This is a genomic window from Pseudomonas sp. NFACC14 (assembly GCF_900106885.1).
Lineage (GTDB): Bacteria > Pseudomonadota > Gammaproteobacteria > Pseudomonadales > Pseudomonadaceae > Aquipseudomonas > Aquipseudomonas fluorescens_AA.
Genome location: NZ_FNOA01000037.1, coordinates 1 through 41,881, shown reverse-complemented (window position 1 = coordinate 41,881; position 41,881 = coordinate 1). Strand labels below are relative to the sequence as shown.

The window sequence follows — 41,881 nt, the reverse complement described above, 5'->3', positions numbered from 1 at the left end:
TGCTCGCGATAGCGGAATGTCAGGCGACATTGATGTTGAATGGGCTGGCCTCATCGCGAGCGAGCTCGCTCCCACAGTAGATTGGCGGTGTGTTGTAGATTGAAGGCAACAGGCAACGACCTAAGCCACAGTGATTCTCGAGGCGGGGAGGCGTAGGCCTCCCCGCATCGTTTTTGGAAAGCACATGAATATTCTGATCGTTGGGCCCAGTTGGGTCGGTGACATGGTAATGGCGCAGACACTGTTCCAGTGTCTGAAGCAGCGTCATCCGCAGTGCGAAATCGATGTCCTGGCCCCCGAGTGGAGCCGGCCGATCCTGGAACGCATGCCCGAAGTGCGCAAGGCCTTGAGCTTCCCGCTCGGCCACGGCGTGCTGGAGCTGGCGACCCGTCGACGCATCGGCAAATCCCTGGCCGGTCAGTACGACCAGGCGATCCTGTTGCCCAATTCATTGAAATCGGCGTTGGTGCCGTTCTTCGCCGGTATTGCCAAGCGCACCGGTTGGCGTGGCGAGTTTCGCTACGGCCTGCTCAACGACGTGCGCGCCTTGGATAAAGACCGTTACCCGCTGATGATCGAACGTTTCATGGCCCTGGCCTATGCGCCGGGGGCCGAGTTGCCCAAGCCGTATCCGCGGCCGAGCCTGCGGATCGACCCGGTGACCCGCGATGCGGCGCTGGCCAAGTTCGGCCTGAGCCTGGACCGTCCGGTGCTGGCCCTGTGTCCAGGGGCCGAGTTCGGCGAATCCAAACGCTGGCCGGCGGAACATTACGCCCAGGTGGCCGAGGCGAAGATTCGCGAAGGCTGGCAAGTCTGGCTGTTCGGCTCGAAAAAAGATCACCCGGTGGGCGAGGACATCCGCTCGCGGTTGATCCCGGGCCTTCGGGAAGAGTCGGTGAACCTCAGTGGCGACACGTCCCTGGCCGAGGCCATCGACCTGCTGTCCTGCGCCGATTCGGTGGTGTCCAACGATTCGGGCCTGATGCACGTGGCCGCAGCCCTTAACCGTCCCTTGGTGGCGGTCTACGGTTCCACCTCGCCAGGCTTCACGCCGCCGCTGGCCGACCAGGTCGAAGTCGTGCGCCTGGGCATCGAATGCAGCCCGTGCTTCGACCGCACCTGCCGTTTCGGCCATTACAATTGCCTGCGCCAGCTCATGCCGCCGTCGGTGAACGAGGCCCTGGAGCGTTTGCAGGGCACACCCGTGGAGGTTCGGTAACTTGCGGGTATTGCTGATCAAGACCTCTTCGCTGGGGGATGTGGTCCACACCCTGCCGGCGCTGACCGATGCGGCTCGGGCGATTCCGGGCATCAAGTTCGATTGGGTGGTGGAAGAAGGCTTCGCCGAAATCCCCACCTGGCACCCGGCCGTGGGCAAGGTCATCCCGGTGGCGATCCGGCGCTGGCGCAAGAACCTCTGGCAAACCATCAAGAGCGGCGAATGGCGACGTTTCAAGCAGAGCGTGCGCGCCGAAAAATATGACTTGGTGATCGACGCCCAGGGCCTGTTGAAAAGCGCCTGGCTGACCCGTTACGTCAAGGCACCAGTAGCCGGTCTGGATAAGCATTCGGCGCGTGAACCCCTGGCGGCGCGCTTTTATTCCCGGCGCCTGGCGGTTGCCCGTGGTCAGCATGCGGTCGAGCGCGTGCGCCAGCTGTTCGCCGTGGCGCTGGGGTATGACTTGCCGCAGACGCTGGGTAACTACGGCCTCGATGTCGACCGGCTGGTGGAGTTGCCACGTCCCTATCCCTACGTGGTGTTCCTGCACGGCACCACCTGGGAGTCCAAGCATTGGCCCGAACTTTACTGGCGCCAGCTCACTGAGCGCATGGGGCAGTTCGGCGTGGTCGTCAAGCTGCCGTGGGGCAACCCAGCCGAAAAGGCCCGGGCCGAGCGCATCGCCAGCGGGCTGCGCAACGCCTTGGTCCTGCCGAAGTTGAACCTCGGCGGCATGGGCAAGGTACTTGCCGGCGCCCAGGCCTGCGTGGCCGTGGACACCGGCCTCGGGCACCTGGCCGCGGCCCTGGACGTGCCGACCATTTCGCTGCTCGGCCCGACCAATCCGGTGCTGACCGGTGCCTATGGCAAGGGCCAGATTCACCTCGCCAGTGATTTCCCTTGCGCGCCGTGCATGCAGAAACACTGCACTTACCCGCCGACCGCCGAAGATGCCCGGCGGTTTGACCTGAAACGCGAGCAGCCCCTGTGCTTCACGCGTCTGAACCCCGAGCGTGTTGCCAGCCACCTGAGCACGTTATTGGCTGAGGAGCCGCGCTGATGCAATTGGCTTTTGTCCTTTACAAGTACTTCCCCTTCGGTGGCCTGCAGCGTGACTTCATGCGCATCGCCCTGGAATGCCAGCGACGCGGTCACCAGATCCGTGTCTACACGCTGATTTGGGAAGGTGACGTGCCGCCCGGCTTCGAGGTGCTGGTGGCGCCGGTCAAGGCGCTGTTCAATCATCGCCGCAACGAGAAACTCAGTGCGTGGATGGAGGCCGACCTGGCCAGGCGCCCGGTGGACCGTCTGATCGGCTTCAACAAAATGCCCGGCCTGGACGTGTACTACGCCGCCGACGGCTGCTTCGAAGACAAGGCGCAGAACCTGCGCAACTCGCTGTACCGGCGCTGGGGCCGCTACCGACATTTCGCCGAGTACGAGCGGGCCGTGTTCGCCAAGGATGCAAAAACCGACGTACTGATGATTTCCGAGGTCCAGCAGCCGCTGTTCATCAAGCACTACGGCACACCGCTGGAACGCTTTCACCTGCTGCCACCGGGCATCGCCCAGGACCGGCGGCGGCCCGCCGATGCCGATGAGATCCGCGCCGCGTTCCGGGCCGAATTCGAGCTGGCCGATGACGACCTGCTGCTGGTGCAGATTGGCTCCGGGTTCAAGACCAAGGGCGTGGATCGCAGCCTCAAGGCCCTGGCCGCGTTGCCAGCCGAGCTGCGAAAACGCACCCGGCTATTTGTAATTGGCCAGGACGACCCCAAGGTATTCCAACTGCAGAGCGCCGCGCTGGGGCTGGGCGACAACGTGCGGTTCCTCAAGGGCCGCAGCGACATCCCGCGTTTCCTGCTGGGCGCCGATCTGTTGATCCATCCGGCGTACAACGAGAACACCGGCACCGTACTGCTCGAAGCACTGGTGGCCGGGTTGCCAGTACTGGTCAGCGCGGTGTGTGGGTACGCCCATTACATCGCCGAGGCCGACAGTGGCCTGGTGCTGGATGAGCCGTTCGAACAAGCCCAGCTCAACGAATACCTGGGCCGCATGTTGAACGATGCCGAAGCCCGGGCGGCCTGGAGCCGCAACGGTCTGGCCTTCGCCGAGACGGCCGACCTCTACAGCATGCCGCAGCACGCGGCCGATGTGATATTGGCGGAGCACGCACAATGAAGTTGATGCTGGCCGAACCGTTCAAGAGCCTTTGGGCCGGGCGCGATGCGTTCACCGAAGTCGAAGCGCTCAAGGGCGAGGTCTATCGTGAACTGGAAGCCCGGCGCACCTTGCGCACGGAGGTGGACGGTCGCGGCTTTTTCGTGAAGATCCACCGTGGCATCGGTTGGGGCGAGATCTTCAAGAACCTGTTCACCGCCAAGCTGCCGGTACTCGGGGCAGGGCAGGAATGGAAGGCTATCCAGCGTTTGCAGGAAGCCGGCGTGCCGACCATGACCGCTGTCGCCTACGGCGAGAAGGGCAGCAACCCGGCGGACCAGCACTCGTTCATCATCACCGAAGAGCTGGCGCCGACCGTCAGCCTCGAAGATTTCAGCATCGACTGGGTCAAGCGGCCGCCGCAACCGACGCTCAAGCGTGCGCTGATCGCCGAAGTGGCGCGCATGACCGGCATGATGCACCGCGCCGGCGTCAACCATCGTGACTGCTACATCTGCCATTTTCTGCTGCACACCGACAAGCCGGTGACCCCTGGGGATTTCAAACTCTCGGTGATCGACCTGCACCGCGCCCAGACCCGTCCCGCCATCACCACTCGCTGGCGCAACAAGGACCTGGCGGCGCTGTATTTCTCGGCGCTGGACATCGGCCTGACCCGCCGCGACAAGCTGCGTTTTCTCAAGGGCTATTTCCAGCAGCCGCTGCGGCGGATCCTCGCCGAAGAGGCGTCGTTGCTGGCCTGGCTCGAAGGCAAGGCCAACAAGCTGTATGCCCGCAAGCAGCGGTACGGGGACGCGCTCTGATGTCGGGTTGGAATCTGGAACCGGAATACGTCGAGCTGGCGAAGGATTTTGGCAGCCTTGAAGCGGTGTTCGCGTTGCAAGGGGAGCGTTTGACCCGAGACCCGTTGTCGGAGGTGATCCGGGTGCAGCGCAACGGCGTGAACTATTACGTCAAGCGCTACGTCGGTGCCGGCAAAGGTTTGCGACGCTATCTGGGCAAGCCACGGGTCAAGTCCGAATGGCAGAACCTCAAGCGCTTCGCCAAATGGGGTATTCCCACCGCCGAAGTCGTGGGCTGGGGCTTGGAGCGAAACGGTGCGACCTATGCCCGTGGCGCGCTGATCACCCGTGAACTGCCCCGCACCGAAGACCTCTCGGCGCTCGCCGAGCGTCACGATTCGCGGCTGGCGGACCGTGCCTGGGTCGATCATGTCAGTCGGCAACTGGCCGGCTATACGCGGACCATGCACGACCACCGCTTCACCCATAACGATCTGAAGTGGCGCAACCTGCTGATCGATGATCACTCGCGGCTGTTCCTGATCGACTGCCCGAACGGGGATTTCTGGCGTGGTTTCTGGCTCAAGTACCGCATCACCAAGGATTTGGCATGCCTGGATAAAGTGGCCAAATACCATTTGTCGGCCACGCAGCGCCTGCGTTTTTACCTGCAATACCGCCAGCGCGACCGGCTCGATGCGTGCGACAAGAAACGCATCCGTCACGTGGTGAGATTTTTCGAGGGGCGTGAATGACTGACTTTCTGGCCGCTGAAGACCGAGCGTTGCTGCAACGCCATGGCCTGGACAGCTTCGAGGCCTTGTGGGCGCGGCAACTGGATGCGGTGGACGAACCCAACACCTCGGGCGACGGCTGGAGCAGCGTGTTCCGGCTGGACCTGGACGGGCAGGGTTATTACCTCAAGCGCCAAAGCAATTACCTGACCCGGACCTGGTCCCACCCTTTTGGCGAGCCGAGTTTTTCCCGGGAATTTCGCAACATCAGCCGTTATCGGCAGCTGGGGATTCCGGCCCTGCAAGCGGTGTTCTATGGCCAGCGCAAGGTGGAGGGCGAGGTGCGGGCGATCCTGCTGACCCGAGCCCTGGATGGCTGGGACGACCTGGACTCGCTGTTGCAACGCTGGCCGAGCCTGACGGCGACGCAGCGCACCACCGTCCTCGACGCCTGCGGGCAGTTGGCGCGGCGCCTGCATGGCATGCATCAGGTGCACGGTTGCTTCTATCCCAAACACATCTTCCTGCAAGCCACCGCCGACGGTTATCAAGCGCAATTGATCGACCTGGAAAAGACTCGGCCGCTGCTGTTTGGTCGGCGTGATCGGGTCAAGGACCTGGAGCCGTTGTTGCGGCGCGCGTCCATCTGGAGTGAGGCCGATGTACGCCAGCTGTTGTCTGTCTACCTGGCCCAACCGCTCGACGCCGGGCTGGTCGACAGCTGGATGGAGCGCCTGAGCGCCCGGCGCAGCCACAAGGGAGCCCGTTGATGCATTTGTCCGAATTGAAGAATGCCGGCCGCAGCCCCAGCCTGCCATTGAGCCTGGAACTGGCTGACGCCGCCGGCCCGGCGCAATTGCAGCTGCTTTCGCTGTTGCGGGTGTTGCCGGGGCAGCGCTATGTCGGGGCGGGCATCTGGCGTGGTCGGCCGGTGCTGGCCAAATTGTTGGTGGGCAATAAAGCCGCCCGGCACTTCCAACGGGAACTGCAAGGCGTGCGCTTGCTGGCGGAACAGGGGCTGACGACGCCGCTGTTGCTCGCCGATGGCTTGAACGAGGCTGAAGGCGGCTGGTTGTTGTTCGAATTGCTCGAAGGCGCCGAGAGCCTGGGGGATGCCTGGCAACGGGTCGAACACTTGCCCTTGCTGGCCGACGAACAGACGGCGGTGCTGGCCGAAGCCCTGGGCGCCATTGCGCAACTGCACGGCAAAGGCCTGTGGCAGGAAGACCTGCACCTGGACAATCTGCTGCGCTACGACGGCAAGCTCTACTTGATCGACGGTGCCGGCATCCGCGCCGAAACCCCGGGGCAACCGTTGTCGCGGCAGAAAGTCCTGGAAAACCTGGGGGTGTTTTTCGCCCAGCTTCCCAAGGCCCTCCAGCCGTTCAATGAAGAGCTGTTGGTGTATTACCTGTTGGGCAACGCCGAACACGCGCTGCCCATGGAAGCGCTGCAAAAACAGATCGACAAGGTGCAGGCCTGGCGCCTGAAGGATTTTCTCGAAAAAGTCGGGCGCGAGTGCAGCCTGTTCAGCGTACAGCGCGGGGCGTTCGGTTTGCGGGCGATCCGTCGGGATGAAGAAGCGGCCATGACGCCGGTGCTGGAGCAGGCCGATGCGCTGCTCGACCAGGGGCATCTGTACAAGACCGGCGGCGCGGCCAGCGTCGGCAAAGTCGAGGCGAACGGTCGCACCTTGGTGATCAAGCGCTACAACATCAAGAACTTCGCCCACTGGCTCAAGCGCTTCTGGCGCCCGAGCCGGGCCTGGTATTCGTGGCGCGAAGGCCATCGCCTGGCCTTCCTCGGCATTGCCACGCCCAAGCCACTGGCCTTGCTGGAAAAGCGTTTCCTGTGGCTGCGCCGTGGCGCCTACCTGGTCACCGAGCACTTGTCGGGGCCGGACATCATCGAGCGCTTCGGCCCTTACGTGCAGAGCGGTGAAGCCCCCGAAGCCGAGTTGCTGGCGCTGGATCGCTTGTTCGCCGACCTGATCCGCGAGCGCATCAGCCATGGCGACTTCAAGGGCCACAACCTGTTCTGGCAGCATGACCGCTGGGCGCTGATCGACCTCGACTCGATGTGCCAGCACCGCACCCAGGCCAGCTTCGCCACGGCCTACGCCCGGGATCGCGCGCGGTTCATGCGTAATTGGCCTGAGGACAGTGCGCTGTATCGGGTGATTGACCAGCGGTTGCCCAAAACAGTCGATAGCGCCTCGTAGAGTCCTGTGGCGAGGGAGCAAGCTCCCTCGCCACAGGGACGGTGCTCTGCCTTCCCAATTAACACCGGACAGCGACCCGCCACTCACTGCTAGAGGCTTAAGATCGCTTTTAAGCTATAATCCCGCCCTTTAGCTGCCTCGCACCCCTGGCGCGCGGCACATCCATTTTCGCGGCGCTTGTCGCCCGTATGCAGATATAAGAGGCTAGACCCTGTGGCATTGACGATTCTTGGCCTGTCCGGCGCCCTTAGCCATGATCCTTCCGCAGCGCTGTACATAGACGGCAAGCTGATCGCGGCGGCCGAGGAAGAGCGCTTCGTACGCGATAAACATGCAAAGAACCGCATGCCCTACGAGTCGGCGAAGTTCTGCCTTGAACAAGCCGGCATCAAGCCTTCCGACGTCGATGTCGTGGCGATTCCGTTCGCCCCGATCAGTCTGTTCGGCGAGGCGCGCTGGCACTACGCCAAGCGTTACTGGTACGCCCCGGACCGGGCCCTCGACGCGATCCTGATGGGCAACCGTCGCTACAAGCGCTATCGCCGCAAGATCGTCTGGTGCCTGGAGCAACTGGGCTTCGATCCGAAGAAAATCAAGATCGAGCCGGTCGAGCACCACCTGGCCCACGCCTCCAGCGCCTACCACTGCTCGGGCTTCCAGGAAAAAACCGCGATCCTGGGCATCGACGGCAAGGGCGAGTACGCGACGACCTTCTTCGGCTACGGCGAAAACGGCAAGATCCACAAGATCAAGGAATTCTTCGACCCGGACTCCCTGGGCGGCCTGTACGGCGCGATCACCGAGTTCCTCGGTTTTGAAATGCTCGACGGCGAATTCAAGGTCATGGGCATGGCGCCCTACGGCGATGCCACCAAGTACGATTTCTCCCGCCTGGCCTCGTTCGAAAACGGCGAGCTGGTGATCAATACCGACTACGCCAACGTGATCGGCCTGCGCCGCTATAAAGAGAAGGGCAAGGGCTTCTACTTCTCGCCGAAGCTGATCGAGTGGCTCGGCCCGAAGCGCGAAGGCGACATCGCCGACGAGCCGTACATCCACTACGCGGCGAGCATGCAGGCGCTGTTCGAGAAGCTCGCGCTGCAAATGATCGACCACTACCTGGGCGACGTGCTCAAGGAAACCGGCAAGCTGGCCTTCGCCGGCGGCTGTGCGCTGAACGTCAAGCTGAACCAGAAGATCATCGCCCGTGACGACGTCAAGGAGCTGTTCGTGCAACCGGCTTCCGGTGACGCCGGTACGGCGGTGGGTGCGGCGGCGTATGTGTCCCACGCCCGTGGCGTGCCGGTGGAGAAGATGGAACACGTCTACCTCGGCCCGGCCTACAGCAACGAAGACGTGATCGCCGCATGCGCCCGTCATCCGAGCAAGCCTGCCTGGCGCAAGATCGACAACACCCCCGAGCGCATCGCCAGGATCATGGTCGACGGCAACCCGGTGGCCTGGTTCCAGGGCCGCATGGAGTTTGGCCCGCGTGCCTTGGGCGGCCGCTCGATCATCGGATGCCCAAGCGCCAGCGGCGTGGCCGATCGGATCAACGAACAGATCAAGTTCCGCGAGCGCTGGAGGCCTTTCTGCCCGTCGATGCTCGACACCGTTGCGCCGCAGATGATCAAGGTCGATCACCCGGCACCGTTCATGACCTTCACCTTCGAAGTCGCCGAAGAATGGAAAACCCGCGTGCCGGAAGTCGTCCATGAAGACGGCACCTCCCGGGCCCAGGTGCTCAAGCGCGAATACAACCCGCGCTACTACGACATGATGAAGGCCCTGGAAGTGCTGACCGGCAACGGCGTGTCGCTGAACACCTCGCTCAACCGTCGTGGCGAACCGATGATCTGCTCGCCGACCGATGCGCTGAACATGTTCTTCGGTTCCGACCTGCAGTACCTGATCATGGAAGACATCCTGGTGGTCAAAGACGGCGTGGACGCTTATGACACGCTCGGCTGAGCGACAGGTGCTGCAGTTCTGCCACGGTTATGACGGGCCGTTCCTGGACTGCGCCCGTCAGTACGCCAGCTTGTTCGCGGGCACTGGCTATCGCGTGACCACGGTGTTCCTCACTGGGGCGGCCGATGCCGAAGTCGCTGCCGCCTGTGCCTCGGACGAAGTGCTGTTCATGGAATACAGCTCCAGTGCCATTCGTGGCCTGAAGCTGGGCGCCATCGGCGATCTGCGCAAGATCGCCGCCTCGCGCAATTTCAGTTTCTGCATTGCCCATCGCTTCAAGCCGATCTACATCGCCCTGTTGGGTACTCGCTTGCCGGTGATTGGCGTGCACCATGCCTTCGGGGACTACCAGCGGCGCACTCGCCGGTTGTTCGCCCACGTTTACCGCAAGCGCCTGAGCCTGCTCGGGGTCTCCGATGCGGTGCGTGACGACATGCGCCGTTGCCTGCCGAAATGGCCGGCTGCCCGGATCCAGACCCTCTACAACCGCATCGACCTTGATGCCGCCCAGGCCGGCTTGGTCTCCCGGGAGGAGGCGCGGCATACGCTGGGGTTGGATACGGACACCTGGATTGTCGGCAATGTCGGCCGCCTACACCCGGACAAGGACCAGGCCACATTGCTGCGCGGCTTTGCCGCGGCGCTGGGGCATCTGCCGGTCAACAGCCAGTTGGCCATTCTCGGCAAGGGCCGCCTGGAGCAGGACCTCAAGGCGCTGGCCCGAGAGCTGGGCATTGCCGATCGTGTGCTGTTCCTCGGCCAAGTGCCTGAGGCGCGCCGTTATTTCCGTGCTTTTGATGTGTTCGCCCTGAGCTCCGACCATGAACCGTTCGGCATGGTGCTGCTCGAAGCCATGGCCGCCGGGGTACCGTTGCTGGCTACGGCCTGTGGTGGTGCCAAGGAAGTGGTCGAAGGCGTTGGCATCCTGTTTCCGCTGGGCGACGCCGAGCACATGGCCCAGGGGCTGCAACACCTGGCGGCCATGGACGATCTGCAGCGTCGCCAATGCGCCGAGCTGATGCTCGATCGCTTGCGCGAACGTTTTTCGGATCGCGCCGTACGCGAGGCATTCTGGCGTTTGCCCCAAGTCACCGAACTGGCGCCGAGGGCCTGATGTTCAACCGATTCCAAGGCTGGCGCGAGCGTGGCTGGACCGCCGTCGATGCGTCGATTTATGCCCAGGCCTGGCAGCGTTTCGGCGGCAGCGTGGCCACTCATCCCCTGGTGGTCGAGCGCCTGGCGGCCCTGGCCGGAATTCCCGTGCGTTACCTGGCGTTCGAGCAGGACGGTGAGCTCAAGGCGGCCATACCGACCTGGGGCCGCGACCTGGCGCTGTCCAAGGACGTGCTCAAGCGCAGCGGCAAGAAGGGCTTGTTCGACCTGGGCAATGCCGAGCTGATCCTGCCGGCGGCGCCCGATGCGCAAGCGCCGTTGCGTCATCGTGGACGTTACCTGTCGGCCCTCAACGAGGGGCGCTTCAGCGGTTTGAAGTTGCAGCAGGAACAACTGGCCATGGCCCGCACGCCGGAAGAGCTGTCCAAGAAGTTTCGCTACAACCAGCGCCGTGAACTGCGTTTGCTGGAAGAGGCGGGCGGCGTGGTGCGGCCGGTCGACGAGTTTTCCAGCGCCGAGCTGGCTTCGATCTACTGCGACCTGTTCCTGCGTCGCTGGGGCTTTGCGGCCACCGGTGCCGAACGCATGGGCGAGGTGATCGAGCTGTTGCGCGAATGGCTGATCGGCTCGGTGATCTTTCTCAACGATGCGCCGATTGCGATCCAGCTGGTGTATCGCGTCGAAGCGCCCGAGTGGATCAGCGTCGAGTACATCAACGGTGGTGTCGACCCGCAGACCCGCGAATTCAGCCCTGGCAGCGTGTTGAGCTTCCTCAATACCCAAAGCGCCTGGGAACACGCCCGTGCCGCCGGCAAGCCGCTGCGTTTTTCGTTCGGCCGGGCGGACCGGGAATACAAGGACCGTTGGTGCAACCCCGTGCCGGTGTTTACCGTATGAACCCACCCATGAGTCGCAAGCAACAGTTACTCCGGCGCCACCGTCGCAACAAGCGCGTAGGGTTGTTGCTTGCCCTGGTGGTGTTGGTGTCGCTGGGTGTCGGGGTGGCCTGGTGGCTGCCCCTGGTAGTGGCGGTGCTGGGCTGGATCGCCCACGAGGCGTGGTTCGCCGATCACCTGTTCTATTCGCCCCGGGACGATTACCAATACAGCTTCCCGCCGTTCACCCAGCAACCCAAGGTGCATTTGAATGCCGGGCGGCTTCGGTTGGACGAAGGCGTGATTCTGGATGATGGCGCGACGCTGATCCTCGCACTGCGGATCAAGAGCACCTGGCTGGGACGTTTCATCGACCCGCTCGTCGAGTTGTCGGGGGGGGAAAGGGACCTGCAAACCTTCGAGCGCGGGGTCAATGGCCTGCGCTATCTCAACCTCAGCGAGCAGGGCCCGGCGTTGTCCCGGGGCGAGCTGCGCCTGCGCGGGCGTCATTGCCGTTTGCTGGGCGAGCCGACGCTGTGGTCCTTCACGGCGCCACCAGTGCAGCATCAGCGGGTGATGGTCATCGCGCCCCATGCCGATGACGCGGAGCTGGCTGCCTACGGTTTGTACAGCCAGGCTGACGAGGCCTGGATCGTGACGCTGACAGCGGGTGAAATCGAAGCCGGGCATTATCGGAAGATGGGCCTGGACAGCGTCGAAGCCGCGCGACTCAAGGGCCGTTTGCGAGCCTGGGACAGCATTGCCGTACCCCGCTGGGCCGGCGTGCCTGAAGCGCACTGCGTGCAGTTGGGTTATTTCTGCCTGCAACTGGCGGCCATGCAAGCCGCGCCGAGCCAGCCCCAGGGTTCTCGCGAGGCGGGTCTGAGCGATACCCGGCTGTTCCGCCAGTTGAACCCGTTCGCCCTGCCCGGCGATGACGACGGTGCGCCCACCTGGAACAACCTGCTGGCAGACCTGCGCGTGCTGCTGCTCAAGGCGCGTCCCGAAGTCATTGTATTGCCACACCCGACCCTTGATCCGCACCCCGATCATCTCTGCGCCCATCATGCCGTCCTGCAAGCCCTCGAAGGCCTGGAGTGGCAACCGACCACGCTGTTGGGCTATGCCAATCACCTGCACGACAATGACCGCTGGCCCATGGGTGATGCGGGTGCGGGCATTGCGTTGCCGCCGTATTTCGACCCGGCCCGGCCGATGCATCCCGTCAGCCTGCCGCTGGCGTTGTCCGGCCAGCGCGACAAGGCCATGGCGTTGGGCATGATGCATGACCTGCAACCGCGCGCGCCGTTCAAGCGTCGTTTGCGCCGTGGCATCCAGCGTCTGCTGGCGGGGCGCACGGGCTCGGCCAATGGCGAGAACGAATTTTTTCGCAAGGCTGTGCGTCGCCATGAACTGTTCTGGCGGCTGTAGAGGCCCAAGGCGGGGCGTCTTTGCGCTACGGCGCAAACCGGCCTCCGGTTATTTATCAAGTCGTTCGGTGCCGCAAGGAAAACGATGAAAGTTCTGTTTCTGGTGCAGAAAGAACAGCGGGCCATCCTGGACCGGCTCTACGAAGGCGTGGCCGCTCATTGCGAGTGCGACCTGCGCTGGCTCGACAGCAAGGAACAACGCAACCTGCGGGGGTATTTCCGCCGCCATGTGGACGTATCGCGTTATGACCGGATCATATTTTTCCTGCGTTTCAAGCAGGAAATTCGTCAGGCCGGCTTCATCCGCACGATCCCGAACCTGGTGATCCTCGAGCACGATGCCTATCAGAATTACATTCCGTGCAAATACACCGGAAAATTCAGTGCGCACTACCGTCGCATGCCGTGGGTGCGGGTGATCAGTTCCGGCTTCGTGGTGACCGAACGTCTGCGCGGCGAAGGTTTCGATGCGGTATTCGTGCCCAAGGGCTACGATCAGTCGTTATTGCAGGATCAGGGGCGTGAACGGGATATCGAGTTGGCCTTCGTCGGCAGCACCAACAGTGTGGCCTATAGTGGTCGCAAGGCGCTGCTGGATGAGCTGGGCCGGGTTGAGCCACTGGTCGTGACCCGGACGAAGTCCGGCGAAGAATATTGCGAGACCCTCAACCGTATCCGCTTTTTCGTCAGTGCCGACGTGGGCATGGGCGAGTTCATGATCAAGAATTTCGAAGCCATGGCCTGCGGCTGTGTGCTGCTGGCGTTCGACCAGGGCATCGACGAAGCGCGGGCCTTGGGGTTGCAGGACATGCATAACGTGGTGTTGTACCGTGACATCCCGCAACTCCAGGAAAAGCTTTCCCGGCTGCGCGCCGACCCCGAGCTGGCGCGCAATGTAGCGCACAACGGCCAGAAGCTGGCGCTGGAACAGTTCAGCTTTGCACGCATCGGGCAGAAAATCGTTGAAGCGTTGGAGCCACCGTTGCGGCCTCGTGCCCCGTTGAGTCTGCTGGAGACATTGCGCCTGAAGCTGGGCGTTTGATACGAACCGTTGAGCCATCCGGTGTTCAGATGGCGTTTGACTAAATGGTATTTCAGTGCAGTTTTCCGACGATAGTGACATTACCCTGGTGGTAACCAGTTGCGGCCGGCTCGATCTGCTCAAGCGGACCCTGGAGAGTTTCGACCGCTTCAATACCGCGCCCATTCGTGAAGTCTTCATTACCGAAGATGCCGGCGACGAAGGCGTGCATGGCGTGGTTCCCGCGCATTGGAAAGACCGCACCACGGTCTTCGTCAATCGGCCGAAGCTTGGGCAGTTGGCCTCGATCGACCTGGCGTACGGGCAGGTGAAGACGACTTACATTTTCCATTGCGAGGATGACTGGGAGTTCTATCGCCCGGCCTTCGTGGAAGATTCGCGCACGATCCTGGAGCAGCGGCCCGGGATCCTCCAGGTATGGCTGCGCAACTATGTCTATGACTTGTGCGTACACAGCCCCTATATCCGCCTGGGCGAACGGGAAGTCATCGGTGGAGTGCCGTGTTATCCGTTGATTTCAGATAAACCCGAATGGCAAAGCTTTTCTCTCAACCCGGGCCTGCGACGGCTGAAGGAGTACCGGCTTTGCGCCCCCTTTGCCGGTTTCGGCGGCGAAAAGGCCCTGTCCCTTCGCTATGCACAGCTGAACTTGACGGCGGTCACCCTGGAAGGGGATGCTGTTTTGCACACCGGATTCGGGGTTCATGTGGAAGTGCCCGTGGAGCGTCAACGCAAGGCACGCCGCAGACGCCGCGAGCAAATCAAGTTGTCCCTGGTTCTCTTGCTCGGAGTCTGCATTGGCTGGCTTATCAACTACTGAACGCCGCGAAGCATGAGTCCCGGTCCGCGATAAAAGGTTTGCTGCTCGATGAGCATTATCAATGTCATGTGGGCGGGCGGTGCACCGTTCGCTTCGGTACACAAGGTTCATAATCAGATTCTCTCGCGGATGGAACCAGCGATGCCTGTCAAGACATGGCTCTTGCAGGGCTCGGCGGCTGCCTGCCAGGTTGATGTGGGGACGGCACTCGAGTGGAATATGACCTCGGCCCGCCTCAAGGGCCGGCACATCTGGCGCCTGCTCAAACCACTGATGCACAGCCGTTTCCGCCAGGCGTTGCTCGACAGCCAGGCCCGCGTGGTGTTGCTCGATGGCGTCGGCGTAGCCCGCACTTTGCTGCCGGTGCTCAAGCATTTGCCGCAGATTCGTGTGGTGGTGGTTTTTCATGGTGCGACACGAATCAATCCGGCCGGCCGAAAGTTGCTGCGTGGGTTCCCGGCTTCGCGCCTGGCCCTGGCGGCGGTTTCCGAAACCCTGGCGATATCGCTGCGCGACGAGTTGGGTATCCAGGTCATTGCCCTGCGTAGTGCGTTCGATCCGGCGGCATTCCAGGCGGACCTTCTCCCCCGCGAAGATGCACGTGACCGGCTGGGCTTGCCGCGCTCAGGCGTGCGGGTATTTGGAGCGGTGGGGCGGCTGGTGGATAAAAAGGGCTTCGCCAGTCTGCTGGAGGCGTTTGGCCGGGCTGCGGCGGACCATCCCGACTGGCGCCTGGTGATTGTCGGTGAGGGCCCCATGCGTGAGGCGCTGCAGGCGCGGATCGAGCAGCCGGACCTGCTCGGCAAGGTCTTGCTGACCGGGCATCAGGAGGAGGCAGCAAGACTCTACAGGGCGTTTGACTGGGTGCTGATCCCATCCAGGGACGAGGGCCTCGGGTTGATTCTTCAAGAGGCGGTGCTGGCTGGCATCCCGGTGCTGGTGAGTGATATTGCGGTCTTTCGCGAGCAGTTGGGCGACACCGGCTGGTACGCGCCGGTAAATGACGACGGAGGCTGGAGCGAGGCGATCCTGCGGGCCGCCGAGGCGCCGGCCGAGGCCGTCGCGTTGGCCCAATACCGGGCACTGGCACCAGACGAGGCCTGGCTGAGTTTCAGCCAGGCCGCCCGGCAGTTGATTTCAGACCATCAGTAAGGCGTTTTCCAATGCCTGCATCGGAAAGCTCCCGTTCAGGTTCTCCCGGGCAATATAACGAGCGAAATGTTGCAGGTTGCGACGTGCCAGGTAGCGCGGCAGTGGCGAGCGCAGGAAGCGCATATCGGCCACATCGATCAGTCCCAGTGTGTTTTCGGGCGTGACGACGATGTTGCCCAGGTGCAGCGAGCGAAAATAAATACCCCTGGCATGCAGGCTGCGGATCAGTTCGACCAGCGCCGGAAGGGTCTGCTGCCAGCTGAAATTTTCCTGATTCGATAATTGACGCAGGGTTTTACCGGGAAGCGGTCGATACAGTACGGCGGTCATGCCGGGTTTTTGCAATTTGTAGAAGGCCAGCACCTGGAGAGTCGGTACGCCGAGTTTCTGCAAGCGGGCCGCATTATCGATGAATCGCGTTGAATAAGGCCTTAGCAGGGCCGAAGAAAAAAGCCGCTTGCGGCGAAACAGCTTGAGGATATTCCCATCCTGCAGCAGATAGACTTTTGGGCCGTAGCTGTCGGCCTCCAGAATGCTGGCGCCTTCAATCAATTGATTCAAAGCGGCTTGGGGAAGCCGTGAGGATTGCATCGTAGGGAAACCTTGTTGAAAGAACCGGTGCCGTGGCGGGCCATGATGCCCAAAAGTTTTTGTTTTCACCATGCCGGCTTGGCTGGTAGACCGTTTAGGAGCGTTAGATGCAGGCAACACGTTGGGCACAGGGCTGGATGGCCTTTGGCTTATTATGGTTTTTGCTGGCGATAGCCCTGGCACCGACCAACAAGATTTATCAACAGGGGTTGGTTGCATTCGCCTGGCTGCCGGCAATCGTCTTCGCCTGGCCGGCCCGTCATCGGCTGGCAGAGTTATGGCGTGCCCAGCGCGTGATCTACACGGCGTTGCTGGCGCTGATGGGCTGGGCGCTGATCACGCTGTTCTGGACCGAAGCGGCGGAGCCGGCCCGCGAGGCCAAGCGACTGCTGTACATCCTGGTGTTCCTGATGTTTTTCCCGGTTTTCGCCGACGGCCAGCCCGAACGGGTGATTCGCATCATGCAATGGGGGGGGCTCGGGCTGGCACTGACGGCGCTGATGGCTATCGTCCGTTTCTACGGCATGGCAAACAACCCGTGGAATGCGCGCCTGGAAGGGTTGGGGGAGTTGTCCCATCCGATCCTCGGCGGCTACGTGATCGGCCTGGCGGCGATCTGGATGTTGCATTGGGTACCGCGTCACCGCGGCCTGCAAGTGCTTTGGGTGCTGGCCCTGGCGCTGTTGGGGAGCTTCGTGGTGGCGAGCCAGAGCCGTGGTGCGGCGCTGGCCTTGCTGCTCAGCGTACTGGCCATGCCGATCTACTGCCGGGACCAGCGGGCCCGCGTGATTGCCGCCACGGCGCTGGTGCTGGCGATGCTGACCTTCTGGCTGCTCGAGCCGTTGGTCATGGCGCGCGGTGCTTCCTATCGGCCCGAGATTTTCATGTCGAGCCTGCACATGATTGCCGAGCGCCCATGGGGGGGGCTTGGCGTGGCGGCTGACTATCGGGTTGTCAGCCACGGTCTCACGTTCGATCACGCCCACAACCTGTTCAGCCATGTCGCCATTCAACTCGGGCTGCCGGGCCTGCTGCTGTGGTGCATTGTCTGGTTCGCCGTGCTGCGCGAAGCCTGGCGGGCCCGGGAAAGCCTGCTGGGCCGGGGCGTGCTCGGCATGTGGGTGTTTTCGTTCCTGGCGATGCAATTCGATGCCGCGAGCCTGACCGGAACCCCCCGTGCCGAATGGTTCATTACCTGGCTACCGATTGGCCTGGCCAGCGTTTTGACCTGGGCGCAGGCCAATGTCGGTGGCTGTGATAAAATTCCGCGTTCTTCCTAACCAGTGAGCCCGACGATGAGTGACGCACCGCCCAAAGCGGAACAGGATTCCAGCCTGAAGATCTATTTTCGGTTGTTGGGATACGTCAAACCCTACGCGGGCATTTTTCTGCTGAGCATCCTGGGTTTCGTGATATTTGCTTCGACCCAGCCCATGCTGGCCGGGATTCTCAAATATTTCGTCGACGGCTTGAGCAACCCCGATGCGGTGCTCTTTCCCAGCGTGCCGTACCTCCAGGACTTGAAACTGCTGATGGCGGTGCCGCTGCTGATCATTCTGATCGCTGCCTGGCAGGGCCTGGGGTCGTTCCTGGGCAACTATTACCTGGCCAGGGTTTCCCTGGGACTGGTGCATGACCTGCGGGTCGAGCTGTTCAAGAAGTTGCTGGTGTTGCCCAATCGCTACTTCGACACCCACAACTCCGGCCACCTGATCTCCCGAATCACCTTCAACGTGACCATGGTCACCGGTGCGGCTACCGATGCCATCAAGGTGGTGATCCGTGAAGGTCTCACCGTGGTGTTCCTCTTCGCCTACCTGGTGTGGATGAACTGGAAGCTGACCCTGGTGATGTTGGCGATCCTGCCGCTGATCGCGGTCATGGTCAGCAGTACCAGCAAGAAATTCCGCAAGCAGAGCAAAAAGATCCAGGTGGCCATGGGCGATGTGACTCACGTTGCCTCCGAGACCATCCAGGGCTACCGCGTGGTGCGCAGCTTCGGCGGCGAGGCCTATGAAGAGCAGCGCTTTACCAACGCCAGCCAGGGCAACACCGACAAGCAATTGCGCATGACGCGTACCGGTGCGGTCTATACGCCGATGCTGCAACTGGTGATCTACACCGCCATGGCGGCCTTGATGTTCCTGGTGCTGTTCCTGCGCGGTGACGCGACGGCCGGTGACCTGGTGGCCTACATCACGGCTGCCGGCCTGCTGCCCAAGCCGATTCGCCAACTCTCGGAAGTCAGCTCCACCATCCAGAAAGGCGTGGCCGGTGCCGAGAGCATCTTCGAGCAACTGGATGTCGAGCCGGAGGTCGACGGGGGGACGGTCGAGCAGGAACGGGTCAGCGGTCGTCTCGATGTGCGCAACCTGAGTTTCACCTACCCCGGCGCTGAGCGCGAAGTGCTCAAGGACATCAGCTTCACCGCGGCACCCGGGCAGATGATTGCGCTGGTGGGTCGTTCGGGCAGCGGCAAGTCGACCCTGGCGAGCCTCATCCCGCGCTTCTATCACCATGAGGTCGGCCAGATCCTGCTCGATGACGTGGAAATCGAAGACTACCGCCTGCGTAACCTGCGTCGTCATGTCGCCCAGGTGACCCAGCATGTCACCCTGTTCAACGACACGGTGGCCAACAATATCGCCTACGGCGACCTGGCCGGTGCGCCACGGGCCGACATTGAAAAGGCGGCCCGGGATGCCTATGCGATGGACTTCATCGAGCAGTTGCCCCATGGCCTGGACACCGAGGTGGGCGAAAACGGCGTGCTGTTGTCCGGCGGCCAACGCCAGCGCCTGGCCATTGCCAGGGCATTGTTGAAGAACGCGCCGCTGCTGATCCTCGACGAGGCCACCTCGGCGTTGGATACCGAGTCGGAGCGGCATATCCAGGCCGCGCTGGACCAAGTCATGAAAGGCCGTACGACCCTGGTCATCGCCCACCGTCTGTCGACCATCGAAAAGGCCGACCTGATCCTGGTGATGGACCAGGGGCGGATCGTCGAACGAGGGACCCATGGCGAGCTCTTGGCGCAGAACGGCTACTACGCGCGTCTTCATGCCATGGGGCTGGACGCTCCCGCCCAGAATATCGCCTGAGTTCGGACCCCAGGCAGCGAGCCGGCCGGTTTCTCTCGGCCGGCTTCGCCTCACGGGTCCGGTGTTGGACACACACGTTGCATGCATCTCAGAACCCATGTGGGAGCGAGCTTGCTCGCGATAGTGGTGTGTCCGGGCCGCAGTACGCCGCCGTTTTCAAATTTGCCTTTGTTCGCGATCCGCTGGAGCGTGCGTATTCAGCCTATGCTTTCCTGCGGGGCAATACGTTGGGCGTGCGCGACCAGGCGGCGCGGAAAATGGTGGGCCAATACCGCGACTTCGATGATTTCGTCGCGCGATGGCTGCACCCGGAGAACATCACCCGGCAATTGCATTTCGCTGCCCAGACGGATTTCCTTATCGATTCCTTCGGCCACCTGGCGATGGACTTCATCGGTTGCCAGGCATACCTGGACCGGGGCGCGAGGTTACCCCATGTAAACCACAGCTGGCAGCGTGCCACGGTGCCGGTCGGGGACATTTGCTCAGTGCGGACTCGTCGACTGGTGCGGCGGGTATACCAACGTGACTACGAGATGCTTGGTTATGAATGAAACGTCGAACGTATCGATGCAGCCGGCGCGGATCAGTCCTTATGCACTGGCGCTCACGCCGGCGGACCGGGCGGCCATCAAGGCCCAGCGACCGCGCTGCATCTGGCTGACGGGACTGTCGGGGGCGGGCAAGTCGACCCTGGCCAATGCCTTGGAAGTGCAGCTCAACCGGCAGGGCTTGCACACCTCCCTGCTCGATGGCGACAACCTGCGCCAGGGGTTGTGCCGGGGCCTGGGCATGGATGCCGAGTCCCGCCAGGAAAATATTCGCCGCATTGCCGAGGTCGCGCGCCTGATGGTCGACGCCGGCCTGATCGTCATCGTGGCGGCCATCTCCCCGTTTCGGGCTGACCGGGAAGCTGCCAGGCAGTTGTTTTCCGAGGGCACCTTCGTCGAGGTTTATGTGAGTACACCCTTTGACGTCTGCGCCCGGCGTGACCCCAAGGGGTTATACCGCGAGGCCCGCGCCGGGCGGATCAAGAACTTCACCGGGCTCGACAGCCCCTACGAGGCACCCCTTGCGCCAGACTGCGCGATCGATACCAGCGAGGTGGAGCTGGACCAGGCCTGTGCGCGACTGGCGGCGTTGCTGCAAAACTGACGGAACGAACGTCCTGGCTTCGCGTTGCAGCCATGGACTAGCCTTCGCCAACCCTGTGCTAATATCGCGGCCCTGTTCATTTTGTATGTGGGATGCTCCATGAAGTTGTCCATGCCGCGATTCGATCAAGCCCCTGTATTGGTGGTCGGCGATGTCATGCTCGACCGCTACTGGCATGGCGGTACCTCACGGATTTCCCCTGAGGCGCCGGTACCGGTGGTCAAGGTCGAGCACATCGAGGATCGCCCGGGCGGTGCCGCCAACGTTGCCTTGAACATCGCTGCCCTCGGCGCACCGGCCTCCCTGGTGGGCGTGACCGGCGACGACGAGGCCGCCGACAGCCTGACCAACAGCCTCAAGGGCGCAGGCGTACGTGCGATATTCCAGCGCGTTGCGCACCAGCCGACCATCGTCAAGCTGCGGGTCATGAGTCGCCACCAGCAACTGCTGCGCATCGATTTCGAAGAACCTTTCGCCACCGACCCCCTGGCCCTCGGTGCCGAGGTCGACAACTTGCTCGAAGGCGTCAAGGTCCTGGTATTGTCGGACTACGGCAAAGGCGCGTTGAAGAATCACCAGGCGCTGATCCAGGCCGCCCGTGCCCGTGGCATTCCGGTCCTGGCCGATCCCAAGGGCAAGGATTTTTCCATCTATCGTGGCGCCAGCCTGATCACGCCGAACCTCAGCGAATTCGAAACCATCGTCGGCGGTTGCGTCGATGAGCACGAATTGGTGAGCAAAGGCGCGCAACTGATGCAAGACCTCGACCTCGGCGCCTTGCTGGTGACCCGTGGCGAGCACGGCATGACCTTGCTGCGCCCCGGTCACCCCGCGTTGCACCTGCCGGCCCGTGCCCGTGAAGTGTTCGATGTGACGGGTGCTGGCGACACGGTGATTTCCACTCTGGCCGCCGCGATCGCTGCCGGCGAGGAACTGCCCCACGCGGTCGCCCTGGCTAACCTGGCGGCGGGCATTGTCGTCGGCAAGCTCGGCACGGCAGCCATCAGCGCCCCCGAGCTGCGCCGCGCCATCCAGCGCGAAGAAGGCTCCGAGCGGGGCGTGCTGGGCCTGGAGCAACTGCTGCTGGCCGTTGACGACGCCCGTGCCCACAACGAAAGCATCGTCTTCACCAACGGTTGCTTCGACATCCTGCACGCTGGCCATGTGACCTACCTCGAGCAGGCCAGGGCCCAGGGGGATCGCCTGATCGTCGCGGTCAATGACGATGCCTCCGTGAGCCGTCTCAAAGGGCCGGGGCGTCCGATCAACAGCGTCGACCGGCGCATGGCGGTCCTGGCCGGCCTGGGCGCGGTGGACTGGGTGATCAGCTTCAGCGAGGGCACGCCGGAAAACCTGCTGCGCCAGGTCAAGCCGGATGTGTTGGTCAAGGGCGGTGACTACGGGATCGACCAAGTCGTCGGCGCCGACATCGTCTCGGCCTACGGCGGTACCGTGAAGGTATTGGGGCTGGTGGAAAACAGCTCGACGACGGCGATCGTGGAGAAGATCCGCAACAACTGATGTGTCAGGCAAAGCGCAGCACCTGTGGGAGCGAGCTTGCTCGCGATAGCGGTATATCAGCCTAATCGAGGCTGAACGATCCAACGCAATCGCGAGCGAGCTCGCTTCCACAGGGCCCATTGTCCAGCCAGGAAGTGGGCATCAGGCCTAACGAGCCACCTTGCGCGGCACGATCTTCTTGAGCAACTGCCGGGCCTTGCCCTTGAGCCGGGTCAGGCCCGACTCCTTGCCCGGTGGCGTCAGCCCTTGCTGGCGCAGCCAGTCCTTCCAGCGAATCCGCTCGTCACGCACCAGCCAGCCGTCCTGCCGGGCGAAACTTTCCGCCAGGTATAGCCCCCGGGTGCTGGCCGGGTACAGCTGATCCTTTTTCAAGGTGTACAGCTCGGGCAAGGGTTGCCCATCCTGCAGCGGCATCAGGTACAGGTCCGGTCGCTTGCGGTCCAGGCGTGCCACCAACTGGTCGCCTTCCAGGCGCTCATCGACGTGAAACAGGCTCAGGGACTTGGCTTCCTTGGGCACGTCCAGGCGCAAGTCATAGATCAATTGCAGCGATGCCGTCGGCAGATGCACGTAGGCCCGTGGCCGTTCGATCAGTTGCAGGTTGGCGCTGCGCACCGGGCGGGCCGAGCCCGACAGGGGCGTCAGGCGAAACGGCAAGGCCTCGCGGTAGTGTAAGGCCGTGGCATAGGGGGCTGGCAGCCAGGTGTCGTTGAAGCGCCCGCCCAGCCAGCCTTCAGGGGTTTCCAGCAGGCATTCTTCGGCGATCTCGCTGATGGCGGTGAGCAGCGGCAGGTTCAGTTCGTGGGCCGGGACGTAGCCGGAAATCAGCTTGAGCACCACGTCGCCACGATCCTGCCGGCGCTGGCGCACCAGCACCCAATAGTCGCGGTTCTGCCAATGCAGGGTCAGGCGCACCGAGACGCCCAGGTTCGCCAGCTCCAGGGAAAAACGCTCGGCATCGGCCACTGCGACAGGGCGGCGGCGCTGCAAGGTCTGGGCAAAATTCAGCGGCATCCCGACACTCTGGTAAGTCAGGCCTTCGGGGGTCGCTTCGACGAACAGGGGCAGGGTCTTGAAGTTGCTGGGGTTCTTTCTGATGAGCGTACGCGGCATGTCGGCTCCTTCCTTCAGGCCGCGTAGGGCGGCGTCAGCGTTTACGCAGAACCGTGGCTACGGTCGCGACGTTATGGGCGAGGTGCAGCGGATTGATGGTGCCGACAATAGCACTGGCGACTCCAGGATGCTCAAACAACAGTTCGAAACTGGCACGAACCGGGTCTACCCCGGGGCTCAGGCAGGCGTGGCCGCTGGCCAGGGCCTTTTTCACCAGGATCGCTTTGCCGTGCTCGTTGGCGTAGTCAATGACCGCCTTTTCGTTTCGTTCGTTCAGATTGTAGGTGACCATGGCGCAATCGCCTTGCTCCAAGGCCTTCAAGCCGCCCTCGACGGTCTTGCCGGAAAAGCCGAAGCCACCGATCTTGCCTTCGCGCTTGAGCGCCGCCAGGGTCGGGTAGACCTCGCTGTCGTTGAGGATCGCCAGGTCGTTGCCGTCGGAATGCACCAGGACCAGGTCGATGTAGTCGGTTTCCAGGCGCTTGAGGCTGCGTTCCACCGAGAGTCGGGTATGGGCGGCACTGAAGTCGTGGCGTGACTGGCCGTCACTGAATTCTTCGCCGACCTTGCTGACAATCACCCAGTCGTGACGTTGGCCGCGCAGCAGCGGGCCGAGGCGTTCTTCGCTACGACCATAGGCCGGCGCAGTGTCGATCAGGTTGATACCCAGGTCGCGCGCGAGCTTGAGCAACATGCGCGCTTCGTCGTCATCGGGGATCTGAAAGCCGTTGGGGTATTTGACGCCCTGGTCGCGGCCCAGCTTGACGGTGCCCAGGCCCAAGGGGGAAACCCGCGGGCCGTCATGGCCCAGAGGGCGATAGAGGTCATGCAGGGTCGCCTGGCTCATGGCAGCAGTTGCTCCCAGGCAGGCACGCCCATGGGTGGCTTCGGCAGGTCCGGCAGCGGAGCCGGGTGACTGGGCTGGATGCCATCGCGTTGCAGCGCGTTGACCACCCGATCGGCGAAGTCCGGGGCCAGGGCCAGTTTGGTCGGCCAGCCCACCAACAGGCGATCCTGCTCGGCGAGGAAGGCGTTGTCCGGGCGGGTCAGGCCCGACTGCAACGGTTCGGCGCGGTCAACGCGCAACGTGGCCCATTGCGCGGTGCTGAGGTCGATCCACGGCAGCAATTGGCCCAGTTCTTTCTGCGCGACGGCGATCTGCTCGGCGGGCTCGCGGGCGATGGCATCGCCTTCGGCAAGGTCGCCCCCCAGGTACCAGACCCATTGGCCATTGGCGGCCGGGTGGGTGGTCACGGTGACGCGTGGCTTCGGCCCGCCGCCCAGGCAATGGGCGTACAGCGGCTTGAGGCCCGGCCCCTTGGCCAGGACCATGTGCAACGGCCGGGTCTGCATGGCCGGTTTGTCCAGGCCCAGGGCCTTGAGCAGGTCAGCGGTGCCCGCGCCCGCGCTGAGGACAATGCGCTGGGCCCGAATCTCACGGTCGTCGACTTTCAGCCCGACCCATTCACCCGCTTCGCGCAGTGGCTCGATGTACTGCCCGGCCAGCAGGCTGTCGCCGGCCAGTTCCGCCAGGCGCTCGATCAGGCTGGGAACATCCACCACCAGCTCGGCCAGGCGATAGACCTTGCCCTTGAAGCGCTTGTCTTGCAGGGCCGGCGGCAATTGGTCGCCCTTGACCTGGTCGACCCGTCCGCGCACGGCCTTGCTGGCAAAGAAACTGGTGAGGTTGCCGGCCAGGGTGCCGGGGGACCAGAGGTAATGGGCATCGGACAGCATGCGCACGCCGGACAGGTCCAGTTCACCGTCACCCTTCAGGGCCTCGCGCCAGCGGCGCGGCATGTCGGCGATGGCTTCCGAGGCCCCGGTCAGGGCGCCATGCAAGGCATACTTGGCGCCGCCATGGATGATGCCCTGGGATTTGACACTCTGCCCGCCACCGAGGCTGGCGCTTTCCACCAGCACGGTTGAAAACCCCAGGCGGCGCAAACGCGCGTTCAGCCAGAGGCCGGCGACTCCGGCGCCGACAATCAGGATGTCGGTGGAAATAACGGATGGCATGCAGCGACCTCAGTGTTCAAGACGAGGGCGCAGTATACAGACTCGATGGGGATGGGATTTTGTTGGTGATCAATCGCGATGGCGATAAACCTGTGGCGAGGGAGCTTGCTCCCGCTTGGGTGCGAAGCGCCCACCAGAATTGGGACCGCTGCGCGGTCCAGCGGGAGCAAGCTCCCTCGCCACAAAGTATTCCGGTTTAATGACCGGTGTGTTTTCAGTGCCCGGCGGTCTTGGAGAACAGCTGGATCACCACCACCCCCAACACAATCAGCGCCATCCCCAGCATCGCTGGCACGTCCAGTTTCTGCCCGTAGATGAACAACGCCGCCACGCTGACCATGACGATCCCCAGCCCGGCCCAGACCGCATAGGCCACGCCCACCGGTACGGTGCGCACCACCAGCGTCAGCATCCAGAACGCAGTGCCGTAGCCGACGATGACTAGCAGCAAGGGCAGGGGTGTGCTAAGGCCTTTGATCGCTTTCATCGAAACAGTGGCGATCACTTCGGCGCAGATGGCGATGGCCAGGTAGTAGTAGGCGTTCATGGGCAGTTCCTCTTTGACGGTTGCGTCTTTCGATGGGGTCATTCTAGAGATCGCCCAAATGCGGTAAAGTCATTACCTATCTGTATTGGAGATAGGTTGAGCCATGAACGTACAGTGGAACCTGGAGCAATTGCGGCTGTTTGTCGGCGTCGCCGAGAAACGTTCGTTTTCCGCCGTGGCCCGGGACCAGCGCAAGGCGCAATCGGCTATCAGCAGTGCGATCGCCATGCTGGAAGACGACTTAGGGGTGAGCCTGTTCGAGCGTAGCAGCGGCCGCCAGCCCAGGCTCACCGACGCGGGTGAAGCCCTGCTCGAAGAAGCCAGGGAAGTGCTGCGCCAGTGCGAGCGCCTCAACGGTCGGGCCCAGGCCTTGATGCGCGGGCAGGAAGCGTCGCTGCGCCTGGCCCAGGATGAAGCCATGCCCTATCAACCGGTCATCGACAGTCTGGCGGCCCTGGCCGAGCAATTTCCCACCCTCGAAGTGCAACTGGCCAGCGCCGCCCAGGGCGACGTGGCGCGCAAACTGGTGGAGCGGCGCGCCGACCTCGGCTTGCTGTTCTATCACGACCAGATCCCTGAGGCGCTGGAGCGCCGGGTACTGGGCAGCGTCGAAATGGTCACGGTGTGCCGCCGGGGACATCCCCTGGCGAACCATGCTTATGTGACCTGCCGGGAAATGGCCCGGCACCGCCAGTTGTTGATGGCGACCCAGTCCAGCGTCTATCCCGGCAGCGAGCAGGCCAGCCCGCAGGTCTGGCGGGCCGACAGTTTCTATGTGTTGGCCGAATGGCTGAGGAGTGGCCTGGGCTGGGCCTGGCTGCCGCGGCATGTGGTGCAATACCCGGCGTACCTGGGTGACATGGTCGAACTCAGCAGCGAATGGACTCCGCCAGCCCTGGTGGTGGAACTGGTCTGGCGCCGCGACGAACCCCTGGGGCCGGCGGCCCGTTGGCTGGCGGAACGTTTTGCCGTGCAGTTGCAGGCGATTGGCTGAAAAACCGATAAACTCCGCCGCCATGAACAGAACTCTCTATAGCGCGTTGTTTTATCTGGGGCTGCCACTGGTAGCGATTCGGCTGTGGTTGCGGGCCCGCAAGGCGCCAGCGTATGCCCGGCGCATCGGCGAGCGGTTCTCCTGGGGGCTGCCGACCCTGGTGCCGGGGGGAATCTGGGTCCATTCGGTGTCGGTGGGCGAGAGCATTGCCGCCGCGCCGATGATCCGCGCCTTGCTGCAACGTTATCCACAGTTGCCCATCACCGTCACCTGCATGACGCCCACCGGGTCGGAACGGATCCAGGCGATGTTCGCCAACGAGCCGCGCATCCAGCACTGTTACCTGCCTTACGACTTGCCCTGTGCCGCCAAGCGCTTTCTCGACCGGGTTCGCCCGGTCCTGGCGGTGATCATGGAAACCGAGCTGTGGCCCAATCACATTCACCAATGCGCCAGGCGCGGCATTCCGGTGGCCCTGGCCAACGCGCGGTTGTCGGAGCGCTCGGCCCGGGGTTATGCACGCTTTCCCAAGCTCACCCGGCCCATGCTCGCCGAGATGAGCCTGTTCGCCGTACAGACCGAAGCCGAAGCCGAGCGTTTTCGCCAGTTGGGCGCCCGGGCGGCAACCGTCGAGGTCACCGGCTCCATCAAGTTCGACCTGACCATCGACCCGCAACTGCTCGAAGACGCCAGCGCCTTGCGCCGCCAGTGGCAAGCCACGGAGCGCCCGGTCTGGATCGCCGCCAGTACCCATGAAGGCGAGGACGAAGTGGTGCTGGCCGCCCACTGTCGGTTGCTCGATAGCTATCCCGATGCGTTGCTGATCCTGGTGCCGCGTCATCCCGAGCGTTTCGACGCCGTGCACCAGTTGTGCGAAAGCCAAGGCTTCGCCACGGTCCGGCGCTCCAGTGCACAACCGGTCACTGCCCAGACGTCAGTGTTGCTGGGCGACACCATGGGCGAACTGCTGTTTCTCTACGCGTTGGCCGACAGTGCGTTCGTCGGTGGCAGCCTGGTGCCCAACGGCGGGCACAACTTGCTGGAGCCGGCGGCGTTGCAGAAGCCGGTGCTCAGTGGACCGCACCTGTTCAACTTCCTTGAAATCGCCGCGCAACTGCGCGCTGCCGGGGCGCTGGCGGAAGTGGACGATGCCCAAAGCCTGGCCCTGGCGATCCAGCGCCTGTTCGAACTGCCTCGAGATGCCCAGCGCATGGCCGAGGCGGGGCTTGCGGTGATGCGCCGCAATCAGGGCGCGTTGCAGCGGTTGCTGGAGGGGCTGGAAACAATACTGGAGAAAATACGATCTTGACCTTTTCCTCCGACTTACCAATGCTAGCCATCCCACTGGGCTGACCGGACTTTTCACTATGCGTTTCCAAAGAGAAAAATGGGGGGCTGGATTCGTCGACGCGCTTAGACGTGTGGAAAGCCTCGAAATTGTAATTTCCTTTGTAGGTTATAGAAAAACATAAATGAAAAGTCCGAAGCGCGCTTTGATTCGGTGGGCTGGAAGCAAGAAAAAATTGATTCCAATTCTCAAAAAAAGCGTTCCGTTAAATTTTGATAGATATATTGAGCCGTTTTGTGGCTCTGTCAGTCTTTTTTTAGAGCTGCCACCTTCTAAAGCGATACTTTCAGATATAAATGAAGAGCTAATCAATTTTTATAATGTGGTAAAGAGAAGTCCTTCTTATCTGTCGACTGAGGTGGGGAAGTTGGAGTCGACAAAAGAGGCTTATTATAATATTCGAAGTATGGATCCGAGCGGCCTCTCTCGAAAGCAAAGAGCTGTTCGTTTTTTTTATCTCAATCGTCACTGTTTTAATGGTGTGTATAGAACTAACAAGGCTGGACAGTTTAATGTGCCGTATGGCTCAAAACTAAGCAGTATTCCTTCATTGGATGAAGTTATGGAGTTTAGTAGGTTTGTTAGGGGGGCAAAGTTTGAAAGTAGTGACTTCGAACGTATAATAAATAAAGCGGAATATAATGATTTTATTTATCTTGATCCTCCATACGCAGGGAGAAGTGTAAAGGATCGAGGGGAGTATGGGCAGGTTAAGTTTGCGGAAGTGGATATACAACGATTGCATGCCGCCTTGGTTACTGCCTCAGAAAGGGGGGCAAAAATTCTTTTGTCGTATGCAGATATTCCTGTGATTCGAGAGGTGTTCTCCTCTTGGAAGATTGAGACTATATCCGTAGGACGAAGTGTGTCAGGGTTTTCAAAGGGACGAGTCAAGGTTAATGAGGTTCTAATAAAGAATTTCGAAAATGGAAAATAAAAAATTAAGAGTTGCCGTTATTACAGATCTTCATTATGTTAAAGAAGGGTTGGCTTCCCCTACTCCAGAGGTATGCGCAAGCGGTAATAAAGTAGATCCAATGGAAAGGCTGCATGCCTTTTTAAAAAGTAATGAATTTAATGATGTTGACCTTGTTTTATGTCCGGGTGATATAACTACGAGGGCGTGTATCGATAGTTTTTCATCTGGCTGGAGTAAACTTAATGAACTTGCTCAAGCGCTGAATGCAAAACATTTAGTTGCTTCTACCGGTAATCATGAAATAATATCCCGTTCTGCGGATATTAACAAAACTCCTGGAAATGTGGAGTTGCATGTTGATCCTCAAGAACACCTATTATGTACTAAGAATTATCCTGCGGTATTTGCACATTCTCATCAGCGATGGGTTTACTGGGGGAGAGGTTATGAGACGCTTGTTGGCGATAATTGGATTGTTCTGATTATAAATTCATGTCATTTTCACACCACTCAGCTAGCGAACGAATTTGAAAGAGGGCGTGTAGGCCAGTCTGCTCTAGAGGAAATGAAGTCCAGTCTTGGCAATATTGCCATGAACAAAGTTTTTCGATTTGTACTCATTCATCATCCTCCAAATAATCACGAAGAGCCAGGTGTTGAGCTTGGAAGGGAGCCAATGTTTAATGGCATAGACTTTCTTCGTGTATTAGAAGATACGGGGCTTGACTGGCTTGTTATTCATGGACATAAGCATTTTCAGCGCCTTATTAGGGTTGGTGATTCTGATCGATCTCCTATGATTTTTGGAGCGGGAAGCTTTGGTGCCGGCCTGAAAGGGACTGTTGCTGCTAAGACAAAAAATCAATTTTATATTGTGGACTTTGATGTCAGCAAAGATGCTGTAGGGGATGAGCGCTTAAAAGCTAGTTTTAATTCTTTTTATTGGGATTTAACTGAGTGGAAGCCTGTAGTTAACGAGACGCAAGGGTTGCCAAATTTTTGTGGTTTCGACTTGAGTAAGAAGCTAGATGTTCCGCAATTGGCTGTGCTGGTTAGGGACACTATACCAAAGGATGCACCATGGTGCACTTGGTTAGAGTTGAAACAGCAGATTGATGCATTAAATTATCTGACGCCTGGGGATATAAAGTCTTTAAAAATTGCTTTGGGGAAACTTAAAGTTAAAGGACTGACGGAGCTTCAACATTGGTTTCCTGAGCAGCTATCATTATGAGAAATGATCAAGTTATCACGTTTAATGAAACGTTCAATGCACGGCATCTAACAGCCGCTCAGGTGGCTGAGGTATTTATTCCGCCTCCGCAGTTCGATCAATTGTTGGATAATAGCCACTGCTTGCTTGTTGGTGCGAGAGGTAGCGGTAAAACGACACTTCTAAAAATGCTGCAAGTGCAGGCCTTAAAGAAATGGAAAGAGTTAAATGGCTCTGATCACAGAACTGTAGATTTTATAGGGATTTTTGTGCCCGCAGATATACGTTGGGCAAAACAACTAGCAAGTAAGTTGGACGGAATCGACTCTCGTTCTGAACGGTCTATGCTGTGCGAAGCTGCGTTCACAGGATCTGTATGTATTTCATTTCTTGATACGTTAGAGCAGGCTATCGCGTTGGGAGAAATAAGGTCTAAAAATTTAGATGGGAACACAATCTCTAGGAGAACAGAGGCTGAATTAGTAAAGGCTCTTGCAAAAATTTGGGGTGTAGCAGTCGAAATTCCTTCCTTTCGAGCCTTAAAGCACGAGCTACGGTCCTGCCAAACGTTACTTCCTCGAATTGCTATAAATTTAAGAGGGGCGCATTCGCTGGATGCGCTTATTTTTGAGAACAGGTTTCTTGGGGTTAGCTGGTTGGATGCGCTTGGTAATGCAGTCGAAACAGTTAACGATATATTTGCTTGCTCGTCCCAAAAGTGGGCTCTATTAGTCGATGAGTTAGAGATAATTCCTGAAGAGTTATTGCACTTGATTACTGCTCCGCTTCGATCAACTTTCGGTAGCTTATTATTTAAATATTCGATTAGCCCGACGGGAACGAAGACAGAGCTACTTTCAAAGCTAGAGGCCTCAGATCCAACTCCGGGTAATGATTTTAAAGTAATTAGGCTTTGGCATACCGACAGGGAGCAAATAAGAGTTTTTTCTAATAAGCTTCTCAAAGCCTCTCTGGTTTCTAGAAGGTTGGTTGATTCAACTCAATCTATCGAAGATGCATTGGAGTGGTCGAAGAGTGCTGAGGATGACGCGGCGGAGGGGAAGTTATCGCTAGATCAGAAGCGGCAGCAGTTTTCTGAATTGAGCAAGAAGGACTCTTCCTTTAAAGAGTTTCTAGAGAAAAAAGGCATTGCAATATCAAGGTTGTCAACCTCGGACGATGCTGAGAATGGTCCGCTTGTTAGGAAAATTTCTCCTCTAGTTTATTTTCGTAATCACGTTCTAAAAAGTTGGACGAGCAAAGGTGTTATTCGTAGGTCTAAAATTTCGAAGCAACCATATTACGGTTTTCCAAATTTATTGGATCTTACTGAAGGGAACCCTAGATGGATATTGAATTTAGCGGATACATTGGCTGCTGAGGTTAAGAATAAGGCTTCGAACATTAGACAGCCTGGAGTGCAGAATGCTGCAATTGAGTCATTTGCGAAGCGATTCATGTCTATGCTCAAGGTCTATCCTGTCGGTTCCGCTGCTTCGAAAAATGTAACTATTTTTAATTTTATTGAGGATTTAGCAACACATCTAAATAATAAAATTTATGAGAGTGCATTCACGGCGGACCCGTCGCTTTCATTTGTCGTTGATAAAGAAGCTGCGGCGGAATATGGGGAGCTGATTGAAACCTGTATTCATCTCGGTGCGCTGGTGATTATTGACCCGTCTTCGTCGGACGACTCTAGTTTGCTGTTGGGAGGGAGGGCACTTCATGATAGAAAGGTGCGAATATGTTACAGGTTGGCACCTTTATTCTTCCTGCCGCTGCGTGCAAATAAGCAAGTTAGGCTCAGTTCGGCATTGAAGGCGGGTATTCATGGCCAAGCACCGTTAAAGAAAGAAGTTAAGCCTGTTCAATTTAAACCCCAGCTGCCGAAAACTAATATTTTCGAACAGATTGATCTCTTTTGAGGTGCTGATGAATCTTATATCATTGGTTAATTGGGAGCCGCATGATCATCAGCATGTGGAGTATGATGTTTTTGTAACTGCTTTTACTGGTGAGGCGCGGTCGTACTATTTTGCTAGGCAGTTTGAGGGAGTATGTCATAAAAAGCTTGTTATCAGTTCGCCAGATTTTGTCGAAGATAAGGATGAATTTTCATGCGAGGATTATGTATTTATAGCGCCTGAAGAGCTTGGGGGATATCTAAGTGGTATTCCTGTTGTGGAGGGTGAAAAGGTTAATATCCTTTTTGATATTTCTTGTATGGCAAGGCATGTCATGGCTGAATCACTTGCTATATTGTTTTCTTCATTTTCGGATTGCGAGGTGGTGCTTAGAGTAAACTATACAATAGCGCACTATTCATTGCCGCCTACTGATATAAATGCAAACGAAAGCATTGAGGCTGTGCATAGTTATTTTTCGGGCTGGTCATATGCCGACTCTAAACCTACGAGTCTTATTTTAGGACTTGGTTATGAGCCTTTTAAAGCTGAGGGTGCCTCCGAGTTTTTTGAACCTTATGATCAATGGGTATTTGTGCCGGAATCTCCAGTTTTAGAGTACCTGCCTATGGTGAAAAAAAATAATGAGGAGTTACTTTCTCGATCGGATGCGGAAAGTAAAACGATCTATTACAAGGTTAACGATCCTGAAATGACTTTTGGGCAGTTGGAGCAAGTTGTTAGTTTGCTGGCTGAATCAACTAATCCGGTGCTAATGCCATTTGGACCCAAAATACTATTTTTCTTGTGTTTGGTTCAGAGCCGTTGTCACTCTGAAGTCGGAGTTTGGTGTGTCACTGGAAGTCACCCAGAAGATATTGGCTCCAGCGTGGCTTCGGATTATTCATGTGGTCTTGAATGCAGTTTTGTTTTCTAAAAATGACGTAATATTTTTTGTAATCGATAGATCTGTTTTGAGAAAATTTAAGGCAGCCATAGACTAGTGATCTATCTCCTTGGTGCTTTTTCTATAGGCATCCCAACCATTCACCTTAGCGCAGATAGCTGGGGCCAGCGCTGCTTGTTTCAGGCGCTAACTCTAGGCAGGAAAAGAAAAGGGAGATTGCCGGAAATGACAAGCTCCTTGCTAAAAAGGCGTATTCACTGCGCCGGCCGCGAGCGCAACTGCTGCGCCGCTGCCTGGGCCAGGTCCGGCGGCAGGAAGTCGCGGTCGGGATTGTAGTCGGGCTTGAGGTAGCGCGACAGGTCCTGCAGGTCTGCCGGGCTCAACGTCCCGGCGGCTTGCTTCAGACGCAGGTTGTCGAGGATGTAGTCGTAGCGGGCGTTGTTGTAGTTGCGCACCGAGGTGTACAGCTGGCGCTGGGCATCGAGCACGTCGACGATGTTGCGGGTGCCCACCTGGTAGCCGATTTCCGTGGCTTCCACCGCGCTCTGGTTGGAGATGATCGACTGGCGCCGGGCCTGGACCTGCTCCACGTCCGTGTTGATTGCACGGTGCAGGTTACGGGTGTTTTCCACCACCTGCCGACGCAGGCCTTCGCGCTGCTGTTCGGTCTGGGTGAGCTGCGAGTAGGACTCGCGCACTTGGGAACTGGTCAGGCCGCCACTGTAGATCGGGATACTCAATTGCAAACCGATGGTGCGTTGCTCGGCATCACCGCCATAGCGCTGTCCGGTAGGGCTCGGGTTGGTGAAGCCGAGGCCGTCGTTGTCGCCTTTCTTGTACTGGGCGATCGCATCGAGGGTCGGCGCATGACCGGCCTTGCGTTGGCGCAGGGTGTCTTCGGCGGCATCAACGGCGTAGTTGCTGGCCAGCAGGTTGAGGTTCTGCTTGGCCGCCGTGTCGACCCAGGCCTTGGCATCGTTCGGTACCGGCGGCAGGATCGGCAGCGTGTGGACGATGCCCTGGAGCGAGTTGTACTGGCGATTGGTCAAGGTGATCAGTGCTTCGAACGCATCCTCGACCTGGCGCTGGGCGAGGATCCGGTTGGCCCGCGCCGTATCGTAGCTGGCCTGGGATTGCAGCACGTCGGTCTTGTCCGACAGGCCCACGTCGAAGCGCTCGTTGGACTGGTCGAGCTGGCGCTTGAACGCCGCTTCCTCAGCCTTGGTCGAGGCCAGGTTGTCCTGGCTGCGCAGCACATTGAAATAGCTCTCGGCGCTTTGCAGGATCATGTTCTGTTCGGTGGCCGACAGTTGCAGCGAGGCTTGCTCGTTGACGGACTTGGCCGCCTGGAGTTGAAACCAGCGGTCGGCACGGAAAAGCGGTTGGGACAGCGTGGCCTGGTAGACCGTGGCGCTGCGGGTAGCGGTCATCGCCGGCTGGTCGAGCTCGGTACGGGTGTTGTTCAGGTCGGCGCCGGCCGAAAGGTTGGGCAGCAACCCGGCGCGCGCCTGGGGCACCACTTCCTTCTGGACGCCGTATTGGGCGCGGGCGGCCGCCAGGTCGGCGTTATTGTCCACCGCTTCCTGATAGACGCTCACCAGATCGGTTTTGGTGGTCAGGGGCGCTTCGGCAGCCCAGGCCATTCCGTTGGACGCACAAGACACGGCGAGGGCCAGTGAAAGTTTGCGCAGCATGAGGCGATCCCTACTTCTCGAATGTTTGCGCACAAGAGGCGCGGCGTAGCGAGTGTAGTTGCGCCCGCGCACGGCAACAATCCTGTATATGCGCCATTCATCACGGCTTTTGCCCGGGTGATGGCGTTCTGTGGTGGTTGTGTCTAGACTGGCCGGGTTCTTGTCGGGGTGCCTTGCTATGAGGCTGAGATCGAATAATTTCGGATCCCGTTGAACCTGATCAGGTTAACGCCTGCGTAGGGAACAAGATTTCTCGTCACCCGGCGAGTCCTCTTGTGCTTCGTCCGGGATGTCGTTCGACCATTGAACGCACTCGAGCAGCAAGCACAGCATCCGCACTTTCGTGCTGGGTGCGTCCATTCGCTACAGGTTCGCTCCGACAAAAATCCACTGCCTGGATGTGTGTCTGGAGAGCCCGTGATGACGATAAAAGCAAAAAGCGCGACCAACCTCAGTGATTCGGCCAAGGTCGATGAGCAATCGGTCCAGCCCTTTACCCGCTCGCAAAAAATCTATGTCCAGGGCAGCCGCCCGGATATTCGTGTGCCCATGCGTGAAATCAGCCTCGACGTGACGCCCACCGACTTCGGCGGCGAAATCAACGCGCCGGTTGTGGTGTACGACACGTCGGGCCCGTACACCGACCCGAACGTGACCATCGACGTGCGCAAAGGCCTGGCCGACGTGCGTTCTTCGTGGATCGAAGCCCGTGGCGACACCGAACGCCTGGCGGGCCTGAGTTCCAACTTCGGCCAGGAACGCCTGGCCGACCCCGAGCTGACCAAGCTGCGCTTCGCCCACGTGAACAACCCGCGTCGGGCCAAGCCCGGCGCCAACGTCAGCCAGATGCACTACGCGCGCAAAGGCATCATCACCGCCGAGATGGAATACGTCGCCATCCGCGAAAACATGAAACTGGAAGTGGCCCGCGCCGCCGGCCTGCTGGACCAGCAACACGCCGGCCACAGCTTCGGCGCCAGCGTGCCGAAAGTCATCACCCCGGAATTCGTGCGCGATGAAATCGCCCGTGGCCGCGCGATCATCCCGGCCAACATCAACCACACCGAACTGGAACCGATGATCATCGGCCGTAACTTCCTGGTGAAGATCAACGGCAACATCGGCAACAGCGCGCTGGGTTCGTCCATCGAAGAAGAAGTGGCGAAGCTGACCTGGGGCATCCGCTGGGGTTCGGACACGGTCATGGACTTGTCCACCGGCAAGCACATCCATGAAACCCGCGAGTGGATCATCCGCAACTCGCCGGTGCCGATCGGGACCGTGCCGATCTACCAGGCCCTGGAAAAAGTCGGCGGCGTGGCCGAAGACCTGACCTGGGAGCTGTTCCGCGACACGCTGATCGAGCAGGCCGAGCAGGGCGTCGACTACTTCACCATCCACGCCGGCGTGTTGCTGCGCTATGTGCCGATGACTGCCAAGCGTGTCACCGGGATCGTCAGCCGTGGCGGTTCGATCATGGCCAAGTGGTGCCTGGCGCACCATAAAGAAAACTTCCTATACACCCACTTCGAAGACATCTGCGAAATCATGAAGGCCTACGACGTCAGCTTCTCGCTGGGCGATGGCCTGCGTCCGGGCTCGATTGCCGACGCCAACGACGAAGCGCAGTTCGGTGAGCTGGAAACCCTCGGCGAGCTGACCAAGATCGCCTGGAAGCACGACGTGCAATGCATGATCGAAGGCCCTGGCCACGTGCCGATGCAGTTGATCAAGGAGAACATGGACAAGCAGCTCGAGTGCTGCGACGAAGCGCCGTTCTACACCCTCGGCCCACTGACCACCGACATCGCGCCGGGTTACGACCACATCACTTCCGGCATCGGTGCGGCGATGATCGGCTGGTTCGGTTGTGCCATGCTCTGCTACGTCACGCCGAAGGAACACCTCGGCTTGCCGAACAAGGATGACGTGAAGACCGGGATCATCACCTACAAGATCGCCGCCCACGCGGCCGACCTCGCCAAGGGCCACCCAGGCGCGCAGATCCGCGACAACGCCTTGAGCAAGGCGCGTTTCGAGTTCCGCTGGGAAGACCAGTTCAACCTCGGCCTGGACCCGGACACTGCCCGTTCGTACCACGACGAAACCCTGCCGAAGGACTCGGCCAAGGTGGCGCATTTCTGCTCGATGTGCGGGCCGAAGTTCTGCTCGATGAAAATCACCCAGGAAGTGCGCGAATACGCCGCCAACCAGCGCATTGAAACGGTGGATGTCGATGTCGCCCAAGGCTTGGCGGAGCAGGCGGAGCGGTTCAAGCAGGAAGGCAGTCAGCTTTACAAGAAAGTGTGATGTGAGCTGATGGGGCGGTGTTTTCACTGCCCTCATCGCGAGCAAGCTCGCTCCCACAGGGGATCTACTGTGGACACAAAATCCGTGTGCACCTGTGATCCCTTGTGGGAGCGAGCTTGCTCGCGATAACGGCCAAAAAAACAACAAGTATCCTTCTGAGATAACAACCCTTGAACATCCAACCCAGCACCTACTCCCCTGACGCCGCGGTCCCCCTGGACAAACGCGTCTTCGGCGCCCGCGACCTGTTTTCCCTGTGGTTCTCCCTCGGCATCGGCCTGATGGTCTTGCAGGTCGGTGCCTTGCTCGCGCCAGGCCTGGGCCTGAGCGGTTCGTTGCTGGCGATTTTCCTCGGCACGCTGGTGGGCGTCCTGCTGCTGGCGGCGGTCGGGGTGATCGGCAGTGACACTGGCCTGTCGGCCATGGCCGCCCTCAAGCTCAGCCTGGGCGGCAAGGGTGCGAGCGTGCCGGCGGTGTTGAACCTGCTGCAATTGATCGGCTGGGGCTCGTTCGAAATCATCGTCATGCGCGATGCCGCCAGCCTGCTCGGTGCCCGAGCCTTCAGCGAAGGCAGCCTGGGTTCGAACCCGCTGCTGTGGACGCTGTTCTTCGGCGCCCTGGCGACCCTGCTCGCCGTGAGCGGGCCGTTGACCTTCGTGCGCAAGGTCCTGCGCAAATGGGGTATCTGGCTGCTGCTGGCGGCCTGCATCTGGTTGACCTGGAACCTGTTTGCCAAGGCTGACCTGGCGGCGCTGTGGGCCCAGGCGGGCGATGGTTCGATGCCGCTGGCGGTGGGGTTCGACATCGCCATTGCGATGCCGCTGTCGTGGTTGCCGCTGATCGCCGACTACTCACGCTTCGGCCAACGCGCCAGGAACGTCTTCGGCGGCACGGCCGTGGGTTTCTTCATCGGTAATGTCTGGCTGATGAGCCTGGGCGTGGCCTACACCCTGGCCTTCGCGCCGAGCGGTGAAGTCAACGCGTTGCTGCTGGCCCTGGCCGGTGCCGGGATGGGCATTCCGTTGTTGCTGATTCTGCTGGACGAGTCGGAAAACGCCTTCGCCGACATCCACTCGGCGGCAGTGTCCAGCGGCATGCTGTCGGGGTTGAAGGTCGAGCACCTGGCCTTGGCGATTGGCGTCATCTGCACCTTGATCGCCTGCTTCGCACCGTTGGCGCAATACCAGAACTTCCTGCTGCTGATCGGCTCGGTGTTCGCGCCGCTGTTCGGCGTGGTGCTGGTGGACCACTTCATCCTGCGCAAACGCAGCAGCCAAGTGGTGTCAGCCGCGTTGCGCTGGCCGGCCCTGTTGGCCTGGCTGGGTGGGGTGAGCACTTATCACGTGCTGGCCAACCTCTATCCGGATGTCGGTGCGACCCTGCCGTCGCTGATTCTGGCAGGGTTGCTGCAACTGCTGTTGGGTCGGGCTTTCAGCTACGGCCGGGGAACAGCTCGGGCTTGAGGATGCCATTGAGGCGGGGATAGGCGATCTTCAGTTCGATGTGACCCAGGGCGTACGGCGCGATGGTGCTCACTTCGTACTTGAGGATCACCCCGCCGTAGGTCAGCGCCACGTGCGGGGTTTTCTGGAAGGACCACTGTTTCAGGAACTCGGGCTCCTGATCCAGCTTGGTGCTGATCAGCCAACTGTTGTGGGCGACCTGGGCGGCTTTCCAGAAGGCTTCTTCCTGGCCTGGCAGCAGCATGTCCGACAGGGTCAGCACCTTGTGCTGCTGGCGCGAATAGTTGATGAAGCCACGCCCTGGCGTGCCATGGGCACCGCCGGTGTCCAGATAGCTGGACAATTCGATGATCACCAGGCCGTCATGTTGCTCGCGTACCTTGGCCTGCAAATAACTGCTGTTGCGCGGTGCGGCGTTGCGCAAGAACTGTTCGCGATAGGCCGCCAGCGTCGGTGCCACCGGGGCGTCCGGGGTGCGGGTCATTTGCAGCAGGCGTTTTTCGACGATGCCGTCCAAGGCCGGCTCGGTGGGGAAGTGCAGGGTATCGATGTTCACCAATGGGCAGTCGGCGCTGGCGCAGCCGGGTTGCAGTTGTTCCGAAGCGTCGCGGGTGGTCTCCAGCGGTGCGCGATAATTGGGTTGGAACAGGCTTTGGCAAGCGCCCAGGGTCAGGGCAATGGCAGCCACGGAGGCGGTTTTGAAAAGCGACATGGGCGTCCTTCATGAAACACGGAAAGGCAAAAAGTTACCCGCTTCGACTGTCGGCAAGGCAATCAGTTCGCCACTAAGCTCATTAGAGTGATTTTCAGCGCAGCCGTCCATCCCGATCACCGGAAAGGGGCTGCATCAAAGGGTACGGGCGCGTTAGGATGGCGCGAAGCCGAGGTTGGAACCTCGTATTGATCCATTGCACACGAGGATTGTCATGACCGACTTCGCCAACGCCACACCGAACACCGTGGACATCGTCAAGCGTGAAACCTGCTTCAAGGGTTTCTATAAGCTCGACCGCCTCGTCTTGCGCCACGAGTTGTTTGCCGGTGGCATGAGCCGTGAGATCAGCCGTGAACTGTTCGTGCGTCATGACGCAGTGTGCGTGCTGCCCTATGACCCGCAGCGCGATGAAGTGGTGTTGATCGAGCAGTTTCGCGTGGGGGCCATTGGCAAGACCACCAACCCCTGGCTGGTGGAACTGGTGGCCGGCCTGATCGACAAGGATGAGCAACCGGAAGAAGTTGCTCATCGCGAAGCGCAGGAGGAAGCTGGGCTTGTCTTCGCTGCGCTTTGGCCGATGACTCGGTATTTTCCATCGCCAGGCGGCAGCAATGAATTCGTACATTTGTTCTTGGGGCGTTGCGACAGCACGGGGGCAGGCGGCCTGCATGGCCTTCTGGAAGAAGCCGAGGACATTCGGGTGAAAGTCTGGGCCTACGAAGATGCCTTGCAAGCCGTGCGCGACGGGCGTATCTGCAACGCGGCCAGCATCATTGCCTTGCAATGGCTGGCTTTGAATCGCGATGAAGTGAGGGGGCTATGGTCCTGAACAAGCTGCGCGACCGCTATCGCGTCGATCTGGTGGGGTTGCAGGCCGCCTGCGAGGCCAACTACGCCCGCCTGATGCGCTTGTTGCCGGACATGCGCAACGACCCGTTGCCGCGCCGCATCGCCGTGACCCACGGCGACCAGATGCTCGGCGTGCTGGCCCTGGAAGTGCTGCAGGCCTGTCCCTACACCACCACCTTGCAGGTGCGCCAGGAACACAGCTTGCCCTGGTTGCCGGTGCCACAGCTGGAGGTTCAGGTCTATCACGATGCGCGCATGGCCGAAGTCGTCAGCGCCGAACATGCACGACGCTTTCGTGGCATCTATCCTTATCCCAATGCCTCGATGCACCAGCCGGATGAAAAAGCCCAGTTGAACCTGTTCCTGGGCGAGTGGCTGAGTCATTGCCTTGCGCTGGGCCACGAGTTCGAAGTCGTTCGGTAGTTGTGAACCGGTTCCGGTTCGCGGGTTTCCCCTTTCGATCGTCCCCCAGCATAATTGCGGCTTCATGCAACGGCGTGATTGCGCCTGGGAGAGAGCGATTTGCCGAGCGTATCCAGCTTGACCACTGCCGATGCGGCGTTGTTGGTCCAACTGTCAGATAGCCATTTGTTCGCCGAGGCCGATGCCTCGTTGCTGGGCATGAATACCCGTGACAGTTTGCAGGCGGTCATCGACCTGGTGCTCAAGCAGCAGCCGGACATTGACCTGATGCTCGCCACGGGGGATCTGTCCCAGGACGGCACGCTGGAGTCCTACGCGGCGTTTCGGCAGTTGACTGCCCGAATCGATGCGCCGGCGCGGTGGATCCCCGGTAACCATGACGAGCCGCGGGTGATGCTCGAGGCGGCGGTCAAGAGCACGTTGCTCGATCCGGTGGTGGACGTCGGCAATTGGCGGGTGACGATGCTGGACTCGGCCGTGCCGGGTTCGGTGCCGGGGTTTTTGGCCGAGGAGCAGTTGATTCTGTTGGCCAATGCGCTGAGCGAGGCGCCGGAGCGGCATCATCTGGTGTGTCTGCACCATCATCCTGTTTCGATTGGGTGTGCGTGGATGGAGCCGATTGGGTTGCGTAATCCGGAGGCTTTGTTTGCGGTGTTGGATCGGTTTCCACAGGTGCGGGCGGTGTTGTGGGGGCATGTGCACCAGGAGGTCGATCGGGGGCGCGAGGGGGTTCGTTTGTTGGCTTCGCCTTCGACTTGTATTCAGTTTGAGCCGGGGAGTGAGGATTTTGCGGTGGGCTCGCAGGCGCCGGGGTATCGGTGGTTGCGGCTTTGGCCGGATGGGCGGTTGGAGACGGGGGTTGAGCGGGTGGTTGGGTTTGCGTTTACCCCTGACTATGACTCCAACGGGTACTGAGTTCGGCCCAACTGTGGGAGCGAGCTTGCTCGCGATGGCGGTCTGACAGTCGGCCAGGATTTTGTTGGTCGAGTACATATCCATTTCTGCGGTAACGGCTGCTGACGGTTCCGCTCTTACAGCGGGTCACTTTTGGCAAACGCCCCAAAAGTAACCAAAAGGTCTTTGCCCCACCACTCGGCACCTCGCCTAGGCTCGGTGTGCCCTCACTCCGGCATTACTCCGTGGGCCGCCGCGAAGGGCCATCCATGGCCCAGCGCGGCTACCTCGGCATCCATGCCGAGGTGCCCACTGCGCAATACCTGCGTTCGGCCAGCGTGGTCAACGGGGCCCCCAGATCAAAAGCCCGCCGAGGCGGCCTTATAGCCGGCCTGGCTCTTGCGGGGGGTGTACACCCATCAGACTTGTTTGAGCTGGACCTGTGGGAGCAAAGCTTGCTCACGAGGCGGCCTGATAGCCGGCCTGGCTCTTGCGGGGGGTGTACACCCATCAGACTTGTTTGAGCTGGACCTGTGGGAGCAAAGCTTGCTCGCGAGGCGGCCTGATAGCCGGCCTGGCTCTTGCGGGGGTGTACACCCATCAGACTTGTTTGAGCTGGACCTGTGGGAGCAAAGCTTGCTCGCGAGGCGGCCTG

The 41,881-nt window shown here is 60.2% G+C and carries 36 protein-coding genes, 2 pseudogenes and 1 riboswitch; of the genes and pseudogenes, 31 read left to right on the top strand and 7 right to left on the bottom strand.

Annotated elements, in window-relative coordinates; all coding sequences use genetic code 11:
• Nucleotides 1-184 precede the first annotated feature (184 nt).
• The 14 genes from waaF (at nucleotide 185) to BLU85_RS29215 (ending at nucleotide 15,543) form a co-directional block, all read left to right on the top strand.
• Nucleotides 185-1,219 carry a lipopolysaccharide heptosyltransferase II gene (waaF, locus tag BLU85_RS29280; protein ID WP_092205282.1) on the top strand — a complete coding sequence of 345 codons (1,035 nt, stop codon included), beginning with the start codon at nucleotides 185-187 and terminating at the stop codon, nucleotides 1,217-1,219.
• Nucleotide 1,220: 1 nt separating this feature from the next.
• Nucleotides 1,221-2,279, top strand: coding sequence for a lipopolysaccharide heptosyltransferase I (gene waaC / locus BLU85_RS29275; protein ID WP_092205283.1), 1,059 nt, complete (start codon nucleotides 1,221-1,223; stop codon nucleotides 2,277-2,279).
• On the top strand, nucleotides 2,279-3,403 hold the full coding sequence (locus tag BLU85_RS29270) for a glycosyltransferase family 4 protein (protein ID WP_092205284.1): 1,125 nt from the start codon (nucleotides 2,279-2,281) through the stop codon (nucleotides 3,401-3,403). Before waaC ends, BLU85_RS29270 begins: the two co-directional genes overlap by 1 nt.
• Complete coding sequence (gene rfaP / locus BLU85_RS29265; RefSeq protein ID WP_092205285.1) at nucleotides 3,400-4,206, top strand: lipopolysaccharide core heptose(I) kinase RfaP; 807 nt, start codon at nucleotides 3,400-3,402, stop codon at nucleotides 4,204-4,206. The genes BLU85_RS29270 and rfaP overlap by 4 nt, the downstream gene beginning before the upstream one ends.
• A complete protein-coding gene (locus tag BLU85_RS29260; protein WP_092205286.1) occupies nucleotides 4,206-4,940 on the top strand; it encodes a lipopolysaccharide kinase InaA family protein in 735 nt (244 codons plus the stop codon). Before rfaP ends, BLU85_RS29260 begins: the two co-directional genes overlap by 1 nt.
• Nucleotides 4,937-5,689 carry a lipopolysaccharide kinase InaA family protein gene (locus BLU85_RS29255; RefSeq protein ID WP_092205287.1) on the top strand — a complete coding sequence of 251 codons (753 nt, stop codon included), beginning with the start codon at nucleotides 4,937-4,939 and terminating at the stop codon, nucleotides 5,687-5,689. Before BLU85_RS29260 ends, BLU85_RS29255 begins: the two co-directional genes overlap by 4 nt.
• On the top strand, nucleotides 5,689-7,140 hold the full coding sequence (locus tag BLU85_RS29250; protein ID WP_092205288.1) for a lipopolysaccharide kinase InaA family protein: 1,452 nt from the start codon (nucleotides 5,689-5,691) through the stop codon (nucleotides 7,138-7,140). The genes BLU85_RS29255 and BLU85_RS29250 overlap by 1 nt, the downstream gene beginning before the upstream one ends.
• Nucleotides 7,141-7,353: 213 nt before the next feature.
• Complete coding sequence (locus BLU85_RS29245; RefSeq protein WP_092205289.1) at nucleotides 7,354-9,111, top strand: carbamoyltransferase family protein; 1,758 nt, start codon at nucleotides 7,354-7,356, stop codon at nucleotides 9,109-9,111.
• Nucleotides 9,095-10,225, top strand: a complete 1,131-nt coding sequence (locus BLU85_RS29240; RefSeq protein WP_092205290.1) for a glycosyltransferase — start codon at nucleotides 9,095-9,097, stop codon at nucleotides 10,223-10,225. The genes BLU85_RS29245 and BLU85_RS29240 overlap by 17 nt, the downstream gene beginning before the upstream one ends.
• The gene (locus tag BLU85_RS29235) at nucleotides 10,225-11,121 is read left to right on the top strand and encodes an antimicrobial resistance protein Mig-14 (protein ID WP_092205291.1); all 897 of its coding nucleotides are present in this window, start codon (nucleotides 10,225-10,227) and stop codon (nucleotides 11,119-11,121) included. The genes BLU85_RS29240 and BLU85_RS29235 overlap by 1 nt, the downstream gene beginning before the upstream one ends.
• A gap of 8 nt (nucleotides 11,122-11,129) precedes the next feature.
• Nucleotides 11,130-12,530: a PIG-L deacetylase family protein gene (locus BLU85_RS29230; protein WP_092205292.1), complete on the top strand. Its 1,401-nt coding sequence runs from the start codon at nucleotides 11,130-11,132 to the stop codon at nucleotides 12,528-12,530.
• Between the two features lie 84 nt (nucleotides 12,531-12,614).
• Nucleotides 12,615-13,571, top strand: a complete 957-nt coding sequence (locus tag BLU85_RS29225) for a glycosyltransferase family protein (RefSeq protein ID WP_092205293.1) — start codon at nucleotides 12,615-12,617, stop codon at nucleotides 13,569-13,571.
• A 55-nt stretch (nucleotides 13,572-13,626) separates the two neighbouring features.
• Nucleotides 13,627-14,391 carry an LSm family protein gene (locus BLU85_RS29220; protein ID WP_092205294.1) on the top strand — a complete coding sequence of 255 codons (765 nt, stop codon included), beginning with the start codon at nucleotides 13,627-13,629 and terminating at the stop codon, nucleotides 14,389-14,391.
• Between the two features lie 48 nt (nucleotides 14,392-14,439).
• Nucleotides 14,440-15,543: a glycosyltransferase gene (locus BLU85_RS29215; protein ID WP_092205295.1), complete on the top strand. Its 1,104-nt coding sequence runs from the start codon at nucleotides 14,440-14,442 to the stop codon at nucleotides 15,541-15,543.
• Here the strand turns inward: BLU85_RS29215 and BLU85_RS29210 are convergent.
• A complete protein-coding gene (locus BLU85_RS29210) occupies nucleotides 15,529-16,134 on the bottom strand; it encodes a BUD32 family EKC/KEOPS complex subunit (protein ID WP_092205296.1) in 606 nt (201 codons plus the stop codon). The genes BLU85_RS29215 and BLU85_RS29210 overlap by 15 nt on opposite strands.
• Before the next feature lie 107 nt (nucleotides 16,135-16,241).
• On the opposite strand from BLU85_RS29210, the gene BLU85_RS29205 reads away from it, so the two are divergent.
• The 5 genes and pseudogenes from BLU85_RS29205 (at nucleotide 16,242) to hldE (ending at nucleotide 21,911) form a co-directional block, all read left to right on the top strand.
• Nucleotides 16,242-17,414 carry an O-antigen ligase family protein gene (locus BLU85_RS29205; protein ID WP_092205297.1) on the top strand — a complete coding sequence of 391 codons (1,173 nt, stop codon included), beginning with the start codon at nucleotides 16,242-16,244 and terminating at the stop codon, nucleotides 17,412-17,414.
• Between the two features lie 15 nt (nucleotides 17,415-17,429).
• Nucleotides 17,430-19,235 (top strand): lipid A export permease/ATP-binding protein MsbA, encoded by a 1,806-nt coding sequence (gene msbA, locus BLU85_RS29200; RefSeq protein ID WP_092205298.1) that lies wholly within the window; start codon nucleotides 17,430-17,432, stop codon nucleotides 19,233-19,235.
• 140 nt (nucleotides 19,236-19,375) lie between these two features.
• Nucleotides 19,376-19,789: pseudogene (locus tag BLU85_RS29195) on the top strand (sulfotransferase family 2 domain-containing protein); the annotation flags it as partial.
• Nucleotides 19,782-20,390 (top strand): adenylyl-sulfate kinase, encoded by a 609-nt coding sequence (gene cysC, locus BLU85_RS29190; RefSeq protein WP_170847675.1) that lies wholly within the window; start codon nucleotides 19,782-19,784, stop codon nucleotides 20,388-20,390. The pseudogene BLU85_RS29195 and the gene cysC, both read left to right, overlap by 8 nt.
• Before the next feature lie 99 nt (nucleotides 20,391-20,489).
• Entirely contained in the window at nucleotides 20,490-21,911 is a 1,422-nt protein-coding gene (gene hldE, locus BLU85_RS29185) for a bifunctional D-glycero-beta-D-manno-heptose-7-phosphate kinase/D-glycero-beta-D-manno-heptose 1-phosphate adenylyltransferase HldE (protein ID WP_092205300.1), read from the top strand.
• A gap of 147 nt (nucleotides 21,912-22,058) precedes the next feature.
• Here hldE and BLU85_RS29180 read toward each other — a convergent pair whose 3' ends face one another.
• From BLU85_RS29180 to BLU85_RS29160, 4 genes are all read right to left on the bottom strand, one after another.
• On the bottom strand, nucleotides 22,059-23,024 hold the full coding sequence (locus BLU85_RS29180; RefSeq protein ID WP_014336264.1) for a hypothetical protein: 966 nt from the start codon (nucleotides 23,022-23,024) through the stop codon (nucleotides 22,059-22,061).
• Nucleotides 23,025-23,058: 34 nt separating this feature from the next.
• On the bottom strand, nucleotides 23,059-23,871 hold the full coding sequence (locus BLU85_RS29175; RefSeq protein ID WP_092205301.1) for an aldo/keto reductase: 813 nt from the start codon (nucleotides 23,869-23,871) through the stop codon (nucleotides 23,059-23,061).
• The gene (locus BLU85_RS29170; RefSeq protein WP_092205302.1) at nucleotides 23,868-25,043 is read right to left on the bottom strand and encodes an NAD(P)/FAD-dependent oxidoreductase; all 1,176 of its coding nucleotides are present in this window, start codon (nucleotides 25,041-25,043) and stop codon (nucleotides 23,868-23,870) included. Before BLU85_RS29170 ends, BLU85_RS29175 begins: the two co-directional genes overlap by 4 nt.
• Nucleotides 25,044-25,257: 214 nt before the next feature.
• Nucleotides 25,258-25,590, bottom strand: a complete 333-nt coding sequence (locus BLU85_RS29160; protein ID WP_003197153.1) for a DMT family transporter — start codon at nucleotides 25,588-25,590, stop codon at nucleotides 25,258-25,260.
• A 103-nt stretch (nucleotides 25,591-25,693) separates the two neighbouring features.
• Between BLU85_RS29160 and BLU85_RS29155 the strand changes: the two genes are divergently transcribed.
• The 6 genes from BLU85_RS29155 to BLU85_RS31005 all read left to right on the top strand — a co-directional run bounded on the left by BLU85_RS29155 (nucleotide 25,694) and on the right by BLU85_RS31005 (nucleotide 32,908).
• The gene (locus BLU85_RS29155; protein ID WP_092205304.1) at nucleotides 25,694-26,584 is read left to right on the top strand and encodes a LysR family transcriptional regulator; all 891 of its coding nucleotides are present in this window, start codon (nucleotides 25,694-25,696) and stop codon (nucleotides 26,582-26,584) included.
• A 22-nt stretch (nucleotides 26,585-26,606) separates the two neighbouring features.
• Nucleotides 26,607-27,893 carry a lipid IV(A) 3-deoxy-D-manno-octulosonic acid transferase gene (gene waaA, locus BLU85_RS29150; RefSeq protein WP_092205305.1) on the top strand — a complete coding sequence of 429 codons (1,287 nt, stop codon included), beginning with the start codon at nucleotides 26,607-26,609 and terminating at the stop codon, nucleotides 27,891-27,893.
• 163 nt (nucleotides 27,894-28,056) lie between these two features.
• Nucleotides 28,057-28,869 (top strand): DNA adenine methylase, encoded by an 813-nt coding sequence (locus BLU85_RS29145; protein ID WP_092205306.1) that lies wholly within the window; start codon nucleotides 28,057-28,059, stop codon nucleotides 28,867-28,869.
• The gene (locus tag BLU85_RS29140; RefSeq protein ID WP_092205307.1) at nucleotides 28,859-30,085 is read left to right on the top strand and encodes a metallophosphoesterase family protein; all 1,227 of its coding nucleotides are present in this window, start codon (nucleotides 28,859-28,861) and stop codon (nucleotides 30,083-30,085) included. The genes BLU85_RS29145 and BLU85_RS29140 overlap by 11 nt, the downstream gene beginning before the upstream one ends.
• A complete protein-coding gene (locus BLU85_RS31010; RefSeq protein WP_139208060.1) occupies nucleotides 30,082-31,992 on the top strand; it encodes an ORC-CDC6 family AAA ATPase in 1,911 nt (636 codons plus the stop codon). Before BLU85_RS29140 ends, BLU85_RS31010 begins: the two co-directional genes overlap by 4 nt.
• Before the next feature lie 7 nt (nucleotides 31,993-31,999).
• Nucleotides 32,000-32,908 (top strand): hypothetical protein, encoded by a 909-nt coding sequence (locus BLU85_RS31005; protein WP_139208061.1) that lies wholly within the window; start codon nucleotides 32,000-32,002, stop codon nucleotides 32,906-32,908.
• 224 nt (nucleotides 32,909-33,132) lie between these two features.
• On the opposite strand, the gene BLU85_RS29130 is transcribed toward BLU85_RS31005, so the two are convergent.
• Complete coding sequence (locus BLU85_RS29130) at nucleotides 33,133-34,572, bottom strand: TolC family outer membrane protein (RefSeq protein WP_092205309.1); 1,440 nt, start codon at nucleotides 34,570-34,572, stop codon at nucleotides 33,133-33,135.
• Between the two features lie 154 nt (nucleotides 34,573-34,726).
• A riboswitch (TPP riboswitch) is annotated at nucleotides 34,727-34,832 on the top strand.
• 160 nt (nucleotides 34,833-34,992) lie between these two features.
• Here BLU85_RS29130 and thiC point away from each other — a divergent pair.
• Both thiC and cytX read left to right on the top strand, forming a co-directional pair.
• The gene (gene thiC, locus BLU85_RS29125) at nucleotides 34,993-36,882 is read left to right on the top strand and encodes a phosphomethylpyrimidine synthase ThiC (protein WP_092205310.1); all 1,890 of its coding nucleotides are present in this window, start codon (nucleotides 34,993-34,995) and stop codon (nucleotides 36,880-36,882) included.
• 170 nt (nucleotides 36,883-37,052) lie between these two features.
• On the top strand, nucleotides 37,053-38,345 hold the full coding sequence (cytX, locus tag BLU85_RS29120; protein ID WP_092205311.1) for a putative hydroxymethylpyrimidine transporter CytX: 1,293 nt from the start codon (nucleotides 37,053-37,055) through the stop codon (nucleotides 38,343-38,345).
• Here cytX and BLU85_RS29115 read toward each other — a convergent pair.
• Nucleotides 38,314-39,057, bottom strand: a complete 744-nt coding sequence (locus BLU85_RS29115) for a DUF3298 domain-containing protein (RefSeq protein WP_060739446.1) — start codon at nucleotides 39,055-39,057, stop codon at nucleotides 38,314-38,316. The two genes, cytX and BLU85_RS29115, sit on opposite strands and share 32 nt — an antisense overlap.
• 214 nt (nucleotides 39,058-39,271) lie before the next feature.
• On the opposite strand from BLU85_RS29115, the gene BLU85_RS29110 reads away from it, so the two are divergent.
• From BLU85_RS29110 to BLU85_RS31905, 4 genes and pseudogenes are all read left to right on the top strand, one after another.
• Nucleotides 39,272-39,889 (top strand): NUDIX domain-containing protein, encoded by a 618-nt coding sequence (locus tag BLU85_RS29110; RefSeq protein ID WP_092205312.1) that lies wholly within the window; start codon nucleotides 39,272-39,274, stop codon nucleotides 39,887-39,889.
• Nucleotides 39,880-40,332 carry a DUF1249 domain-containing protein gene (locus tag BLU85_RS29105; RefSeq protein ID WP_092205313.1) on the top strand — a complete coding sequence of 151 codons (453 nt, stop codon included), beginning with the start codon at nucleotides 39,880-39,882 and terminating at the stop codon, nucleotides 40,330-40,332. The genes BLU85_RS29110 and BLU85_RS29105 overlap by 10 nt, the downstream gene beginning before the upstream one ends.
• 99 nt (nucleotides 40,333-40,431) lie before the next feature.
• Complete coding sequence (gene cpdA, locus BLU85_RS29100) at nucleotides 40,432-41,247, top strand: 3',5'-cyclic-AMP phosphodiesterase (protein ID WP_092205314.1); 816 nt, start codon at nucleotides 40,432-40,434, stop codon at nucleotides 41,245-41,247.
• Between the two features lie 248 nt (nucleotides 41,248-41,495).
• A pseudogene (locus BLU85_RS31905) lies at nucleotides 41,496-41,582 on the top strand (nucleoid-structuring protein H-NS); the annotation flags it as partial.
• Between the last annotated feature and the right edge of the window lie 299 nt (nucleotides 41,583-41,881).

Excerpts from the sequence above, each read along its gene's own strand:
- waaF (WP_092205282.1), top strand. The coding sequence starts at position 185 with ATGAATATTCTGATCGTTGGGCCCAGTTGGGTCGGTGACATGGTAATG.
- BLU85_RS29270 (WP_092205284.1), top strand. The coding sequence starts at position 2,279 with ATGCAATTGGCTTTTGTCCTTTACAAGTACTTCCCCTTCGGTGGCCTG.
- rfaP (WP_092205285.1), top strand. The coding sequence starts at position 3,400 with ATGAAGTTGATGCTGGCCGAACCGTTCAAGAGCCTTTGGGCCGGGCGC.
- BLU85_RS29260 (WP_092205286.1), top strand. The coding sequence starts at position 4,206 with ATGTCGGGTTGGAATCTGGAACCGGAATACGTCGAGCTGGCGAAGGAT.
- BLU85_RS29255 (WP_092205287.1), top strand. The coding sequence starts at position 4,937 with ATGACTGACTTTCTGGCCGCTGAAGACCGAGCGTTGCTGCAACGCCAT.
- BLU85_RS29250 (WP_092205288.1), top strand. The coding sequence starts at position 5,689 with ATGCATTTGTCCGAATTGAAGAATGCCGGCCGCAGCCCCAGCCTGCCA.
- BLU85_RS29240 (WP_092205290.1), top strand. The coding sequence starts at position 9,095 with ATGACACGCTCGGCTGAGCGACAGGTGCTGCAGTTCTGCCACGGTTAT.
- BLU85_RS29235 (WP_092205291.1), top strand. The coding sequence starts at position 10,225 with ATGTTCAACCGATTCCAAGGCTGGCGCGAGCGTGGCTGGACCGCCGTC.
- BLU85_RS29230 (WP_092205292.1), top strand. The coding sequence starts at position 11,130 with ATGAGTCGCAAGCAACAGTTACTCCGGCGCCACCGTCGCAACAAGCGC.
- BLU85_RS29225 (WP_092205293.1), top strand. The coding sequence starts at position 12,615 with ATGAAAGTTCTGTTTCTGGTGCAGAAAGAACAGCGGGCCATCCTGGAC.
- BLU85_RS29215 (WP_092205295.1), top strand. The coding sequence starts at position 14,440 with ATGAGCATTATCAATGTCATGTGGGCGGGCGGTGCACCGTTCGCTTCG.
- BLU85_RS29210 (WP_092205296.1), bottom strand. The coding sequence starts at position 16,134 with ATGCAATCCTCACGGCTTCCCCAAGCCGCTTTGAATCAATTGATTGAA.
- BLU85_RS29205 (WP_092205297.1), top strand. The coding sequence starts at position 16,242 with ATGCAGGCAACACGTTGGGCACAGGGCTGGATGGCCTTTGGCTTATTA.
- msbA (WP_092205298.1), top strand. The coding sequence starts at position 17,430 with ATGAGTGACGCACCGCCCAAAGCGGAACAGGATTCCAGCCTGAAGATC.
- cysC (WP_170847675.1), top strand. The coding sequence starts at position 19,782 with ATGAATGAAACGTCGAACGTATCGATGCAGCCGGCGCGGATCAGTCCT.
- hldE (WP_092205300.1), top strand. The coding sequence starts at position 20,490 with ATGAAGTTGTCCATGCCGCGATTCGATCAAGCCCCTGTATTGGTGGTC.
- BLU85_RS29180 (WP_014336264.1), bottom strand. The coding sequence starts at position 23,024 with ATGCCGCGTACGCTCATCAGAAAGAACCCCAGCAACTTCAAGACCCTG.
- BLU85_RS29175 (WP_092205301.1), bottom strand. The coding sequence starts at position 23,871 with ATGAGCCAGGCGACCCTGCATGACCTCTATCGCCCTCTGGGCCATGAC.
- BLU85_RS29170 (WP_092205302.1), bottom strand. The coding sequence starts at position 25,043 with ATGCCATCCGTTATTTCCACCGACATCCTGATTGTCGGCGCCGGAGTC.
- BLU85_RS29160 (WP_003197153.1), bottom strand. The coding sequence starts at position 25,590 with ATGAACGCCTACTACTACCTGGCCATCGCCATCTGCGCCGAAGTGATC.
- BLU85_RS29155 (WP_092205304.1), top strand. The coding sequence starts at position 25,694 with ATGAACGTACAGTGGAACCTGGAGCAATTGCGGCTGTTTGTCGGCGTC.
- waaA (WP_092205305.1), top strand. The coding sequence starts at position 26,607 with ATGAACAGAACTCTCTATAGCGCGTTGTTTTATCTGGGGCTGCCACTG.
- BLU85_RS29145 (WP_092205306.1), top strand. The coding sequence starts at position 28,057 with ATGAAAAGTCCGAAGCGCGCTTTGATTCGGTGGGCTGGAAGCAAGAAA.
- BLU85_RS29140 (WP_092205307.1), top strand. The coding sequence starts at position 28,859 with ATGGAAAATAAAAAATTAAGAGTTGCCGTTATTACAGATCTTCATTAT.
- BLU85_RS31010 (WP_139208060.1), top strand. The coding sequence starts at position 30,082 with ATGAGAAATGATCAAGTTATCACGTTTAATGAAACGTTCAATGCACGG.
- BLU85_RS31005 (WP_139208061.1), top strand. The coding sequence starts at position 32,000 with ATGAATCTTATATCATTGGTTAATTGGGAGCCGCATGATCATCAGCAT.
- BLU85_RS29130 (WP_092205309.1), bottom strand. The coding sequence starts at position 34,572 with ATGCTGCGCAAACTTTCACTGGCCCTCGCCGTGTCTTGTGCGTCCAAC.
- thiC (WP_092205310.1), top strand. The coding sequence starts at position 34,993 with ATGACGATAAAAGCAAAAAGCGCGACCAACCTCAGTGATTCGGCCAAG.
- BLU85_RS29115 (WP_060739446.1), bottom strand. The coding sequence starts at position 39,057 with ATGTCGCTTTTCAAAACCGCCTCCGTGGCTGCCATTGCCCTGACCCTG.
- BLU85_RS29110 (WP_092205312.1), top strand. The coding sequence starts at position 39,272 with ATGACCGACTTCGCCAACGCCACACCGAACACCGTGGACATCGTCAAG.
- BLU85_RS29105 (WP_092205313.1), top strand. The coding sequence starts at position 39,880 with ATGGTCCTGAACAAGCTGCGCGACCGCTATCGCGTCGATCTGGTGGGG.